The following is a 53,609-nucleotide window of genomic DNA, read 5'->3' on the forward strand; positions in this document are numbered from 1 at the left end:
CATCGGTTCGCTTCGATGACGCCTCGCTGACCAGCAAGGTGCTCGACTATGTCGGCAAGCAGCAGGGCATGTCGGCCAAGGACGTCGCCAACCAGGCCAAGGCGATCGTGCCGTTCGGCATGGCGCAACTCAACAATCCCGAACTGACGGCCGAGGTATCGGCCGCGGTCAACAAGTTCCTCGACGACCCCAAGAGCCTCGAAATCTCGGCCGAGCCGCCGTCGTCGGTGCCGTTCGCGCTGATCATGGCGGGCGCCATGTCCAACCCGCTCGACCTGCCCAAGACGCTCGGCGTCAAGGTCAAGGCGAACGAGAACTGATCGAATTAGCTGCCTTCTCCCCGTCACTATACGGGGAGAAGGTGCCGGCAGGCGGATGAGGGGCAGCGCCGACGCCTGCAAATATGAAATTCGATGCTGAACCGATTGCGTGTCAGAAGGCATCAGCAGCTATGATCGCCTTCTAATCGCCAGCTTCCGCGCTGCCCCTCATTGTCCTGCCGGACATTTCTCCCCGTATAGTGACGGGGAGAAAGGGCAGTTACGACGCTGCCGTCAGTCCTTCTTCGCCACCGCGACGCGCAGCGACAGTTCGCGCAGCTGCTGCGGGGTCGCTTCCGAGGGCGCATTCATCAACAGGTCGTAGGCCTGCTGGTTCATCGGGAACATTGTGACCTCGCGCAGGTTCTTGGCGCCGACCAGCAGCATGACGATGCGGTCGATGCCGGCCGCCATGCCGCCATGCGGCGGCGCGCCGTACTGGAAGGCGCGATAGAGGCCGCCAAAGCGCTCCTCGACCGTCGCGCGATCGAGCCCAACCATCTCGAAGGCCTTCACCATGGTTTCCGGCAAATGGTTGCGGATGCCGCCGGAAGCGATCTCGAAGCCGTTGCAGACCATGTCGTACTGGAACGCCTTGATGCCCAACGGCTCCTGACCGCTCAGAGCGTCGATGCCACCCTGCGGCATCGAGAACGGGTTGTGGGCGAAGTCGATCTTCATCTCGTCCTCGTTCCATTCGAAGAACGGGAAGTCGACGATCCAGCACAATTCGAAGCGGTCGCGGTCGACGAGGTTCAGCTCCTCGCCGGCGCGCGTGCGCGCGGCGCCCGCGAAGGCGACGAATTTCTTCGGGTCGCCGGCGACGAAGAAGGCGGCATCGCCATCGGCAAGGCCGAGCTGCTGGCGGATCGCCTCGGTGCGCTCCTCGCCAATGTTCTTGGCGATCGGGCCGGCGCCTTCGAGTTTTTCACCTTCCTTGCGCCAGAAGATATAGCCCAGCCCGGGCTGCCCCTCGCCTTGCGCCCAGGAATTCATGCGGTCGCAGAAGGCACGGCTGCCGCCGGTCTTGGCGGGAATCGCCCAGACCTCGGCCTTCGCGTCGTTGGCGAGGATGTTGGCGAACACCTTGAAACCGGAATCGCGGAAATGATCCGAGACCGCCTGCATCTCGATCGGGTTGCGCAAGTCCGGCTTGTCGGTGCCGTAGGTGCGCATCGCCTCGTCGAAGGGAATGCGGCGGAATTCCTGCGTTACCGGCTTGCCTGCGGCGAAAGTCTCGAAGACGCCGCGAAGCACCGGCTCCATGGTGGAGAGCACGTCATCCTGCTCGACGAAGCTCATCTCGAGGTCGAGCTGGTAGAATTCGCCGGGCAGACGGTCGGCGCGCGGATCCTCGTCGCGGAAGCAGGGCGCGATCTGGAAGTAGCGATCGAAGCCGGAGACCATGATCAGCTGCTTGTACTGCTGCGGCGCCTGCGGCAGGGCGTAGAAGGTGCCGGGGTGAATGCGCGACGGCACCAGGAAGTCGCGCGCGCCCTCGGGCGACGAGGCCGTCAGGATCGGCGTCGAGAACTCGGTGAAGCCTACCTCGCCCATGCGCCTGCGCATCTCGGCGATGATCCTGGTGCGCGCAACGATGTTCTTGTGCAGTGTTTCGCGGCGCAGATCGAGGAAGCGGTATTTCAGGCGGATGTCCTCCGGATAGTCCGGCTCGCCGAACACCGGCAGCGGCAGCTCCTTGGCCGCCGACAGCACCTCGATCTCGCGCGCGAACACCTCGATCTCACCGGTCGGCAGGTTGGGGTTCACCGTCTCCGGCAGGCGCGCCTTGACCTCGCCGTCGACACGGATCACCCATTCTCCACGCACGGTCTCGGCCACCTTGAAGGCCGGCGAATCCGGATCGGCGACGATCTGGGTCAGGCCGTAATGGTCGCGCATATCGATGAAGAGCAGCCCGCCATGGTCGCGCACGCGATGCACCCAGCCCGACAGGCGGACGGAATTGCCGACGTCGCTCTTTCTCAATTGGGCACAGGTATGGCTGCGGTAACGATGCATTGTCATTGGTGAAGTCCGGAATTGCGGGCGAAAAGCCCGGCTCGAAAATTGGCGCGAAAAGCGCATGAGAGGCCGGCTTTGTCAAGGCAAGCGGTCACACTCGGGCGCGGGCCTGAGATCAGGCAAAGTGGATTTCGGCACCCAGGCGTTCGAAATCGGCGAGGATGGCATAAGGCGCCGTCTTCTCCACCACCAGATGGCGGATCGCGTCGGATGCCGCTACACGATAAGGCGCCGCGGTGGCGAGCTTGTCGTTGGTGGCGGCGATGACGATGCCGGCGCTGTTCCTGGCCATGGCGCGTTTCACCTCGGCTTCGGCCGAATCGAAAGCCGTGACGCCGCGCGAGGCATCGAGGCCGCAGGAGCCTAGGAAGAACAGATCGGCGCCGAGTTGCGCCACGGCCGCAAGCGTATCGCCGCCGACGCAGGTGCCGAGGTCGCGGACATAGCGACCGCCGACCATGATCAGTTCGACCCGCGGAAGATCGGCAAGCGCCGATGCGACGCCGAGCGAATTGGTGGCCACGGTCAACTCGATGTCGCGCGGGATCGCTCTCGCGATCGCCTCGTTCGTCGTGCCGCCGTCGATGAACAGGGTCTGTCCCGATGCGAGCACGCCCACCGCGGCCTTCGCTAGGCGCAGCTTCTCCTCGACCGCGTGACCGCTGCGCTGGCTGATCGTTGCCGCGGCGAACGGCGCCAAGGCGACTGCGCCGCCATAGACTCGGCGCAACTGCCCTGTCTTGGCGAGTTCCCGCAAGTCACGGCGAACCGTATCCTCGGAAACCCCGAAGCGGCTGGCGAGCTCGCCGGCCAGCACCTTGCCTTCCGCCGCCAGTCGGTCGCGAATGAATTGGTGCCGTTCCTCGGTCAGCATGCACAATCCTATTTTATTGTGCACGTTCTTGCATGTTTTGCATGTTTGTGCAAGGAATAACGAATTGGATCGGCGATGCCATCCCACCTCCCCAACGGAAATGCTGCAAATGACCTTTGGCTTGAAACTCGCCCCTCAGCACCGCGTCTATGCCGGTTTCGCGATCTACTCCTTCGCCATGGGCAACATTTTCCCACGGCTGCCGGACATCAAGCGCGCCATGGACATCGAGGACGGCGCGCTGGGTCTCAGCCTGATCGGGACGCCGATCGGCACCTTGACCGCGCTGACGCTCGCCGCGCCGATCCTGGAGCGCGTCGGCTTTCGCCGCGCGCTGCTCTGGCTCGTTCCGCTTCTGGCGCTCGCCTATTCCATCGCGGTGCATGCACCGGGGCCGGTCGCGCTGTTCCTCATGCTGCTGCCGGTCGGGCTGATGATCGGCAGCGTCGAGATCATCCTCAATGTCGAGGCCGACAGGACCGAGTTCCTGCTCAAGCGACGCATCATGAACCGGGCACATTCGTTCTGGAGCGCTGGCTTCTTCGGCGCCGGGCTATTCGGCGGCGCGCTGGCGCATCTCGGCCTGTCGCCGCAACTCCATCTGGCGCTGGTGGTGCCGATGGTGGGAGTAGCGATGGCGCTGTTTCTCGGCGGCTACGAGCCGGCGCCCGCCCGCTTCGCCAGCACTGGCGACAAGGCGCCGGTGTTCGCGCGGCCGACGCTGCCGATCCTCGTTCTCGTCGCGGTGACGCTTTCGGCGATGCTCCTGGAAGGCGCCAGCATCGACTGGTCGGCGATCTACATGCGCACCGTGTTCGACTCAGGACCTTTCGTCGCCGGCTTCACGGTGGCGCTGTTCGCCTTCTCGCAGGCCACCACGCGCTTCTTCGCGGATTCCTTTGTCGACCGTCACTCGCCAAGCGGCGTGGCGCGCGTGCTGCTGGCCGCCATGGCGGCCGGCGTTCTTCTCGTCTTCTTCTCGCCGGCGCCGTTGGTGTCGATGCTGGGCTTTGCCCTGTTGGGTATCGGCAGCAGCGCCCTCTTCCCGCTGGCGATCTCCGCGGCCGCGCAACGGACGGATCGTCCGGCCGCGATCAACGTCGCGGCACTTTCGCAAATCTCCTTCATTGCCTTCCTGCTCGGCCCGCCGCTGCTCGGCTTCGTGTCGGACCATTGGGGTATCCGCTCCGCCTATGGAATCGGCATTCCCTTCATCGCGCTCAGCCTGCTGACCGCGGGCTCTCTCGGCCGAAGGCCGACCGCAGAGAGTATCAATGCGATTCCAGGCGAGGCGCCATCCACGATCGGGCAGGAGATGGAAATACGAGCCGGCAAAGCTTAGGGCCGCTACCCGATTGGCAGCCCATGTCCTTCGTCGGGTGCGAGAATGTGACCGTGTTCGTGTCGCATTTGCCCCTGGCATTGACGGGATCTATGGTCCAAGAAGGATCACAGACCCGTGATTGCCTCTCTTCGATGTCTTCCATCCGCCCGCTCATCCCGCTCCTCATCGCCGCAGGCATCCTGCTTGGCGGCAACGGGCTGCAGGGCACGCTGATCGCGTTGCGCGGCGCGCAGGAAGGTTTCTCCGCTTCCGATATCGGCCTCATGGGCACGTTCTATTTCGCCGGCTTCCTGCTCGGCTGCCTGGCAGTCACCCGTATCCTGAAGGCGGTCGGCCATGTCAGGGCCTTTGCCGCTCTCGCCGCAATCGCCTCGGTCGGCACGCTGCTTCTGGTGCTGGTCATCGACCCCGTCATGTGGTGCGCGGTGCGCTTTGCCGGCGGCTTCTGCTTCGCCGGGCTGTTCACCGTCATGGAAGCCTGGCTGAATTCCGGCGTCGGCAACAAGGACCGCGCCCGGGTGCTCGCCATATACCGCATGGTCGACATCGGCTCGGTGACCGGCGCCCAGTTCCTGATTCCGATCTTCGGCGCCGGCGGTTTCGCCATCTTCGCCGTCATGTCGATGATGATCACCTTTTCGCTGGTGCCGGTCTCGCTCGCAGACCGCTCGAACCCGGCGCCGCCGGAAGACGTCAAGCTCGACCTGCCGCGCGTCTGGCGGATCTCGCCGCTCGGCTCGATCGGCTGCATCGCCGTCGGCGTCACCAACAGCGCCTTTCGCACGCTGTCGCCGGTCTACGCCGAGGGGATCGGCATGTCGGTTGCCGATGTGGTGACGTTCGTCAGCGTCGGCATATTCGGAGGCGCCCTCATCCAATATCCGCTGGGCTATCTCTCCGATCGCCGGGACCGGCGCTCGGTGTTGCTGGCGACGACGTGCTGCGCCATGCTTGCCGCGCTGGCGCTGGCCTTCGTGGCGCGGGCCGACCCGTTCCTCAACTTCGTCATCGTCTTCATCTTCGGCAGCTTCGCCATGCCGCTTTATTCACTATCGGCCGCGCACGCCAACGACCGGGCCGATAAAGGGGAATTCGTGCTGATCAACGCGGCGCTGATGCTGTTCTATTCCTTCGGCGCCATTGGCGGTCCGTTCGCGGCATCGGCCGTGATGCAGTATTTCGGACCGAGCGCCCTGTTCGTGTTCAGCGCCGTTGTCTACGCCATTCTCATTGCCGTGATCCTCTACCGAATGCAGGTGCGATCGGGTGTGCCGGCAGGCAAACGCGGCCGCTTCACCGCACTTCTGCGCACCTCGACGCTGTTCGCGCGGCTCGCGCGACGGGGCGGCGATTCGGACGCGGCCAACGAATGATGACGTGGCGCCGGCTTGACGAAAGCGCACGCGGCTGAAATTGAAAGGGGCGTAAAAATGATGCCAAAAGCGATTTGATGCACGTCATCACCACCCAGAAAGAACTCGAGAGCGTCATCGCGGCGTTCGAAAAGTCGGAATTCGTCACCGTCGATACCGAATTCATCCGCGAAACGACCTTCTGGCCGATCCTCTGTCTGATCCAGATGGCGGCGCCCGGCGTGACGGCGCTGATCGATCCGCTGTCGCCGGACATCGACCTCAAACCCTTCTTCCGGCTGATGGCCAACGAAGCGGTGGTCAAGGTCTTCCACGCCGCCCGCCAGGACATCGAAATCATCGTCCATCTGGGCGACCTGGTGCCGCATCCGGTGTTCGACACGCAGGTGGCGGCCATGGTCTGCGGCTTCGGCGACAGCGTCTCCTACGATCAGCTGGTGCAGCGCATCACCGGCGCCCGGCTCGACAAATCCTCGCGCTTCACCGACTGGCGGCACCGGCCGCTCTCCGACAAGCAGCTCGAATATGCGCTTGCCGACGTCACCCATCTGATCAAGGTCTATCAGCACCTCGCCGCCGAGTTGAAGCGCGAGGACCGCGCCCATTGGCTGAACGAGGAGATGGACGTCCTCACCTCGCGCCAGACCTACGATCCGCATCCGGAGGACGCCTGGAAGCGGCTGAAGATGCGACTTCGCAAGCCGCAGGAGCTGGCGATCGTGCAAACGGTAGCCGCCTGGCGCGAGCGCGAGGCGCGCGAGCGTGACGTGCCGCGCGGCCGTGTGCTCAAGGATGATGCGATCTACGAGATCGCGCAACAGGCGCCGCGCGACGCCACGGCCCTCGGCCGGCTGCGCACGACGCCGAAGGGCTGGGAGCGTTCGGCGACAGCCACGGCGCTGCTCGGCGCGGTCAACACGGCGCTTGCCATGCCGAAGGAAGCGATGCCCAAACTGCCGAAGACGTTCCAGCCGCCCGAGGGCTCGAGCGCGGCAGCGGAACTGCTCAAGGTGCTGCTCCGGATCGTCGCCGAGAAGGAAGGCGTCGCCTCCAAGGTGCTCGCCTCCAGCGACGACATCGACCGCATCGCCGCCGAGGGCGACGATGCCGACGTGCCGGCGCTGCAAGGCTGGCGGCGGGCCGTGTTCGGCGAACAGGCGCTGAGGCTGGTGCGCGGCGAGATCGGCATCAAGTTCGACAAGCGCAGGATAGCGGTGTTCGATTTGTAGCGCCTTCCCTTCTCCCCTGGGAGAAGGAGAGAGACCGTTCAGCGCCGTTGTACTGCCAGCGCGAACACCGCGACGACCGCGACGGGAATGGCCAGAAGCGCGAACTTGGTCACGGTCAGCGATGAGGCGAAGGCCAGCGAATCGGGATTGGCCAACTGGAAATCCGACAGCAGCCGCGCGACCACCAAGTTCTGCGCGTAATCGGCGAGCGTGTAAGGCAGAACCAGCGCCAATGCCGACAGCGCCTGCAACTGGGCAGGCATGGCGCGGAAATTGCTCAGCCGCCGGCCGAAAGCCAGGATCAGACTGAGCAAGGTGAGCGACAGCAGCGCCGGGAACAGCAGGTCAAAAGTCAGATAATGCCAGACGATGATGATCTCGCCGCCGCGGCGGCCGAGCGCCGTCAGCCACGCCATGCCTTCATCAGGCGTGAAGCCGGTGATGCGCATGTCGAGCGACGGGAGCCCGCCGCTCAGGCGGCGGAAATAGAAGAACTCCAGCGCCGTCATGGCGATGAAGATCGCGGCGGACGCGATGGAGAGCGCCGCCGCGTGACGCGACAGGCGCAACACCGTCACGATCAGGTTGCGCCATAGTCCCAGGCGATCCGGCCGCTCGCCGGCCTGCTCAAAGTCCGCCCGGATAGTTCGGGCTTTCGCGGGTGATCGTGACGTCATGGGCGTGGCTTTCACGAAGTCCGGCGTTTGATATGCGCACAAAGGTGGCGCGTTCACGGAACTCGGCAAGATCGCGCCCACCGACATAACCCATAGCGGCTTTCAGGCCGCCTGCAAGCTGGTGCAGCACGCCAGCCACAGGTCCTTTGTAGGGAACCTGCCCTTCAATGCCCTCCGGAACCAGTTTCAGCGTGTCGCGCACCTCGGCCTGGAAGTAGCGGTCGGCCGAGCCGCGCGCCATTGCGCCGACCGAACCCATGCCGCGATAAGCCTTGAAGGAGCGGCCCTGGTGCAAATAGACCTCGCCCGGGCTCTCGTCAGTGCCGGCAAGCAGCGAGCCGATCATGGCGGCACTTGCGCCGGCGGCGAGCGCCTTGGCGAGATCGCCCGAATATTTGATGCCGCCGTCTGCGATCACCGTCACGCCCGCCTTGTCGGCCGTCTCCACCGCCGACATGATCGCCGAGAGCTGCGGCACGCCGACGCCGGCGACGATACGGGTGGTGCAAATGGAGCCCGGGCCGATACCGACCTTGACGGCGTCGGCGCCGGCGTCGATCAGCGCCCGCGTGCCTTCGGCGGTGGCGACGTTGCCGGCCAGGATGCGCACGGAGTTCGACAGCTTCTTTGCCCGCGTCACGGCATCCAGAACGCGTTGCGAGTGGCCGTGCGCGGTGTCGATGACCAGAAGGTCGACGCCGGCGTCGATCAGGCGTTCGGCGCGCTCGAAGCCGTCATCGCCGACGCTTGTGGCGGCGGCGGCGCGAAGCCGCCCCTGCGCGTCCTTGGTGGCGTGCGGGTTGAGCTGCGACTTCTCGATGTCCTTGACGGTGATCAGGCCGACGCAATTGCCCTTCCGATCCACCACCACCAGCTTCTCGATGCGGTGCTTGTGCAGCAGGCGCTTGGCCTCGTCCTGGTCGACATTCTCCTTGACCGTGATCAGGTTCTCACGGGTCATCAGCTCGTAGACCTTCTGCGACGGATCGGAAGCGAAGCGCACGTCGCGGTTGGTGAGGATGCCGACAAGGCGCCCCACCGTGTGACCGCCGGTACCGCCATTCTCGACCACCGGAATGCCGGAAATGCCATGGGCGCGCATCAGCGCCAGCGCGTCGGCGAGCGTGGCGTCGGGGCCGATAGTGACGGGATTCACCACCATGCCGGATTCGAACTTCTTCACCTGCCTGACCTGCTCGGCCTGCTCGGCCGGCGAGAAATTGCGGTGGATGACGCCGATGCCGCCGGCCTGCGCCATGGCGATCGCGAGCCTCGCTTCAGTGACCGTGTCCATGGCCGCCGAAAGGATCGGCACGTTGAGATCGATGTCGCCGGCGATGCGGGTGCGGATGTCGGTCTGGCCGGGCATGACCTCGGAATGGCCGGGCTGCAGCAGCACGTCGTCGAAGGTCAGCGCCAGCGCGCCGGTGGACGTCTCGATGATTTTTGCCATGGCCAGTCCTTTTGAATGCGGAAAAGGCGCTGGACCGCAATGGCCAGCGCCGACTCTCATCTTCCCTTTCAGGATTGGCGCTGGCTGGTAACACGTCCTGTCGGCGTTGAAAAGCCGATCGTTGCGGGACGCTTCAGGTTCTACGCCGCAGCGAGGAGAGCATCCAGCAGAGCGTGACGCGGCGATGCAAACGGATTGACGACGGTTACACCGCCCCAGGTGAAGCCGTCCTGCAGGTCTTCCGACAGAAGCAGCCGGCAACCCGTTTGCGAAGCAGCGGAAAGAATGACGGCATCCCAGATGCCGAAGCGATGGTCCGCCGCAAGATCGACAGCCATCGTCATCACCTCCGGCGTCGTTCCAGCAATCCGGTAGGCGTCACTCCAGCCAAGCAACGCATCTCGAGCTTCCCGAGGCGACCTTCCGGCCTTGCGGACAAGAACATTGAACAGTTCGCCCAGCACCTGGACCGGAATTATGGCAGCCTCTTGTGGAACGTTGTGTAACAGGTCGAGAACGACGCCGCGTTTCTCCACGTCGTTGACGCCCTCCGCATAGGCAAGGACGTTGGTGTCGATCGCGACCTTCACCGATCGTCCTCATAAAGCTCATCGCGGGTCCAGCGTCCGACATCGACGATCGGTTGCCGTTCGAGTCGCAACAACAATGCTGCGCGCGAGCGGGAGGCCACGCCACCCTCATGCTTCTCGACAGGCACGATCCGCGCTACCGGCCGCCCATGGCTGGTCACGACGTAGCTGTGGCCCTCTCGCACCTCACGCAAGATATGGGAGAATCTACGATTGGCATCGGCTGCCGAAACGGCTTCGTCCATGGCTGGCACCCGTCTGTAGTTATTTTCACTACAATAACAATGCAGTTCGAGTTTAGCAAGCCATGCCGGGTCGTGACGGCCACCAGCGGTTGCGGTCGCGCAAAAGTGACAGCATTTTAATGCGACATCCGGGCCTAGGCGTGTTAACCGCCCGGGCGTGCCGGCTCGCCCCCAGCCTGGCCTGGAAATCGCGAAGACAAATCAGGGCATTCCCTTGAACCGCATCATCCCGCTCATCCTGGCGGTCGCACTTTTCATGGAGAACATGGATTCGACCGTGATCGCGACCTCGCTGCCGGCGATCGCCATCGACATCCACACCAGCCCGATCGCGCTCAAGCTGGCGCTGACGGCCTATCTGGTGTCGCTGGCGATCTTCATTCCGATCAGCGGCTGGATGGCGGACCGGTTCGGCGCCAAGAGCGTGTTTCGCGCCGCGATCGCCGTCTTCATCGCCGGCTCGGTCGCCTGCGCCTTTGCCAACTCGCTGCCGGCCTTCGTGGTGTCGCGCTTCCTACAAGGCATGGGCGGCGCCATGATGACGCCGGTCGGGCGCCTGGTGCTGGTGCGAACCACGCCGAAGAACGAGCTCGTCGCGGCGATGTCATGGCTGACGGTGCCGGCGCTGGTCGGACCGCTGGTCGGACCGCCGATCGGCGGCTTCATCACCACCTATTTCACCTGGCACTGGATCTTCCTGATCAACGTGCCGATCGGGCTTCTGGGCATCTGGCTCGCCACCCGCTATTTGCCGGAGACCGCGCCCGCCGAGACGCCCCCGCTCGATTTTCCGGGCTTCGTGCTCAGCGGCCTCGCTGCGTCAGGCATCGTCTTCGGCCTCTCGGTGGTCAGCCTTCCCGCCTTGCCGCCGATCGCCGGCTTCATCACCGTTGCCGTCGGCCTGGTTTCGGGCGTGCTTTACCTCCTGCATGCCCGGCGCGCCAAGAATCCGCTGCTGGCGCTGGAGCTCTTCCGCAACCAGGTGTTCCGTTCTTCCGTGCTTGGCGGCTCGCTGTTCCGCATCGGCATCGGCGCGGTGCCTTTCCTGCTGCCTCTGATGTTCCAGATCGGCTTCGGGCTGACGCCGTTCCAGTCCGGCATGATCACCTTCGTCTCGGCGGTCGGCGCCATCGGCATGAAGTTCGTCACCGCGCTGCTTTTCCGGCTCGCCGGCTTCCGCCGGGTGCTGATCTGGGGTTCGCTGATCGCCGCCGGCTCGATCGCCATCTACGGCCTCTTCACGCCTGAGACGCCCTACGCGCTGATGCTCGCCATCCTTTTGGTCGGCGGCTTCATCCGCTCGATGTTCTTCACCGGCGTCAACGCGCTTTCCTATGCCGAGATCTCGGCTGCCGACACCAGCAAGGCGACGCCGATAACCGCCGTCTTCCAGCAGCTGTCGATCGCGCTTGGCGTGGCGCTGGCCGGCGGCATCCTCGAAGTATCGACCTCGATTCATGGCGGCCCGCTGACCTTAAGTGACTTCCACATCGCCTTCTTCATCGTCGCGGCGGTGTCGGCGATCGCCTCGCTCACCTTCATGCGGCTGGCGCCCGATGCCGGCAACGCGGTGTCGGGCCACGGCGGGCTGACGAAGCCGAAGACGCTGGAGACGGTGGGCACTGCAGGGAAGTAGTGGGGTCGGCGCGCCGCGTGACTTCGTCATCCTAGGGCGAAGCGGAGCGCAGACCCTAGGATCCATGCCGTGACATTTCAGCATTTCTACGGCGCAGAATCTGCGGTTTGAACGGCGGCAAAAGTCGGGCTTTTTCTGCGACGCAAGCGTTGGTCGGCAAAGGTAACGGCATGGATCCTAGGGTCTGCGCGCGTCGCTTCGCTCCTTGCTCCGCCCTAGGATGACGAAGTGCCAGAGCCCTTGAACTCCTTCGCCAGCAGATAAAGCTCCACCGATTCATCGCGCGAAGCCGGCGGCTTGACGTGGTGGACCGAGCGGAAATTCTGCTTCAGCCGCGACAAGAGCTCGTTCTCCGCACCGCCCTGAAAGGTCTTGGCGAGAAAGTGCCCGCCGGGCTTCAAAACCTGGAGCGCGAAATCGGCCGCCACTTCGCATAGGTGCATGGTGCGCAGATGGTCCGTGCGGCGGTGTCCGGTGGTGGGAGCCGCCATGTCGGACAGCACGACATCGGGCCGGCCGCCGAGCGCCTCGGACAGCTTTTGCGGCGCTTCCGGATCGAGGAAATCCATCTGCAGGATGACGGCGCCCGGCACCGCATCCATCTCGAGATAATCGATGCCGACGACATGCGGATTTTCCGCCGTCGACTTCGTCCGCGCCGCCGCCACCTGGCACCAGCCGCCGGGAGCGGCGCCCAGGTCGATCACCTTCATGCCAGGCTTCAGAAGATGATGCTTGTCGTCGATCTCGGTCAGCTTGTAGGCGGCGCGGGAGCGATAGCCGTCGGCCTTGGAGCGCTGCACATAGGGATCGTTCATGTGGCGCTCGAGCCAGCGGCGCGAGGACTCCTTCAGGCCGCTCTTCTTCTTGATCCTCGTCTTCAGCACGCGCATGCCGGCCGAGCCCGGCTTTTCAGGTTTCTTTGTCATTGCCTGATTTCTTGCCCGAGCATGATCTCATGCGAAAACCGATCGCCACTTTTCGCTGGCCCGGTCCTGAAATTCAGGGTCAGGATTTCCGGTCCGCTTTTTCTCGCGCGCTTCGTCGTGCCGATTTCGCGGCGGCTTCGCGTTTCACGGAGGGCTTGCCCCACTCCGTCGCCGCTTCGCGGCGCCACCTCTCGCCCCTCCGGAGGGAGAGGAAGGGTGCCAGGCGACACAAGCTCGCGCCTTTCCTTTCCCCCGTCGATCTGGGGAGAGGTGCCTAGCGAAGCTCGAGGGAGTGGGGGTCGACTGCTCATCAAAACAACGCAGCCACTTTTTGGGATCATGCGCGGCGCCCATCGTTGCGCCAGACGCCGTCATCGGCCATCAGCTCGCTCAATATGCCTTCGCGCAGGCCGCGATCGGCGACGCGCAGCCGCTCGGACGGCCAGACACCGCGGATCGCTTCCAGGATGGCGCAGCCGGCAAGCACGAGGTCGGCGCGATCGGCGCCGATGCAGGGATTGGCGACGCGCTGCTGGAAATCCCAGCCGATCAGCTTTTCCACCATGCGGTCGACGCTCTGGCGGTCCATCCACAGCCCGTCGACGCGGCGGCGGTCGTAGCGCTCGAGATCGAGATGGACGCCAGCCAACGTCGTCACCGTGCCAGAGGTGCCAAGCAGATGGAACTGGGGACTGGCCAGCACATGCGCCAGCCGGTCGCGCCCGTCGAAAGCCTTGAGCCGCACCGCGACGTCGTCGACCATCGCGGTGAAGGTCTCGCGCGTCACCGTGCGGCCACCGAAACGCTCGGCAAGCGAGACGACGCCCACGGGAAGCGACGTCCAGGAGACGATGTGGTTGGCGAGCCGCGGCGAGCGCTGGCCTCGGCTGAGGTCGATCAGGGCGATCTCGGACGAGCCGCCGCCGATATCGAACAGCACCACGCCGCGTGTGTCGCGCTCGACCAGCGAGCCGCAGCCGGAGACGGCCAGGCGGGCCTCGGTCTGGCGGTCGATGATCTCCAGCTTGAGCCCCGCCTCGCGTTCGACGCGGTCGAGGAACTCGACGCCGTTTGCGGCGGAGCGGCAGGCCTCGGTGGCGATCAGCCTCGCCTTCCTGATCCTGCGGTTGCGCAGCTTGTCGCCGCAGATCTTGAGCGCCTCGACGGCGCGGTCCATGGCGGCCTGGCCGAGCCGGCCGCTGGCGGAAAGCCCCTCGCCCAGCCTGACGATGCGCGAGAAGGCATCGATGACGCGGAACTGGCCATGGCGGCCGGGCACCGCCACCAGCAGCCTACAGTTGTTGGTGCCGAGATCGAGCGCGGCAAACACCGGCAGTTCCTGCAGCGGCGGGCGCGGCACATTCGAAACCGGCGGCCGCGGCTGTGACGTTGCCACAACGGGCTGAGGCGCATGGCTGGCGGGAGCGCCGGCAGCCGCCGATGGCGGTACGGCGCCGTTTTCGTCGCGCACGAAAACCTTACGGCCGCGCCTGCGCTTGCGGCGCTTGCGCGTCTTGCCCTTCTGGTTCTCGCCTTGATGGTCGGCATGTCGTTGGTCGGCATGTCTGGCATGCGCGCCCGCATGACGGCTGAACCGCGCCGCGGGCGGGCTCGCCTGCTCCACCGGCGACGCCCCAGACATGCCCACTTCCGACGCGCCGGCGCCGGTGTCGTGGTCTTCCACTTCCGTTCCTTCCGGCGCCGCGCGAACCGGAAAGGACGCAGCAGGCACCTCGATCTGTTTCAAGTTGACGCCAGACTAGCAGCGCGTTTGACAATCACCAAGAGCGCATGGTCCGATTTTTGCCGCCACCCGTCTCCCGCAAGGGGACGGTGCTTCGCAGTTGAATAGCCGGCTTCGATCGGGCATGTCTCAAAACGAGGGACAGAGGCCGGGCGACAAGCAATCCATGAGCTGCAACGAATGACGATCTCGCCATGAACTGGAGGCGTTATTTCTGGCCGGTCATCGGCATAGGAGCGGTCATCTTCTCGCTGCTCCTGCTCTGGCATGAGCTGCGCGGCATCTCGATCGACGACGTCTGGGACGGCATCGCCGCCATTCCGCCGCGCGGCTGGATATTGGCGGCGCTGAGCTCGATCGTCGCCTATGCCTCGCTCGCCGGCTACGACCACATCGCCCTGCTCCATATCGGCAAAAAGGTATCGTGGCTGTTCGTCACGCTTTGCTCCTTCACCACCTATGCGCTGTCGCACAACATCGGCGGCTCGGTGATCTCGGGCGCCGTGATCCGCTACCGCGCCTACGGCACCAGGGGCCTGACCGGCCAGGACGTCGGCGTGCTGGTGGCGATCTGCTGGATCACCTTCGTGCTCTCCAGCCTGCTCGTCGGGGGCCTCGTGCTGGTGCTGGAGCCACAGATCGTCGATCGCTTCTCCGGCGCGCCGCATCACGGACCGGCGATAGCCGCGGGCCTCGCCATGCTGATCCTGGTCGGCGCTTATGTCTTCGGCAGCTGGCTGCATCTGAGGCCGCTCAAGATCGGCGGCTTCCAGCTGCATTATCCGGCGCTGCCGATCGTGGCGCGGCAGTTGCTTGTCGGCCCGGTCGAGCTGCTGGCGGCCGCGGCGATCATCTACTTTGCCCTGCCGGCGGCCGGCAATCCCGGCTATTTCGTCGTGCTCGGCGTGTTCATGGTGTCCTTCTCGGTGGGGTTGCTGTCGCATGCGCCGGGCGCCCTCGGCGTGTTCGAGGTCGTCTTCCTCACCGGCTTTTCGGACATGGATCCGGTCGGCGTGCTGGCGGCACTCCTGGTGTTCCGCCTGTTCTACCTGATCGTCCCGCTGCTCATCGGGCTCGGCGTGGTGCTGTTCTTCGAGCATTCGCAATACAGCCGCGGCGACCGCTGAGCCTGCCCAAGCGTTCCGCGGCCGAAGGAGAAAAAGGCTGCGGTTGAACTGCGGCGCGGGGTTGACTATTTTCGGGCGGCGGCTACAAGGCAGCGCTCGCGGCGCTTGAGCCGCCCGCTTCGCGCGTTACCGATCGCGCCTGCTGGGGAATAGGTTAACGGTAGACCAGCGGACTCTGACTCCTCGGTTATCCTTTAGATTGCAATAGCTTAGCATCAGCTCCTCTGTCTAACAGTCAATCAGATATCAAGCAGTTAGGCCTGGAAGTGTCTAACTTTTGCGGCTATCTTTCGCTTGGTTGCGCCGTCTCAAGACCAGCCCTCAATAACAGCTCTGTTCAGGTAGCGGCCTGCCTAGATCTACCCAGCGGTCGAAGCTGATTGCCCTGCCCCGCTCGGCCGCGAAGGTGCCAACGATGGACTGCAGGTCCTCGTCGGGCCCGCCTACGCCGGTGGCGCGTAGCGCGGCCACGCCGGCTACAATCGAGACAGGACCGGAATTGGCGGCCAGCAGCTTATCCAAAGCTTCGTTAATGCGATTCATGCAGGATCATCCTTCCACACCGGCACGCGGTTGATCTTGATCCCCACAAGGCGACGGATGCGCAGGCCCACGGCTTCCCGGCCGGCGGGCGCGAACGCCTCGACGTCGAGCCGCCCATGGTCGCGGCCGTTCTCACATGTCATCCGATCCATGAGCGAGTCGACATCGACGTCACCGAAAATCTGGATCAGGTCGGCCGGGCGATAGCAGTGCTGGCGCTTGCAGTAGCGGCACCGGATGCGCACCAGGCGCATGGTGTCGTTGAGTGCGGACAGCGGGTAATCGCGTCGCTTCGGGTGATAGGTCTCCGGCATGAGAACGAAATGAGAACAAATTCCTTGCCCGTCAAGCCGGTTTGTGGAATCTTTTCCGAGCAGGAGGAGATGTCGCATGCCGCTGCGATATGCTGTCGAGACGTGCCCGAACAATCCAACGGTGCTGCATATGAAGCTCAACGAAGCTGCAGAGAACGGCGGCCGCGTCGTTAATGTCATCTGGCAGCCGGAGCACGATGTGATCATGCGTGACGCCACGTATGATCCGCGCATGCCGGTCGAAGCTGGTTATGTGATCATCCTCGAGTACTTCGAACAGGATCCGGCAAATGAGCGATGAACCCGGCCGTTTAGGCGAACAGCCGCCGAGCCGCGAACGAGGTCCGCTTGGGCATGTGTGCGAGCATGCCGGATGCGGCAAGGATGCCGGCTGGGGATTTGCCCGACCGAAACGGCCGCCGCATTGGTTTTGTTTCGAGCACCGCAGCGACGGCGAACGCTATCTCTAGGAATGCCTCGATCCCATATCTCAACGCCACTGACAGGAAGCTGAAATCCCGTTAGTATGCAATCGGGATTGGAGGCGGCGGTAGATGATGCGCGCCAAGCGCGGTTGGCGATGGGGAGCTGCTTGGGCAGTTTTTGGAGCCGCACTCGCAAGTGTCGCGAGTGTGGCTGGGAATTTGAAAAATATTTCAGAAATAGTCGAGAAATTTGATTTTTGGTCCCCAAGTAAACCGAGCAAAATTGAGCTGCGCGATTTTGAAATAACAGAATCAACATTCGATCTTTCGGCAAACAAGGACGATCACGCAACGAACGCGGGGACGGCAGTCAGCTTTACTATGCGAGCTGTTGTCACGAAAATTGGCTCGACTCCCGCTAGGAATTGCCGTGCCGAGTTCGGCGAACCTAACAGCTTCTCTCAATTGTCGGTTTCCTCAGCAGAGTTTTCTATTGATATGTCCGATGGTAGCGCAAAACTATTTTCTTTTGATTATAACGCCGTTCTTCCTGATGACTTCTACCACGTTTACCTGAGGATTGTTTGCGACGATCAGGTCACAGAATGGCAAGATACCAGAATGACCTTCAAAATTAAAGGTCACGCCGTTGGGATTGGCGTTACAAAGGACTAATCATCTCTATCTAGAAAATCCTGCAGCGACGCATGCCGCAGATCGTCTTCGCCGCGTAGATGCTTCACGCGACCGATCAAGCCCGGCTTCAACCATTGCGTCGCCGGCCGCTTCATGCCCCTCGGCGCCGGTCCGGCGTGCTCCTGGACACGCTGCCAAAGCCGCTCGCGCATTTCTCGGTTCAAGGTGATAAAGGCCGATCCAACATAGCGGCCGGTGCCTCGCTCGGCCATCAAGGCAAAAGCCGGCTTGCCAGCCTCGCGCTCGACGCCAAGCAGCTCGTACTCATCGATGACGTAGCACTTCGCCTTCAGCCAATTGGTCGACGGCCCGCTCCGATAGACGCTGTCCTTGCGTTTCGACACCACGCCCTCGAGGCCGGCCTGCTCGATAAGATGAAAGATCGACTTGGCGTCACCCGGCAGCTCCTGGCTGAATTGGATGCGCTTCCCGGCCGGGATCATCGCCTCCAGGATCTCGCGCCTGTCGATCAGCGGCATGTCGCGGAGGTCATGCCCATTCAGGTGCAGCAAATCGAAGGCGACGAAATAGAGGTCGTGCTGCCTGCGCGTGATTGCCCTGCGCAGCTCGCCGAAATCCGAAATGCCGGCGTCGTTCAAAACGATGATCTCGCCATCGATGATGGCCGTGTCCGCCTGTAACTCTCCGGCGGCCTTCGCGAGATCGCGATACTTGGTCGTCCAATCGAGGCCTCGCCGGGTGAAGATGCGCACGCCGTCATCGATGATGATTTGCGAGCGATAACCGTCGAACTTCACCTCGTGAATCCACCCGTCTCCCTCGGGAGGCTTCTCAACCAGCGTCGGCTCCAATGGCCGGATGAACTTCAAACGCTCTCTGGCGTTACGCATGCACATACCCCAACCGCGATTCAAGCCGCGCGAGGCCATACGGTTCCGGGCATTTTAGCAAAATTGTATGTAGGAGAGGTTATGACGAAGCTTTCGGACCTCGGCCCCCCGATTAAGGGCACACGTCATGGCGGAGAGCAGACAAATGAAGTCGAGCATTTCTACGTCTGCCGCACCTGTGGGCAGTCGGTCGACAGGCGCGATCTGCGCCAAGTCATCTGGCATGAGCGGCCCGATCACAAACCATTGGAGCAGGACAGCTGACGACAACGCCGAACCTGTCCCTTGAAAACGGGGTATACAACGCATACATAACCGACAAGCTAACGCAACAAGGCGCGGACAATGATCGGCAAATTCGAAGAGTTGGTTCTTCTGGCGCTCATCAGGGCGGGACCTGACGCTCACGCCGCGAAAGTATATCGCACCCTTGAGGACAGCCACCCTAAGCCTCCTGCTTTTGCAGCCCTTTACACTTCGCTTGATCGCATGGCCAGCAAGGGCCTGATCTCAGAGCGGGTGGATGAAAACGATCCGCGCAGCAAACGCCTCTTCACGATCACTGGCGAAGGCAGATTGGCCGTGATCGAATCCACTAAGGCCGCCGCTGATCTTGGAGGATACGACATTGCCCTCGCGTAAAAAATCAGGCGGCAGTTCGAATCAGCGTCCTCTAGGTTTCAAGGCCGAAACAGGACGCTTCGGCATCAAGCGGGTAGAAGCGCGCTTCCTCATACACAGCAACATGCGCGCGACGCTCACGCCCGATTGGAGCCGTATGGTCGATGTCGAGCACATTCGCCTCAAGGACGGGCTGCTCAGGGACGTTGAAAACCTTATCGTTGTGTCAGTCGATGAACATAAGCGGCTGGCAACGGTCGAAAGCGATGCGTCTCCTCCGGCGCCACCGTCGTCGTTCCTGCTGAGTTTGCTGTTGCCGGCAACCAAGTCGACATCAGACTTCATCACCAACATGGAGGAGACGTTTCAGCTCAGTTGGGTGCCTAAGTACGGACTGCGCCGGGCCAAGTTGGCCTGGTGGGTACAAAACGTTCGATATTTGGTCACACAGCTGGTGGTCCCCGTGGGCGGTCTGATTGTGGGAGCCATCAAGCTGTTGAGGCTGGGTTGAGCGGGTGCCCATTAACGACGAGGACGCTCGATCGGCACGTCTGGAATGAGGCTATCGCGATCCAGTCGAACTCGACGCCCAGAGTGACGGTCAGACTTGAAATGAAAGGCCCGCCGGCGGAAGCCAGCGGGCTTCCTTGTTACGATCCGGCGGATGATCGTCGCCGGATCATCTTGTCACCTTCGATGAAGCGGTCCATCCGCTCATGTAGGGTTGATACGCTGCCCTTAAGATCCCGGACGCCGGTCATAACCTCGTCGCGGAACTCCCTAAGTCCCGCCTTGGTGATGTAGGTCTCGGCCACGTGCAGTCGGTGAGCCGCCAACTGGTCGGTCAGGAGCGAGATCGAGGCCATGGCGGCATCAGCCCTGGCATGCGCGTCCCGCGCGTCCTTTCTGACCTCGTCTCGAGCCGCTTTGATCGCGGCCTCAATGCGCCACCACAGTCCGCCGACGGCACTAATGACAGCGATCAGGAACACGATGTTCGAATTGAAATCTGACATGCGGACTGCCCTTGTACACGGCTATTTCAGCTCGGCGCGGCGCGCGGCGCTCGCCTCGGTGTGGCGGTCGCATTCCGCCGGCGTGTAGAGGCCGATGGCGCAGCCCGCGGCAAGCGTCCTGTCGATCCTGTTCTGATCGGCGAGCGTCTTGCCCTGGGCTCCGGCGAGGCTGTTACCGAGGGCCGAGCGTAGGGCTGGCGCATCGCTGACGCCGGAAGTCGTACACGCCGCCAGCGTCGATGCAGTCGTCAAAAGACATGCGAGCATCAATGCCTTTCTGCACTGCATGCTGGTTCTCCTTTTCGATCTTGGCGCGCAGTTCGTCGGCGCCGCGGTGCTTGATGGACTCGTAGATGCCGAGCGCGGCGCCGGCCGCGACAAGAGCGATGACCGCCCAACCGATCGCGCCGGCCGCCAAACGCGAGACGCCAAGCCGCCCGACGATGAAAGTGATGAGCAAGCTCATAGCAGCCACCAGACGAGGAAGCCGGCGATGACCGCCAGGCTCGCCGCGCCGATGACGCGCAGGGCGCGATCGATGACCAGGGCGACGACGGATGCGAGGTTTTCCATCACACCGCTCCCAATGCTGCCGCGAAGCGCTTGGCCTTCAGCTTGGCGTACCAGCGCCAGCCGATGCCGCCGATCGCGAGCAGTGCGCTGACGATCGCCAGGATGACGACGACTTTGCCGATCCACTCGCTCGTGTAGGAGAAGGGCGAAAGCTGACTCTGGAGATCATACAGGTAGCCGGAGACCCCGAGCCCGCCAGCGCCCGCACCGGTTGCCGCGTCAGCCGGCGCGACGGCAGGCGCGGTCCTGGCGTCCTCGATAAAGGCCTTCGCCTGGCCGCCGTCGACGAAGCTCGCGGCCTGCGGCGTGGCACCGGTCGCCCAAGCCTGTCCTATCGAGCGGACCTCCGCGACTCTGGCGCCCCAGCCCTTGCCAAAGGTCGGCCAGGTCGTCAGGTGGCGAAGGAAGGCAAGCCGCAGGTCGCAGATCCGGTCGATCAGGGCATCATGGTCGTTGCAGGACTGCACGGCCGCGATCGTGCCCAGTCCCATGACACCGTCGACCCGCCCCTCGTAGAGGGACCCAAGCGCGCGCTGCAGCCAGATGATCGACTGCTTCGGGCCCGAGTTCACCGCGCCGTCGAAGACGACATAGTCGACGCCGGCGGGCAGCTGGTCGCCCTTCACGGCATCCCAATACTGGCGGTCGTAGATTTCGAAGAGTTCCTGGCTGGTGATGGCCTTCACCGACCGGGGCGCCAGTCCCTTGCTCCTGCGATAGGCGTCGTAGACCCGCTGGGTGACGCCCTTCATCGTTGCGCCGCCCGGATCGTCGGGGTGATTGCTGTAGCCGCCCTCGTGCGCGAGCACGTGGACGAGGGATTCCTGTTCGCGGGAGACGGCCATGGATATCCTTTCCGCCGGTTGAGGCAGGGCTTGCGTTGCTGTAGGCTTTGACGATGTTTGCCGATCCACCCGATGCCGAGGATCAGGCCGCGTCCAAGGCGGCCATCGAGCGCTGCTGCGGGAAGAGGTCGTGCCGACGCTCGAGAATGCGCGCGCCCATCCCGAGCGGCTTTTGACCGCCGACGAGCTGCGCAAGAACCTTTCCGATCACGTTCGCGCCGTCACGGCCACGCCGCGATCCGGGTGAGCCCTAGCGGCCGTCCGTCCCGGCCGAGCCTTGCGGGTTGCCAAGCGAGATCTGGGTGGTGTAGCCGCTGCCGCGGTCGAGCGTGTCGGCGATGGACGCGATGGTATAGCTGCCGTCGACGCCGGGCCGCAGCTCAATGATCGCCTTGCCTTCCGGCTCGGCGGTCGGCTCGCCTTCGATCGTCACCGAGCCGGAGCCCTTGCTGCGCGCGCCGTCGACACGGTCGGAATCGGCGCGGGTCTTGGCCGCCGTCTCGTCCGGCTCCATGAAGCGCAGCACGTCTTCCGGCCCGACATCGTCGCCGGTCTCGACCTCTTCGATGACCTGCTTCGCCCGCTTGATGTCGTACCAGCGGCCCTTCTTCTTCTTGAAGCGCGGCCGGTCGGTCACAGGCGTCAGGCCGCTCGCCGAAATCACCATGCCGCGGGTGATGACGATCGTCGGCAACGGTTGGCCGGTCGCCGATACGCCGGCGTTGCGCGGCACGAAGCCTGCCTGCGTACCCTTGATGGCGAAGGTGGCGCCATGCTCGCGCGCGAGCCGGTCGGCGAAGGCGAGGAAGCTCTCGTTGTCCTGCGCCTCATAGTCCAGTTGCCGGCTGGCCAGCGACGGATGCACCTTGATCGACAAGCCCGCGTCGGCCGCGGCATCCTCGAGGACCTGGCCGAGCGTCTTCTTTTCCCAGTGCCGGTCGACCGGTTGCTTGACCTTGCCCTTCAGGCTGGCCGAGCGGGCGGTGATGGAAAGGATGCTGCCGGATCCTCTGTCAGTCGACCAATCGCAGGTGTCGACCTCGCCCTCGAAGGTGCGCATCGCGCCGCCTTCCCAGCCGAGCTCGATCGACACGGGCGTGCCGGTCTTCGGAAACCGCACCGTGGCGTCCTTGTCATCGAGCGTGAAGGAGGCCGATTGCGTCGCCTCGGTGCTCGACTTGGTGATCGTCAGCGAGATCAGCAGCGGCAGGAAGCGGGAGGTGACGTCCTGCCCGCCAACAACGACTCGGAAATGGCCCTTCCTCATGAGAAGAGGTCAATTACGGGCTTTGCGGCCGCGCCTTCTGCCGCCATTTCGGCCAGCGTCATCACGGTGACGACGCGCCCCACGGGCAGATGCGGACCCGACCAGGCGAGGTCCTGGTTGAGCGCGAAGGTCTTCGCCACCATGCCGGAAAACACCTTGCGATAATGCCGCGCCAGCAGGGCGGACAGCGTCATGCCTTCCGACTTGACGGTGACAGTTTCAGTCATGATGGAAAAGTCCTGATGCTGATGTGCAGAAGGCCGCGCGAACTGCCGGATCAGGGTTCCGAGTCAATTCGCTGGCTGCCGTACGATAGACGTGTTTACTCTCTTGAATCGGGACTAATTCGGGACGAACTCGTGATTACGATATCGCTGCAATCAATTGGATTGGCCTGGCGCCGCTTCTGGTCGGCAAGACTCGTGAAGAGGTCCGACTTCAAAGGCCGGAACTTCACGATCACGTTCAAAGTGTATCTGTCCGACGATGGCAATCAGACATGCCGGATGAGCTTCCATACCGCCGGCGATGCCTATTTCTTTCCCATGCGGCCGGAAGACATAGACCATTTGATAGAGGTCGCTCAGGCGGCCAGGGGCCAACTAAACTCCCGAGAGCCGACCGCCCGCTCGGCTAGCTGATCATCGAGAACAGCGAGGCGAAGAAATCGGCCGGCGCCGGCGCCGCCGATTTCTGCATCTTGATGGTGATGTCGACAACCTGGCCGACGCCGTCGCGGTCGAGGAAAGTGTGCTCGTCGTTCACCGACTGGACGACATAGAAGCCGAAGACACTCCCGTCGCCGCGGGTGACAAGCTGCGGCGTGCCGGCGGATTGAGCGCCGCGCAGGATGTTGAGCGTGCCCAGCCCGCCGAGCTTGGTCGGGATCAGGCGGCCGGAGACGGTAAGGGTCTCCGATCCGATGCCGACATCCTCGAGCGGCGGCTGCGCGCCGACCACCGGCTTTTCGGCATAGTCGTGCGTGGTCTCGCGCGAATGCGTGTCGATGTTGAAAGAGAGGTCGCATTCGACCAGGCCGATCTTCATAAGCATTCTTTCTACCTCACGCCACGCACCGGCCGCTACGCGGCCTGCGGCTCCGGATGGGCGCGCCACGAGGCGCGACGGCCGGTCGGCCTTGCGGGCTTCGCCCGGTTCATCGCGGCCCTCCGAAGTCGATCGCCTGACCGCGCGTCTCGGACTGCACCTGCTGGCCTGTCGTCTTGCCGCCGAGCGAGCCGACAGGACGCATCAGATCGGCCTTAGCTGAAGAGAGGAAGCCGCTGACGCCGGCGATGAAGGCGGCGGCGGCGCTCCTGCCGAACGACGACCCGGCCCCGGCGACGCCGGACGTGAAGGTCTGCGCGGCGTTCTGGCCGGCCTGGGTGCCGCCTTCGGCGATCTTCGAACCGGCATCAGCCCCGCCCGACTGCAGACGGCGCTCGAATTCGTCGGCGTCGAAGCCGGCGACATTCGAGCCAATGCCAGGATTGCCGGGAGCCGGCGGTACGTAGGCCTGGCCGCCCCTGGCCGGCGCGTGCCCGCCTTGCGCGTAAACCTGAAACTGGCGCTCGGCAGGCGTCATCTCCGCCCAGCTCTTGGGGCGCGACGTCGGCACGGGCGTGGCCGCCGGCGGCATGCCGGCGTTGGGCTCGCGCGTCTGCCGATCCTCGAGGATCTTCGTCTGCAGCGCGTCGAAAACGCTCTTGATCTCGCCGCGCCCGAGCTGCGTCAGCGCGTCGCGAAAAGCCTTCTCGGCCGAGGCGCCGGTGAAGCGGTCGAACATGCCGAGTTCGGGATGCTGCTTGTTATAGCGCTGCTTGAATTCGGCGGCGAAGTCCAGCGGGTCGCGGCCGCTGGCGCGCAAGGCCTCGTAGCCCTTGTCGAGGGCCATCATGTCGGACAGCCGGCTGTTCACCTTCTCCAGCGCGGGATTGAGCGCCCTGCCGGACAGGTCGCCAAGCGCGGTGGCCGTCTTCTGGATGTTGTTGATCAACTGTTGCCAGTTGCCTTCGGAATCGCCGGTGATCTGGGCGAAGTCCTTGGCCACGGTGCCGGAGGCGGCGCCCAGCGCGTCGAGGTGCTTCTTCAGCTCCGGCATCTGCGTCAGCAGCGCGCGCATGCCTTGCTGCATCTGGATGTCGGTGAAGATCAGCGGCAGCTTCGACAGGTCGCCCTTGAGCGCCTTGTTGGTCTGCTCGACCAGCGTCTCGATGACGTCGCCGCCCTCCTTGCGCGTCCGGTCCAGCTCCTTGCGGATGTCGATATTGTACTTCTTGAAGTTCTTGGCGACCTCGTTGCCATAGGCCTTCTGCAGGATGTTGGAGAAGTTGGTCGCGGCCTCCGACGAGGATCCCGTCTGGTTGCGCACGATCTCCAGCATGGCCGCGAGCCGCTTCAGGCCTTCGGTGCCCTTGTAGCCGAGCGCGGCGAAGGCCGGCGCGATTGCCGGCAGCTCCGCCGCCATGTCCTTCAGTTCGAACTTGCCGGCCTTGCCCTCGAAGGCGAGGATGTCGAAGGCCTCCTGCATCTTGTCGGCGGTGATGCCGAGCGAGTTGGCGAGCGCGTCGGCGGTCAGCGCGATGTCGGACATCTCGGCGCCCGAGGCCTGCGCGGTGCGCGCGACCGACGGCAGGAAGGCAAGCCCCTCCTCCAGCGACCGGCCGGAGGCGATCAGCGTCTCGAGGCCCTGCACCACGTTGTCGAACGGCATCTTCGACTTGTCGGCAAGCTCCTGCAGCACCGCGATCGTCGGCCGGATCGCCGTCGCCGGCTTGTCGGCGTTGATGATGATGCGGCCGATGGTGCGCTCGAGCTGCGCGTAATCCCGCGCGGTGCGGACAGCGACATAGCCGGCGGCAGCCGTCGCGACGCCGGCCACCTTGCCGAAGGTCGCCCATTGCGCGAGCCGCCTCTGGCGCTCGGCATCCTGGGCGGCGAGCAGGCGCTCCTCGGCGACCTGCGTGCGCGTCAGCCGCGTGTTGTTGCGCGCCAGGTAGACGGCGCGCTCGGCCCGCTGCAGCGCGGTCAGGCTGGTGCGGGCCTTGGCCGCCGGACCCGACACGCGGTCGAGCAGCGAGACGACCAGTTCGGCGGACATGCGTGCCATCAGGCATCATCCTTCGGGGCGGCAAGCACGAACTCCGGCACCATCTGCTGAAACAGCGACATGACCGCTTCCGCGTCGTCCCAGCGCAATGCCTTCAAGGTCGCGGCCGAGACGCCGGCCATGCGGACAAGCAGGTCGCGATTGCTCAAAGTCCCCGCCGACCAGTCGTCGATGTCGCCGAGGCCGACAGGGCAGAGCCTGATGCGGTCGATGCGCTCGCCACTGCGCCGCAGCGGCGTGCGCAGCCGGTGGACGCGGCAGTCCGCTTCATCGATCTCGGCCTCGACGGTTTCGGCGTCGGTTGGAGATGCTGGCGGGACAGCGCCCCCCTCTGTCCTGCCGGACATCTCCCCCACAAGGGGGGAGATTGGCAGCTCCGGCGCTGGAGTCTCGTCAGCGCCGGTCATGAATTGCTCGATCGCGTTCTTGTCGACCATTTCACCATTCACCATTCACACTGACTACTCACTCGATCCCGAGCAGCACGCGGGCCTTGGCCAGCTCGTCGACGCCGAACTGGCGGCGGCGGATGGTGAAATAGTCCCAGTAGAACCATTCCTCGTTGCCGACCGAGAGCTCGTAGTGGGTGACCTCGCCGATCTGGTGGTCGTGGCCGAAGGCCGAGGCGCGGTCGAAGGCGTCGGGCGCGACACGGCTGACGATGCCGCGGATGACGGTCTTGGCCTGGAAGGCGTCGCCGGTCTGCTTGTTCTTCAAGACGCCGTAGCCGGTGAAGTTCAGCGGCTGGTTGGTGCCGACGCCCATGGCGCGATAGGTCGATTTGGCGAAGCCGGCGAGCTTGAAGGTCGGCTGCAGGGCCTTGATGGCGTTCATGCCGAACTCGACCTCGCCCGGCGCGCCGCCGCCGAGATGCGCGACGGTCACCTGCTCCAGCGTCGGCAGACCGAGCGACTGGAGCTTGATGTGGTTCGAATCTTCCGGGTCATGGTCGCCGACGAAGAGGTTGACCTGTTCGAGCAGCAGCAGTTTTTCGGCCATGGGAATGGTCCTTCTTTGAGGGCTTGTGGGAGAAGGTGAAGCGCGGTCACTTCCTCGCCCCTTGTGGGAGAGGATAGTTCGCCCCGCTGAGGCGAAGCCGAGGGTTGGGCGATCTTGGTGAGGGGTAGGCGACGCCGGCGAGGGTGCACCCCTCACCAAGCGCGGCCGACGGTTCGCCCTTTGGGCTCACCGGGCCTTGCTGTCCTCTCCCACAAGGGGAGAGGAAGAGGCGCGAAGCCGCCAGGTTTCGTCGCCCGCCTAGCTGATCAGGTTCTGGCGCGAGATCAGCTCGTCGATCGTCGCCTGCAGGGCGGGCGCGTAGGGGCGGCTGGTCATGGTCAGGCGGCGGAACACCGGCGCTTCCTCGAACTGCGCGTCGATGTAGATGTGGCCGGCGCGCAGGTCCTGGGCATTGTTCAATTCCGGATCGAACCGGCACTTGAAGCCGAGGATATCGCCGTTGGCCTCTGCCTTGGCGAGGATGTCGTGCACGGTGTTGACGACGGACTGGATGGTCTGCGTGGTCAGGTTGAACTTGCCGAGGTACTGCCGCAGCGTGCGCAGGCAGGTGAGCTCGATGAAGTCGCGGCCGCGCACCTTGTGATACTGCTGCCAGATCGTCTGGTCGGACAGATTGTCGGTGCCGATATAGACGAAGCCGCCCTCGGCGATGGCGAAGTCGTCGCCGCTGTCGCCGCGCACGATGATGCCGCCCTGGGCGGCCAGAATTTCCTGGCCCTCGGTCGAGCCGTCGGTGAGCGAGAAGCGGTAGTTCTGCTCCGGACCGACGATGCCGTAGAGCGCCTGGTTCGCCCAGGAGCGGAACGGCCGGCCGTCATTCTCGTAGTCGCGGCGCACGGCGACGCCGGCGATGCGCGGCGCTGCCGGCCTGGTGACCACGTCGCCGGAAGCGTCAAGGCGCTTGATGCCGGGGGTGACCGGGATCAGCCGGTCGGACGAGAGCGTCTCGCGCCACTGGGTGAAGGCGGCAAGCCCATTCGGCCCGTCGACGATCGCCACGGCGAGGATCTTGTTCAGAACCTCGGGAAGCGCCGCGCAGACGGCATTGGCGAGCTCCTCGACGGTGGCGGTCGCGGTCGGCAACACCTTGCCGGCGTCGGCGCCGCCGCCGGTGAAGGAGACGTTGAGCGGCGCGGACAGATAGGCGCCGGCCGTGTCGATCACCAGCGAAGCCACCTTCTGCGCGTCGGGACCGGTGCCCATAACGGCATGCGCCGTCGGCAGAACCTTGTTCGGATCGGCGCCGCCGCCGGTGAAGACGACGTCCGGCGCCGCGGTCATGTTGGTGCCTTGCGTGGTCAGCGCCAGCGCGGTCAGCGCGCCGAACTGCTGTGTCGTGTAGCCGGGCACCAGGATGAGGCGTGGATAGACGCCGAGATCGGCGCCGGCGTTGACGAAGGCGTGGATGCCGGTGCCGGCGACGGACGAGCCGACGATGTTGGCTATGGTGGCGGCGATATCGGCGCCTTCGGCGACGCGATTGACGACGAGCTGCGCGGCGACCTGGTAGGGGCCGAGCTGCGCGTTGATGCCCTCGACGGCGTCGATAAACAGCGAATCGGGATCGCAGAGCGCGAGCTTCGTCGCGTCGTTGGAATTGAGCCGCACCGCGACGCCGGCCGGGAACGCCGCGTCGAAGGCGGCTTGCGTCGCGGTTGCGGCCTTGGCGAATGGCATACAGATGCCGACGACGCTCATCAGCGCGTTCGACGGCACCGCCGATTCGTTGGCGTCACGGCGGATCGTGATCCCGAACACGGGGTCGGTCATGACAGTCTCTCCTGATGGTCAGCATTTTGAAGGTTGAAATCCAAGCGGCATTCGATAACAAAGGCCACTGGGACGGGGGTGGATTGACTATGGTGATACTTTCGGCAACGCTAATATTATTGCTGATCGCATCGGTGGCGTGGTTCTGGCATGTACGATTGCGCGAACGACCCGATGAACACTTCGCGAAGCGCCAGTCGGGATCTGTAATGACCCCGCAAGAGTTTGACGACGACTAGGCCGCGAAGGCGGCGTCGATCTGCTCTCTGGTCGTGATTGTGCCGGCCGCTATTGCTTCCGAGACCGCCTGCTCGATGGAAAAGCAAGCTTGCACATGTGCGCCGACAGCGTTGGCGACTGCGACCACGGTGTTGTGATCCATCTCGATCCAGCCCGAGGCGGCCTTGAACTTGATGGTCTCGTCGGGGTTTGCTTCCGAATAGCTGTAGGCGCCGGTGATCATCGCCTGGCTGTCCCGCGAGGTAGAGACCTGGACGCCGGCGATCGTGACACCTCCAGTCTCTTTCTCCCACCGCTTCTCAGCGGCATAGGCGGTGAGCTCGCTAAGGCTGGCGGCTCTGATGCTGATGACGCTCATTGTCCCTCCTGCACCGCCTGTTCGGCGAGCACGGCCTGCTCGGCAAACCAAGCCTCGGCCCCGACGCCATAGCCGTCCGGCGTGCTGAAATCCGCCGTCCAGAGGGTGCGCTGGCTGCGGTCTTCCGGGATATCCGCAGCGTCAACGAGGCGGAAAGGCACACCCGCCGGAACGTCCTTCCGAGCAATCTCTGCGAGCGGCTGGGGGGACATCGGGGTCCCATCTGCTTTATGGCAGACCAATACCGCGATGCCGCCCTCTGCCGTCGGGTAAATAATTCGCTGCATGGTCTAATCTCCGAAGATCGCTACATGACAGTAAGACGGGTCCACGACGGCGTTGGAAATTCGCGCCACAATGGAGACGGCGGCTGTGGTCGGCGGGGTGTCCAATCGCGTCACAACGCCGAACCCGCCCGACGTGTTGCCCGTTCCGGTAATCGACATCCCGGCTACCACAGCATAGTTGGCATTCGGCATCGCGGAGGCAAAGTTGACGGTGTAAGCGCCGGTTCCGTTGTCGGTGATAGATGAGACGTTGTGGCTGTCGCGAATAGCAATAGTTCCGGTGCCGTCGAAATTGACCCAAGCACGGGCGACCGCAAGCGAAGGCACGAGCAGCGCTGCCGCCTGCGTGGGCGTCATCGGGCGAAGGTAGTTGTCGGCGCCCGCGCCGATTGCGTGCTGGCCACAGAAATAGGCGAACGTCCCCTCCGTGCCCGTATATTCAGACCGGAAAAGGCGGGCGGTGATGTCGCCCGCCGTGTCACGCTGCGCGATGGCATTGGCTAGCGCCGCCATTGAGACGTTCGCAAGCAGGGCATAGCGGGCGTCAAGTTCGCCGCCGTTCTCATAGACCCGGAACCACGCACCAAACGTGCCGTTGACCCTATAGCGGCGGTAATGCTTGCTCTCGCTGGCGGTTGCCTGAGTGAAGCCGTACAAATCCTGCTGCAGCCACAGGCTCTCGATGTGCGTGATGGTCTGTCCGATATACCAATTGGCATCCGGTGCGTTGGCGGCGCCAGCCCCCATGTGCCAGCCGTTGGCCGTGGCCGCGTTCCAGTCAGCGATCGTCTCGCAAACAAGGCCGAGCCGCGCCGGCAGTCGTGCATCCGCAAGTGTGCCGGAGACGATATCGGCCGCCGCAATCGCCAACGCGCTTTTCAGCGACGCGGTCGAGATCGCGCCGACCAGGCCGGCTACCGAAGAGACGGCGTCGGTGTTGTCGATCTTGCTCCATTTGGTGCCGTCCGAGACAAGCCAATCGCCGACCTTCCAATCGGTGATGCCGCCGACGCTCGTCGCTCCCGCGACCGCCACAATGTAGTAGAAGCCCTTGTTGGCGGGCGCGGCCGCCGGGATCGTCGGGGTGTTGGTGTTGGCGTTCCAATCGGTCTGATAGGACATCGCGCCGAAGAGAGCCGACGGCAGTTGCGCGGCGGGAACCTTGCCGTCGGCGCCGAGCGCGGCATAGCCGTTGGCGTTGCCCCTCTCGCTGGCGTCCTGCTTGGCGTCGAGGGCGGCCTGCAGGCCAGTCGTGTCGGCGATGACATGGCTGTGGACCACGAGCGCGCGCTGCGCGATCGACACCAGCATTCCCGCGACATCAACGTCGATCGCGGAGAGGGCCGCGATGAGCCGCAGGACATCGTCGGCAAGGTCGTTGCTGCCGAATGGAAGCTGGTAGCCCCGGTTCGGCGTGCTGTTTTCAACGGTCATGCGATCCTTGACTGGAATCGTTCGGGTCTTCCCTTCTCCCCTTGTGGGAGAAGCTGGATCGGCGCGCAGCGCCGAGACGGATGAGGGAGTGCTCCAGCGGAGTGAGACGCCGGCGCTTCCTGGAGCACCCCTCACCAAGCGCGGCCAGCGGCGCGGCTTCGCCGTGCCGGGCCTTGCTATCCTCTCCCACAAGGGGCGAGGAAGAGGCGCGCTACGGCGTTGAAATCGCCCGGAAGTCGTAGGCCATCGGCCGCGCCGCCGGCGTGCCGGTCAGCGTGATCCTGATGCGTCCGACGGGGTTGGCATTGAAGCCGACGACGCTGTACTTGCGCTCGACCCAGCCGGCGTCCTGCAGCGGCGTCTGCGTCACCTGCGCCATCGCGGACCAGGCGTCGTTCGCGGCGTCGGCATGCAGCGCGATGGTCGCGCCGGTCGGGATCTTCGTCTTCAGGTAGGACAGGATGTCGACGCCGGTGCCCATGTCGAAGGCGCGGCTGACATAGGTGCCGGTCGTCTGCAGCTCGCCCTCGATCGCCAGGATCACCGGGAAGACGACCGGCGAGACCTTGGCGGAGCCTGACAGCACCGCGCGCACCTGGACGTTGCCGGTGTAGAAAGACTGCAGCTCCCACGCCTGGTCGGGGTTGAGCAGCGTGACCGAGCCGTCGTCGAGTTGGACCTCGAAATGCATCGCGGCCGCGGCGGTCGGCAGCTCGACCTCGGCGCGGATCAACAGGTCGCTCATGCTGGCGACGGCGAAGGTGCCGACATTCACCGTCTTCGTGGTCGGGGCGAACTTGGCCGCGACGAGCTGGAAGCAGATGTCCTCGTCCTGGTGCGCGGTCCAGGTGACGGCATTCGACGACGACAGCATGACGCCGACCGAATAGGGCTGCGCCGCGACGGGCTGCTGCAGCACGGCGTCGAAATCGCCGAGCTTGGCCGTCGAGATCGAATGGCTGCCGTCGTCAGTCTTGACGACGAAGGCGTATTCGACGCCGCCAGCCAGCCAGATCGGGTAAGGGAACCGAATCTCGGTCCACTGGCCGATCACCGCGTCGTGCATGTTGTAGAACGCCTGGGCGATGACGTTGACGGTCGGGATGCCGTTCGCGACCTCGACCAATTCGAGCACGATCGGGTTGGCCGGATCGCCGACCAGGCAGACCTTCAGGTTGACGCCGGCGATGTGGCGTCCTTCCGTCAGCGTGAAGGTCTGCGCCAGCGGGTCGCGGCCGGCGCCCTCGCCGCCATGACCGCCTGATATGCCGCCGGTCTCGCGCGGCGCCGTCACGGACGTCTGCTGCACCGTCGTGGTGACGACGCGGCGCAGCGTCTCGATGTCGATGGTGCCCTGCCCGACGAAGATGGCGGCCGCCTTCGAGCCGCCCTGCCCTTCCGCGACAAGCCCCTTGGAACCGGCCGGCACATTGGCCGGAATGGTGAAGCTGTTGACGATCTGGCCGGAGCCGTCGGCGGAGAGACCGCCGGGGTTGACGTCGATGCCGTCGAACTCGAGCTTGGTCAGGTTCTCGCCGGCGCCGAAGCCCTTGATCGTGAACTGCAGCGAGATCTGGCGGAGATAGGCCAGCGTCTCTTCCCGCGTCGAGCTCTCGATCGTCTCCTTCTGCGTCGTCGTGATCGTGGTCGTGGTGCGGCCGGTGGTCGACCTCGACGTGGTGATGACGACGGGCGAAGAGAGCGCCGCCGCGCTGTCGGACGCCCATTCGGTGGCGCTCTCGGTCCAGTAGTCGACCGGCGGGTTGATGGTCATCGACGCCGGCAGCGGCGTGAAGTTCATGTAGGGGTTGATCTTGGTGCAGCGCGTGGCCAAAGCCTGCTCGACCGCGACCTCTTCCGTCCAGTTGAGCAGCGTGACGCCGGCCAGGTTGATCGAATGGAAGGTCGGGTCGATGGCGAGCCGCAGCACGCCGCCGAAGACAGCAGCCGTCTGCGGCTCGCCCTCGTCGCGGTAGCGGTCGGAGGTGAAGGGGTCGACGAAGACACCGTTCTTCGAGATCGGCTCGCGGCTGTCGATGTCGCGCTGCAGCCGCTCCAGCGCGATCAGGTCCAGCGCGTCGACCAGGCTGTTATACATCCGGTCGATCTTCGCCATGGTGTATGCGCGCACGCCGATGTTGGTGACGTTCGGCGTGCCGGTCCAGATGTTCTCGACCAGCGCGAGCGGCAGCACGTCGGCGGGAACCGTCGGCGGCAGCGCGTTGGTGCGGCTGGAGACGCCCTTGAGATAGACCGAGTTGCCGTCGCTATCCATGCCGAGCACGTCGACGCGCGGCAGCTTGAAGTCGTAGTCGACCTGGATCTGGCCACCATTGACGCCGCCGGCGACCGCGATCGAGGTCGCGGTGATGTCGGTCGCCGCCACGATGCCGAGATAGCGGTATTTTACGGTGTAGCTCGACCCGGTCGCCGGCTCGGCGCCGCCGGCCGCCCAGGAGACGAGGTCGCCGGCCTTGGCATAGTCGGCCGGGGTCGCATAGGTCGTGGCGCCCTGCTTGATCTCAAGGATGGCGGTGACGCCGGTGTTGGCCAGCGCGTCCGAGCCGTTCGGCGTGCCGCCGCGAACGACGGTATCCGTGACCTCCTTCTCGACCAGCACTTCGCGGATGGTGGCGATCGGGCCGTGGTTGAGGGTCACGACCGTCGGGTTGGTGCCGAAGATGTGGACCTCGGTCGGGATGCGGAAGAGGTCGACGGTCTCAAGCTCGCGATGGCGGAGCGCCGCATAGCGGGTGCGCTTCTGGCCCTTGATGTTGGCGACGCCCTCGGCGATCGAAAACACCTGGTCTGTGCCGTCCTTGCCGAGAGCGGAGACCGCGCAGCCCGAGACGATGTAATTGCCGTTGGCGTCGAAGTCGTAGATGGCAAGCTGCGCGTTGACGCCGGTGAGGTTCGGCGGCGGCGTCTGGTCGATCGCGACGCCGTCCTTGAGCAGGTAGACCGAATAGAGGTCGCCGACGCCGCCGTCGCCGGAGAAGCCCCAGGCGAGCGCATAGATGACGCGAGCGGCGCCGGCCTCGCCTTCCGAAAGCGAGCCGGGCATGAGGCCGAGCAATGCCGGTTCGTCGAGCTCGGTCACATAGGTCTCGATGACGCGCACGCCGATATGCACCGCGCCGACCATGGGGACGGCGGCGAGCACAACCGCCGGCGCATCGAGAACGCGGCCATTCACATAGAGCCTGCCGGCGGTGAGCGTGACGGTTCCCGCCGTCGCGTCGATGATGATGTCGGCGCCCTCGACGCGGTCGCCGTCGCGGGCGACCAGGTTGCCGACCGAGCGGATCTTGCGCTGAAGAATCTGTTGCGCCTCGAACATCTCGGCCGCCTGGCCGATCTTGCCCTCGCGCGTCAGCACGCTATCCCAGAGCGGGAACGCGACCGAACGATCGTATGCGCCCGATAGCCCGGACTTATGCTCGTAAGCCATGTTGCCTCTGATTTCAGAAGAAGAGCGCGCAGGAGCGCGTCAGGCGATCTTCAGGAGAGCGCGGAAGCGCTCGCGTGACGGCTTGCCGAGAAGCGCCGGCGCGATTGCGAAACCGCCGACGATCCCGCCGCCGGCGACAGCCGCGCCCGGCAGCCACATGATGCCCGGCGGGTGCGCTCCTACGACGGCGCCGCCCAGGGTCACGCTCCAGGAATGGATGGTCTCGCCCTCGCCCTCGCCGAAATCCATCATGGCTTCGACGTAGATGTTGGCGCCCGGGACGTCGGCCGCGATCCAGCCCTGCCCCGCGGCCTGGTAGTAGCCACCGAAGAGGGCGCTGACCGGCCGGTAGACGCGCGCCTTGCGGAAGCCGATCGGCGAGCCGTCCTGCCGGTAGACGCCGATCCAGCAGGACTTCGCCAGCAGCGCGGTGGCGATGATCTGCGCCCGCGAGAGCGCGGCGTCCGACACCCACTTCAGCCCCGGCGTGTTCCAGGGGAACGGTCCCCAGGAAATGGAGCCGCCCTCGACCGGCTCGATCCAGGCGCCGAGCGCGGTCAGTTCCGCTTCCGTCAGATCATGCTGGCCGGCATCGAAGGTGCGGCCGAACGACCACTTCACGCCGCCGGCATGGAGAAAGACGCCGGAATTGTCGCCCCAGATGCCGTCGCCCCAGACCGAATAAGCCCAATCGTGCTCGCGCACGTCGTAGCCGTTCCAGGCGCGGTAGAATTCCGACCGGACAGGGTCCGACAGGCGCACGACGGCCTCGATCGTGGCGAGATCGTCTTCGTTGTCGCGGAAGCGGTCGAGCTCCAATTCGTAGAGGTGCCAGCGCGTGCGGCGCAGCGGCGCCTCGTAGAAGGTCGAGAACGCGTAGTGGACCCATGTCAGGCTTTCGGCGACGCCCTGCGGCGTGCCCTTCACCCGCTGCCAGCGCAGACCGTATTCGATGACCGAGGCGAGGTCGGGCAGGTATTGCGAGATGCCGCCGAGGCCATATTCGACGACGAGCCAGGGCAGGATCGAGGCCTGCACGGGTGCGAACTTGAAGCCGCGCAGCTCGTCGAAGCCGGGCTGCAACTCCGGCAGCCGGTCGAGCGATTCCGACAGCGCGCGCTCGAAGGGCGTCGCGTTCTGCGGCAAAAGGTTCTGCCGGTCGCTCACCGGTCGCGGCCCTTGTAGGTCAGCGTGACGGTGCCGATCTTGACCGCCGCGCCGTCATCGACCGCCACGTCGGCCACCGGCGACGAAAGCGACACCCGCTGCACGCCGGGTGCCTGCAGCTTGGCGATCAGCCAGGAGCGCGTCACGTTGAAGCCGAGCCCGCCTTCCTCGCTAAGCGCCTGGCGCAGCAACGTCTCCAGGCTGTCGAACACGGTGATCGGCGTCGTCGGCAGCAGCCAGACGTCGGCGACGACATTGACGGTCGCGCTCGTCGCCGACAGGACGGTGATGCGGTCGGAAATGACGCGCACGCTGTTCTTCTGCACCTCGTCGTTTACGGCCGCTAGAAGCGCCGCGTCGGGCTCGCCGAAATTGTCGGTCGCCAGAACCGCGATGCGGATGTCCGGCCCGGTACCGACGCGATAGGCGGCGACATCCTTGACGCGGACGCTCGCCCGGAACGCGGCGGTTCTGTACCAGTCCTCGGAGCCGGCCGTGGAGCGGCCGGAGATCGCGACCACGGTGCGGGCGCGCAGCCGCGCATCGGTCTCGCCCGCAAGGCGGATCACGTCATAGAAGGCGGCGAGATGGTCGAGATCGGCGCCGGCGGCGAAGGCCAGGAGGTTCGCCTTGACACCGTCATTGATGGCCGCCCGGTAGAGCACCTCGCGGAACGCGCCGACCTGAAGCTGGATGTTGCCCGGCTCGCCCTCGAGGTCGATGATGCCGGAGACATCCAGCCCGTAGCTTGTCGCCAGGTCGACGAAGACGGCCTTAATCGCTGCAAGCGCGGCGGCTTCCGACGTGACGGTGATCGCCTGCGGGTCCGGCAAGCCTTCGAGGGTCGACAGGTCGAGCATGGTTGTCCCTGTGTTCGGGCGAAGCCCGCAAGGCCGACCGGCCGTCGCGGCTCGTGCCGCGCCCGGCCGGAGCCGCAGGCGACGAAACCGTCGGTGCGCGGCGTGAGGCTAAGAAGACGTAACGATCAGTTGGCCGCCGGCCTGACCGAGGCGCAGCGAGACGGTGCCGGCAGGCGTGAAGTCGCCCAGATGGGCGCGAGGGCGATAGATGCCTTCGATCACCCAGTCGGACGCGCCGGTGCGGTCGAGCGTCAGCGGCGATATCCGGGTTGGCGCGAAGCGCGGCTCGAAGAGCAGGATCACGGCCGCGACCGACCACTGGAAGCGGATGACGGTCTGCACGTTTGCCAGTTCGCCGAGCAAGGCCGGCACCGGGCTGCCGACATATTCGCGCAGCACGCGCTCGAAATAGCGCGTCGTCAGCAGGATCTCGATCGCCTGGATGACGTTGTCCCAGCCGCTCTGGCGCAGGCCGGTGGCGCGGTCCATGCCGTATTGCGTCACCCTTCTTCGCCTTTCGGGCTACGGAGGGCAGGCCCCTCCTTTAACACTTCGCCGCAGGGGGTTTGTTCGCCTTAGCCTTGGGCGGTGGCGCGGCCGGCTCGACGACATGGCCGCGCAGGCGCTCGTAGGCGGCCTGCGATGGCGTCAAGTCGATCGACGTTCCCGCCGCGCCGAGATGCGGCGCGCGGTGCGTTACAATGAGCTGCATGAAAGGCCTCCTCGTGGTGAACGCCTAACGCTTGCTACCCGAAGCGTAGGGCAGATCAGGTTGGTTTCCCGCCCGACCGCTTTTCGGAGACAAGGTTAGTGAAGCGGCCATCAAAGTGGCCACTGAAGGTCCAAGGCAAGGTTTGCCCCGCTAACGTTTGGACGTTTAGCGGTCGACATCCGACTGCTTGAAAAGAAGAAAAAATCACATCTTGACCTGTGAAAATCGTGGGAAAGCAGTCGAGCCGCTATATTTGCCCTTGGATCAGCCGCACGATCATGACTTCGCGAATCAGAAGCCAGGATGCGACTTATGACGATAAGGCAGACGAGAATCCGTAATATCGAGTACCACCTCGCCAGCATTCCTGCTGGCGCCAACTTTCGGGTTGCTTGTGAACTTGCGGAGGGTGCTCACGCAAATATGGCAAGGGCAGGCTTCAGCGCCGATGCTCAAGACGGAGATACCATCTTACCTGCCATTCGGGGGCGCGTGTCGCGCTTCAACGCTGAGGGATCATGGGTCGTCCGTCGAGATCAGCCGAAGGAGGAACGGTACATCAGGACTGTTTCTTGGAAGTGGCGCGAGTACCGAGGTCGTGGCGACTATGAAGAGATGGAAGATTTTCGGGACATCTACAGGATGTGCTATCCGCGCGAGCCAGTCCCGGCGCCAGCGGTGGAGGTTACCCTCGTCACTGTGGAAGGACGGCGTTTCATCGTTTCGCCAGCCCTGACGAATGAAGCAGCCCGTCACGAGAGTGCTCGTCATACGATAAACCTCTTCCTGGAGCTTTTTGGCGAATGCGACTTGGTGACCGTCGGCCTTCAGGCGTTTGCGCCACCGGCGCGGCGGCGGGTAAATTGGGTGATCCTGCCTCCTGGTGAGCACCCATGGGACCGCGTGGGCGATCACATTCGGGAGATCGTCCGAGGTATGGCCGAGAGATCGAGCGCCGTGATCCTCGATCGGGCCACGACCATCAGCGGTTATGGTCCGGCGAGCGTCTATCAGGGTGTGGCGGGCTTTTCAGACTATCTTGCCTATGACTTCCCGGCGAGGGGCGTCGTCATTTTGGAAAGCATCCGCAGGGATAACGCCTTGTATGTCTTGGGAGAGAACTGGGTTGCGGCCTCGCAGCGGACGAAGGCTGAAATCATCAATCAGAACATCCACCAAGGCCGCATTGTCCACACTGAAGGCTGGAAAGAGCGCCTTGCTGAGGTTCTCGGGTAACGTCAATGGGCATCACACAAGATTTTCACCACTAATCGGCGGCAAAGACTTTTGAAGATCCCTCGACGATCGGCCAGAAGCCTGTCGAGGAACCCGACATGACGTGGACCTTGTCGCCGACGCGGGCGACCTTCTTGCCTTCGGCCGCGCCGAGGTCGACGCGCGGTGCCGACAGCTCGGCACGGTCGCCGCCGCCGTCGAAGAGCATCGCGGCGCCGCCGAACTTGGACAGGATTCTCGTGCCCGGGTCCGACGACGGCGCGGCGTTCTGGTCCGAATAGGTCATCGGCAGCGCGACGGCCTGGCGCATGTCGCCATGCGGGGCGACCAGCATCATCTGCTGGCCTTCCGTCGGCGGCCGCCAGGATTTCTCGTTGCCGGCGATCTCGCCCCATGGCCGCAGCGGCGACAGGAATTCGCGGCCGTTGGCGTCGGACAGCAGGAGCTGCAGCCGGTGGGCGTCGTGGTCGACCTTCTTGACCGTGCCGAAGCGCAGGTTGCCCGCCACCATGCGCTTGAGGGCGGCGATGTCGGCCTGCAGGCCGAGAATGACCTTCACAAGCTCGGCGTCGTGCATCAGGCGGACCCGCCGAGATCGGGATTGGGCAGGATGTCTTCCGTCAGCTCGGTCTGCGCATCGTTGATGACAGTTCCGACCTTCTCGAAGCCAACGACCTCGCCAGCGTCCGGCGGCGCGACGCCGAGCATGCCCGGCACCGCGGCCGTGGTCATAAGTGTCGACTGGACCTTCTGCCAGGTCATCAGGTCGGCGCCCGTGGCAAGCTCGGCGCGCATGATGGTGACGGCCGCTTGATAGTCGGGAACCGTCCCGAGCCTGGTCAGCGCCGCGTCGATGACGGGTGGCCGCGACGCGCCCGGTGCGGGATCGCAGACCGGCTCTATATCGATCTCGACCATGCGGATGGCGTGCTTGCGGCCGCCCTCCGGGTCGACGCCACGCGCGGCTTTCACGGGCCCGACCGTGGCGACCAGCGAGCGGAAACATTCGGCGAAGGCGTTGTTCGGATCGGACAACACGCGGCGCCATTGCCGGTCGAGCATGTCGAGCGAGAATTCCAGCCCTGCGTCCGTCGGCGCGATTTCGATCTGGGTGACCGTCTGGCCGTCCGTCGTCTGATAGGTGACGCTGCTGGCGACGATCAGGTCGAGCGCGAAGGTGATCGTGCCGGAGGTAACGAAGAAGCCCTCGTTCTGGCCGGCATGCTTGCTCTCGTCGATGCGCACCAGGATGACCGGCGCCTGCCGGTCGCTCATGATCGAAGACAGCGCCTCGATCGAGGAATCGGTGACGCCGTCCGCGGCGATGGTGTTGCCGCGCAGCGCCTGCACGGCGAGCATGCGCAGCATCGCGTTCACCAGGCTCATGCGGCCGCTTTCAGGTTCGACAGATAGAACACGATGACTTCCGGCAGGTCGTCGACCACGCGCTCGATCGCATAAATCGGCTCGGCCGGTCGCGTGGTGACCTCGCACTGGTCGCCCGCCTTGGGGAGCCATGCCATGTCTTCGCGTGGGATCGAGATCGTGCACAGCCGGCCCGCATAGCGGGTCGGAGCCATCCCGCGGTCGCGACCGCCGAGGAAGTCGAGGTCCGGATCGATGTCGAACCGGACCTTGAGGTCGACCATGACCGGCCGTGACGGATCGTCGGCAACCGACATCTCGCCCCGGACCTTGGGCCGAACCGTGATCAGGTCGCCAAGGCGGGAGCGCGTCTCATGGACAAGGCGCGAGCGGGCTGCACGAATGTCCATGAGAGATACCAGTCAGGCCGCTTCCAGCGCCTTCAGCTCGTCCTCGGCCGCGGCAAGGTCCGCCGCGAGCTTCGTCTTGGCCTCGAGGTCGGAGGCAGCATCAACCGCCTTCTTCAGGTCGTCGATGGTTGCCGCCAGTTCGGCGGCACGCGCGGCCTTGGCGGTATCCTGCCTGGCACCCTTGCCGCCCTGGTCCTTCGCCGACTTGGGAGCGGCCGGCTTTTCGGCCTTGTATGCAAATCGGTCGTCGATCAGATGCTGGCCGTAGCTCTCCGGAACCTCGACCGGCTCATGCGGGCCGACCTTCTTCTCTTTTCCGCCCGCGACCGCGGCGGGGATGATGCCGCCATTCCTGAAGGCGACCCAAATCGACTTGCTCATGATCGTTCTCCTGCTCCTGTCTGGGAAGCCCTCCCGAGAGGACTCGCCGGACGGGAGCCGGCGCCGATAAGGCGCCGGTTTCCGTTTCGGCCGGACCGGTCAGGTCAGCGTCAGCTTGCGCAGCACCTTCGGCTTAGTGCAGATATTGATAGGGTTCATCTGCACCTGGATGTCGCGGCCCTTGTTGAAGCGCTTGGGCTCCTGCTTCATGTAGAGGGGCAGGCCGATCGTGTTGACCGTCTCCTCATAGTCCGCCGGCGCGAAGCGGGTGATGAAGAGTTCGGGGACACCCTTCACGACCACACGGGCCTCGTTGGCCGCGATGTAAGGCGCGCCGAGATCGATCGTGGCTTTTGCGCCGGTCTTGTAGCGCTCCCAGGTCGCGCTGCCGAACTGGAAGACGTCGGGTACGTCCTGGCGGAGCACGGATGCTCCGGCGTTGTACAGGAACGTGTCGGTGACCGCCTTGTGGGTCCACAAGGCCTTGTGAAAATCGCGTCCGGTGAAGACATGGATGCCGCTATAGGGCTCGTCGAGATCGTCCTCGATCGAATAGATGACGTCCTGCCAGAGCAGCCCCACCTTAGTCGTTTCGACATCGAGTTCGAGCGAGACCGGCGCCGGCACGGCGATGCCGAAGCGATTGTAGAGATCGATAAGCGTCTTGCCGCTCTTCGAGGTGACGATGCCTTTCAGGGCGCCGACACGCAGATGCTCCAGCGTCATCGTCAGGTCCTGGGCATGACGGGCGCCCTTCCTCACGACGCGCCGCTCGATCGTCTCGAGCTGATCGGTCGTGCCGAACTGACGAACGTTCTGCACCTCGTCGGCCAGGACGGAATCGTCACGCTGGAAGTGGTCGATGTCGAACGGGACCAGCGAGCGGTCGTCGTCGCCGACGGTCTCGCCGGCGGCACCGCGCTTCGTCGGCTCGACCAGCGAGAGCTTGCCGTCGCGCTGCTCGATCGAAATGCGGGTCGTGGTGACGCCGTCTTCCTCGAAGATGCCGGACGCCGAGACCTGCCCCGGGCGATACGGCTCGTTGTTGATCGCCGCCGTGAGCGATTCGACGGTGAAGCCATCACCGTCCCAGATGTCTGCCATTTCTCCAGCCATTTAGGCCTCCTGAAGCATTTGCGGCCGGGCTTGCGGGCCTGGTGTTCGCAAGAATGCGGTTGCGTTGAAGCCGAGCGCGATGCTCAGCGAGCGATGATGTCGACGGCGACGAGCTGCGCGAGCTTCGCGGCCTTCTTGGTGTCGTCGTTGACGGATGCGTCGTAGATCAGCATCGACTTCTTCACGGCGGCGATCCGTTTGATGACGACGGCGTCGACATCGGCGCTGGTCGCGTCCACCTCGTAGGCGAGGATGGCCGAGGCCGTCTCCGCGCCTTCCTTGCCGACCACCTGGGCATTCGGCGACAGGATGTACTTCTTGGAAGCCGTGACCTGGCCGAGCACCGAGCCCGGTTCGAGCTTGCCGGCGCCGGAAAGAATCGTGACGACCTCGCGCGAGATTTCGCCGTTCCCTTCCTGCTCGGAAAGGACGAAGGCCAGATTGCGCGGGCCTATGGTCTTGATGTCCAGCATGGATCAGCCCTCCTGCTTGGCGCGCGACTTGTAGATCGCGTCCGGGTTGAGACTTGCGCGCTTGTCGCTCCGCTGCTCGGAGCGGCCCGGCTGGGCGAGTCCAGCCGCCGCCAGCCGGCGATCCTCGTAGGAGGCGGCGGCAGGCTTGGCGGGCTGGACATTCGCCGAGACGAAGGCGGCGACGTCCTCGCCCGACATGCCGGGCGACTTCTGCGCCAAGTCGAGCGCCGCCGTCATGCGGGCCGCGTCGCCCTTGACGCCCTCGGCCGAGAGCGCCGCGACCAGGCGGTCGTTGGCTGCCTTTGCGCCAGCGGCCTCGCCTTCGGCGCGACCCTCGGCGCGCGCGGCTTTCACCACCGCGTCGTGATCGGCCTTCGGAATGCCCGCATCATCTTCGGCTGCGGGCGCGCCGGTTTTCTCGCTCATGGAAGTTCTCCTTGTTTGCGAGGTGGAGCGCCCAGGGGCGCGGGTCAGGTCCGCGAGGACCGATTCGAATGAGCCGACACGGTCGGCGATGCCGGCATCCACGGCCGCCTGGCCGATGAAGGTGCGGGCTTCCGTTTTGCGGGCGGCATCGACGGTGAGCCGCTTGCCGCGCCCCTTGGCGACGGTGGCCAGGAAACTCTCGTAGAAGGCGTCGACCTCGGCCTGCAGATCCTCGCGCACCGCATCGGACAGCGGCTCGAAGGGATTGCCGTCGACCTTGTGGGCGCCGGCATGGATCAGCGTCGGCGTGACGCCTTCGCGATCCAACTGGCGGCTGAAATCGGCATGCAGCAGAACGACGCCGATCGAGCCGGAAATGCCGGTTTCCGTGGTGACGATCTCGGTGGCGCCCGAACCGATGGCATACATGGCCGAGGCCGCCATGCCGTTGACGACGGCGACCGTTTGCTTCCTCGCGGCGAGATCGCGGACAAGGGCGGCCGTTTCGAAGGCGCCCACGGCTTCGCCGCCGGGAGAGTGCAGATCAAGAATGACAGACTTGACTGCGGGATCGGCGGCCGCCGACTTGAGCTGAAAACCGATGCCCTCGTAGGAGGTCAGGCCGGAACTGGCGCCGACCCAAGCGCCGCGGTTCACCAGCGAGCCGGTGATGGTGATGATGCCTACGCCTTCCCGCGTCACCCGATAGGGAACCGCACGGCGCGCGCCGTTCTCGTCTTCGACGACGGATGAGCCTTCGAAGCGGGAGGCCTCGGGCGCGTTGACGCCGATCCTTCCGGCGAGAACCGAAAGAACCACCTCGGCCTTGTCGCGCGTGATCAGCAGCGGCCGGTTGAGCACCCGGTCGGCGATGTGGATCAGCGATGTCATGACAACCTCAGCAGGTGAAGCGGATGCGCTTCGCGTAGTGGGTGCGCTGGCCGTTTTTGGCCGAGCAGGCGGCAGCGAGGCGCATCAGCTCGGCATCGAGCGATTTCAGGTTCGCCGATGAAAACCGCATCAGTTCACGCGTAACCGGCGACTGGATTTGCAGTTCCTCGACATGCTCGCCGGCGAGGATGCGCAGCTTCACCGCATAGAGCGCCTGGTAGAGCGCGCACGGATCCTCCGCGTCGACGGCGACGCCGTTGATGCTGACGAGGGTCGGCATCAGGCGTCTTCCTTCTTCTTCGGCGCCTTTTCCGCGGGGATGACATCATCCTTCGGATCGCCGGCATTTCGGACGAAGGGCGACGGCATACCCGCGGCGAGATAGCGCTTGTGCCAGTAGAGCCGGCGCTCGAAGACTTCCTCCGCGTCGACCCCGATATCGGCGCATTCCATGTCCGGCGTCGAGGTGCCGTTGAGCAGCCGCTCGGTCGCGGCCTTGGCGCTCTTCTGGTCGTCGGCGGTGGCCTTGGCCGGCCCCTGCCAGTTGGCCCACAGCACCTTGTCGCGATTGGCCTTGAAGGCCTCATAGCCGCCCTTGAAGGGCAAGCGGCCGGTGCCGATCAGCTCGTCGACGAGATGCTCGTAGGGTAGTTGGCAGATCGGCGAGGCGATGCGCTCACGGCGGCGGGTGACCACCGGATAAAGCGATGCGCCCTCCATCCGGGTCGAGGAATAGGTCGCGCCCTCGTAATTCATGGTGTAGCTGGCGACGCTGATGCCGATGGCGCGCGCCATGCCGCGCTGCAGCTCGGTCGACACGGGCAGGAATTGCGGCCCGGGAATGCCGGTCGACATCAATTCCAGCTTCTCGCCGGGTGCCAGGTGCGACAGCTTCGGGTCGGTGCCGACCGAGATCTCGCTTTCCGCCGCCTTGTCCATGACGGCGAGGAAATAGTCGCGGAACTCGTCGCGAAGCGCCTTGCCGTCCTGGCTCTCGCCCAGCGCTTCCAACCCTTCGAAGGCCTCGGCCGACGGCCGCTCGCTGGTCAGCACCTGGGCAAAGACCGTCTGCAGGATGCCGGTCTGGATCGTCACGTCGACCAGGGTTTCCCATTGCAGATAGTCGCGGAACGCGGTCACCAGTCTCGAGATGCCGCGGACGTCGTTGCTGTCCATCGGATCAAAGACATGGGCGACCATCTGCCGGCCCTCGCCGTCATAGGCACGATGGTCACGCTTGACCTGAAGCCCTGTTTCCTTCTCGCGGAGCCGATACGCAACCGGGCGGCCGTTCGGGTCATGGAAGACGCCCTGATAGAGGCCCTCGATCTCGCTGGTGTCCTGCACAAGCGCGGTCGGCGTGGTCAGGCACATCTTGGTGCCGGACACGATGCCGTAGCGGCGGCGTTCGGCGACGGACATGTAGTCCATAAGCGCCAGGGCCTCGCCATAAACGACATCGTGGCGCAACGCGATGTCGACCTTTTGCGGCACGATGAACTTGCCCTTGAGGTCGCATTCGCGCGCGTTCCAAGCCCAGTGCTTCCACGCGGCCTTCAGGAGCTTGATGAACCCGTCCGTTTCCTGCTTGTCGTAGCCGAGAGCCACGAGGTCAGGCGCCGGGTTGAGAATCAGCTCGACCCCGACGGTGTCGGCGATGACCTGGTCGACAGCGCCGCGCAGCCGGCCGGAATTCTGGATGATGTCCATCGCAAGGCCGGCGGCGCGCCGCCAGGCGATGCGCACGTCGTCGCGATGATCGCGCAGCGCCGTGCCCCGCGTCGACAGGATCCTCGATCGGCTGTCGCGCAGATATCCGGCTTGCGGAGATGGGCGCGGAGCGGACGCGCCTCCCCTGCCGAATATCCTGTCCAGCAATTTCATCTGCGGTTTTTCCATTTCTGGCGGCGAGCTTGCGAGGCCTCGTCATTCGTCGTCTTGGCCGGCGCCGGCGCTGCGGGGCCAGCGAGGCGCAGGCCATTGAGCAGGTCGGGCTCGGATGCCGGCTGCAGACGCTGCCGCAACGCCGACCAGTCGTCGGCCCGTTTGGTGGACAGGCCGAGCATCTCGGCCATGGCCATCGCGTAGACATGGGCGTCGAGGCAGTGATTGTCCGGCCGCAGGCGCTTCCATTCCTCATGGAACTTGCCGCGCACGACCTCGGCGACGAACGCCTCGGCCGTGAGCTGGAGGAAATACTCCTTCGGCAGGAAATCGCCGAAATGCACATAGCCGGGCGGGTCTGCCGGTTCGCCGGAGCGCAGACCGAGCTTGTGCAGGTTGGCGAACAGCTCCGACTTCAAGCCCCAGGTGCCGACCGGCCACAGCATGGCGCTGCCGAAACGCTTGCGCTTGCCGCGCTTGGTGACCGACTTCTTCGCCGGCACGCTGATCGCCGGAACGCCGCGGCCGCCGACGCCCTTGACGGCATAGGCGTTGGCGCGGCGCCGGCACCATTCCAGCACCTGGTTGGTGCGGCCGCCGTCGCCGCCGTCCACCGCCAGCGCCTCGATCTTGCGCTGCCCGCCAAAGGCATCTTCGAGCGGCCTGGCGAAGAACTCGTCGAGCTTCGTCCAGGCGCCTTCGCCGGCGTTGTCCGTCGCTCCTTCGAAGAAGCGGACGCCCAGAACCCAGCTCTGCCGGTCCTCGCCGAAGGCGACGACGACGCCCCAGATGCCGTTGTGCTGGACGTCGGCGCCGGCGACGAGGATGAGGCCGTCCGCGGGGATCTTCATCTCCGCGAAGGGCTCGCGGCGCTCCATCAGCCGCTCGTATTCCGGCGCGTTGCCCTTCACCTTGGCGGGAAGGCCGTACACCAGGTTGAAGATGCCCTTTTCGCCGAGACCGCCGGGCTTGGCCTGGTTGAGCACGTCTTCCGCGATCGCCTCGTAGCTCATCATCAGCGAGATGAAGGCATCGACGTGGAAGCCGGGATGGCGGTCTGGGCCGGTCAGTGTCGCGACGTAGCGTCCGTTGCGGACGCCGACGACCCGCTCCGTCTCGCTGACGATATGTCCGCAATGCGGGCAGACGTAGAAGCTCTTGTGCGGGTGCTGCCGGTCGAGGTGGAAGCCCTCGTGCGACTGGACGAACTCGCCGCCGCATTCGACGCAGGCGATGTTCCAGAAGCGCTGGTCCGAGCGCTTGAAGGATCGGTCGAGGCGGCAGTGCCCCTGCGCGTCGCCGAGCTCGTCGCCGGTGTCGATCTCCGGCGTCGACAGCTCGAAGATCTTGTACGACTTCGTGCGCCGGAAGGCGGTGAAGCGGCCGAAGAACAGCGTTTCAGGATCGTCGCCGTTGACGTGGGTCTGCCACTTCGAGACCTCGTCCTTGACCCCGTAACGCGTCGTCTTGCCAGACAGGTCCGTCGCCACGTTGGCATTGGCCAGCATCAGCGATCCGCCGGCGAAACGCTTCTCGTAGATGGTGGAGCCAGCGCCGGACCGGCTCACCGAGGGGAAGATGACCTGCTTGCCGGTCTCCTTCTGCCAGGCCTCGATCAGCGGCTGCAGCTTCTGGCTATTCATGTCCTGCAGGAAATCGATCGACGGCAGGCCATAGATCGTGTTGTCCGGCGCTGTGTCGGCGATGTAGAGCGCCCAGGCCAGCGCCAGGATCGACACGCCGGTCTGCTGGGACTTGCGCACCGTGACCAGGTTGCAGGGATGCTCGATGCTGAGGCAGTCGGCGATCTCGCCAAGATATGGCGCGTCGTCGAGCGTCCAGAGCTCTCCCTTCTTCGGCCCGTCGACCAGGACGATGTTCTGCGGCAGCCACTCGCGAAACCGGGCCGGCGGGCGCGGCCTGATGGCATCCGCCAACGCCATACCGGCAAGGCGTAGCGCTCCGGGGTGGCCGGGGCCGACATGGATGCTCAAAGCTCTTCGTCCTCGAGCGCCTCGTCGTGCTCGGCCGCTGTCGCGACGATGCCTGCGAGGCGATCTGCGATCTCGGTGTTGAGGTCGAAAGCGATCTGTCGCAATAAGACGCGCAGCCCGTGAGAGCCCTCTCGCGAGACGGCGAGCGCCATATCGTCGGCCTTGTTCTGCAGCCGGGCGATGCTCGACTGGATCTCGCGACCGCAGACGGTCAAAGCCTCGCGCATGCGATCGGCGCGCACGAGCTGCCCGATATGCTCTTGGCGGCGCAGCTTCTCGCGCCCGACCTTCAGCCAGGCTTCCTGCCGAAGCGCTTCGTCGCGCGAGGTGCTGGAATTGGCGGGCGGAGTTGACGCCGCATCCTTGCGCGCCGCCGCTACCTTCTCGGAACTCGCGAACTCGCCGCGGTAGTGATCGTAGTGCGCCAGCGAGAAGCGCACGATCCGGTCGCGCGCGTCACGCTCGACGGGAAGGTCGTGCTCATCAACCAGTCGCCGCACCAGTTTGGTTACGGCCTGCTTCGTGACGCCGTCTCGCGCCGCGACGTCGGCCGGCGTCGCCATTACGGTTTCTTCGGGCGGCATTCTGACAACTTCCTTCAGGCCGCTGACAACCCTGACAACCCAACTTTTTCAACGGTGCGACTGGCGGAAATTCGGGGGCCGGTCTGCCCGTCTGCCTCGGGGTTGGCGTACGGTCCCTAATGGTTGAGGATTATGCTGGGCCGCTAGCCCGGTCAGTCGAAGAAGCCGGGGAGCATGAAGGTGATCTCATGCACGACCCTCGGCAGCAGCTCGCGGTTGGCGAACTCGGTGAATTCCTGGGCAGTGTCGCCCTTGACCATTTCGGCGGGGATGATCACGCCTGAATCGACGAACGAGACGAGCCTGCCCCACCTGGTCGATGACCGGTCAGGGGCGTAGACGTGACCGCCTAAGCCCATTGCTGTGACGCGGTTTGGAAACCGACCAGCCTTCGTGAAGTCGCCAGCTAATAGCCGGCGTGCCCCGAAGGGCGAGGCAGTCACCCCTGCCCGCGTCTCGCGCGGCTTGAAGTATTTGAGCGAGACGTCGCCGCCTTGCGTGCGCATGGCGTAGGCGAGCTTGCCGTAAGTGGGTCGCTCGACCTTGATGGCTCTGCGGATAGTCCGATAAGGCAGCCCGGTCTGCTTAGACAGCGTGCGCGTCAGCTTAGTGCGCAGCCTGTCGCCGACGTGGTTGACGGCGCGCCGCAGGATTTCGCTGCGTTGCAGCTCGCTCAGGCGGCCCAGCGCGTTATCCAGCCGCTTCAGCCCGGACAGGTCGGCCCACCTGATCGTCAGCAGGCCGTCCACGCTCGCGCTCCGAAATGAAAAGCCCCGGTCGCGAGGAGCGCCGGGGCCGAGTTCTTTTTTACCGTGTTCAGGCTAAGTCAAGTTTCTGCCGCGCGTCAACGGACAGAGCCAGTTTTTTTCACCTGGCCCGAGCCGGCCCCCTCGGCGAGCCATACCCCGGGCCTGTCCTCATCCAGCCAGGGCGTCATCGAGCGATCGGAAAACACCAGCCGATGCGCGGTCAGCTGCGGGGCAAGCTCGCTTTCCAATTGGCGCAGCGCCGCGACCCAGATCTGGTAGTCGAGCCTGCCCATAATGTCGCCGCCCGGGTCGGTGGAGAACTCGTACTTCCGATAGGCGCCGCTGACCGGCCGCTTGGCGCGTTCGTCATAGCCGTGCACCTCCACGTCGAAGGTCTGGCCGTTCTCGTCCGTCACCCGCTTCATGACGAACCATGCCGGCCGCCCGGCACGTTCAGCCAATCGGATCTTCGACGGCTCTGCCGTCCAGTCCGGTTCGCGCCCGAGGATCGCTGTGCCGACGACCAGCGAGACAATTCCGTCGCCGCGCTGCTCGCGCGACCGTCTGCCATAGCGGTCGACTGCCCTCGCCACATGGAGTTCGGCCAGCCCATGCGTATTCGGCCAATCGGCCAAAGCGTTCCACCCGGCCGGGATCACGACGTCGCACCCGGCCAACGCTGCCACTTCGCGGCCAACAGTCACCGCATCCTCATGCGGCTCGCCCTGCTCGAGCCAAAAGTTATCGTAGTCCTTGCGGCCGCCGTCGATCAGCGCGCCAAGCTCGCCAAAGCCGGTGATCTTGCCCCAGGAAGAGGCCTGCAAGGACCGCCAGGCCGAGTGCGGATTATCCAGCCCTTCCACACCGCCGCCTTTCGGCAATTCATGCACGAAGGCCCAGGTCAGCAGCTCATCAATCGTTACCGGCTTCATTTCTTATTCCTGCAGCAGTTCGCGATGGTTTTGAGAGAGTCAGGCGGTAGTCCAAGCAAGGCTCGAGGCGAGCGATACCAGAGGGTTGGGCGAAGACGCGACACCAGCGACAGTTTTTTGGAGGCTTTGCATATGGCTCCGTTCCCCCTCGTCCCGCTCTTCGCCCATTACGTGCGCAGAAACTGGTGCAAACTCCCGCAATGTATTGTTTTTGTTTGCCTTCCCGCCGCTAATCAGGGTGTCGCCCCGGTATCGCAAACTCCCGCAACTGTCGTCAGCGCGCAGGCTCTCTGTCGTCTCGGGGGTACGGGGCTCATCTGCCCTCCTGATCGGGCATGCGCGAGGCTGGCACGTCGACCAAGCGTACACCGCGGTAGATGACGATGCGCCCATCCACCCGCTCGTATTTCTTCTTCATGATTAGACCGAACGCCGTAAGCGAGATCGGCTTGCCGCCCTCGTCGACGGTGAAATCGACATAGGCCTGATAGAACTGCTTGGCTGTGAGCTCGGCCGCCGGATCGGGCACCACGCAACGGGCGCAGAAGGCGGACGTGCGATCCATCTCGTCGCGATACTCCTGCGTCTTCAGCCGCACCGCATCGGGGATGATAAGCCCCTCGCGTAGGAAGATCAGCACGCCTTCGATCAGCCAGTTCAGGATGCCCGGATATTCAGGAACGAATTCCGAAACCACCTCCTCGAATTCGCGCTGGTCGGCCTCGGCGATGATCTTCGACCAGTGGATGACGGCCATGCGCCGCCAGATACCGTTGTCCGTGCCCGATATGCGCGGATAGCCGTTGCCCGACATATGGCCGGTGAAGACCGGCCGGAAATCGAAGTATCCCTCGAACAGGTCGCGCACGGTGAAATGCTCGCCGCCGGTCAGATCCTTGACCAGGTTCTCGCGCAGATCCTCGCCCTCGGGCAGCTCTTTCACGCGCAGGAAACGGCGGCCGTAAAGCCGCGCCATGTCGGGATTGGCGGCACCGCCGGCCTTGCCTTCGCCGATGAAGGATTCCGAGGGCAGCGTGACCGCGACCTCGCCCAGCAACCGGCATAGCGTTTCCATGTAGACGGATTTGCCGTTGGCGCCCTTGCCGTAGTGGAAGAACAGCTTTTGCACCGTCAGCCCGACGAGTCCTAGGCCGGAGGCTACCTGGACCATGCGGCGAACGGCGTCGATTGGCAGCTTGTCGCGCACGAACTCATCCCATTTCGGGCATGTCGCTTCCTGGTCGTATTCCACAGGCACGCGCTGCGTGATCATGTCCTGGCGGCGATGCCCTTCCAGCACTTTCAGCTCGGCATCGGGGACGTCGATGAATTCGGGCACGTCCTCGCGATTGTCGTCGGGGTCGTCATAGGCGGGATTGCGGACACGCCTGCGGGTGCGGCGGAAGCAGAGCGTGTGGCTTGCGAGCGCCACCTTGAGCGGGTCGGCGTTGAACTCGTCGGGGCCGCGCTGGATATGCGGCGCCGCGCAGGCAAGCATGGCCTCGAGCTTGGCCTTGTTCTTAGATGACACGGCATGGGTCATGCGGCGGCTGACCCGCCGGGCAACATTCGCCTGCGCGGCTTCCGCAAGCTTCGCCAGACGCTTTTGCGCGGGCGTGCGCTCTTCCTCGGCGATCCTGCAGGCTTTCAGCCCGCTCTCGATCGCATGCTGTTCCGCTTCGGTCGGCTCGATAAAATCGACCTCGAGCGCGATGCGGCCGCCGACATTCTGGGCGATGGCCAAAGCGCGCGGCTCGCCGGTCTCGATATCCCAATGCGTGCCCGTCCAGACGGCAAAGGCCGCCCGCCGCGCCTTGGATTGCGCGCGCACCAGAAGGTCCTCGCCGAAATGGGCCAGCAACCTTTCGGCGTTGTCAGTGTCGGAATGGTCGAGCGCGGCGCAGGCCTTGACGACCTCCAGGTCCACCTTGCTGCCCTTGCGCGGCGCCGTGCCCGGCTCGCCGTCATCGGTATCAAGCCCAGCGGCACGGGCTTGCCGCGTCGCTTCGGCTAGTACGGCGGCGACCTCTTCGGGCATTGCGGATTTCTTTCGGCTCACGCGACCCTCGCTGCCTGCGCCGCCATCGAGGCGAAATCGCAGCCGGGGCGCGGCCAGACGATCGGGATCGCCCTGCCCTGCCGGGCATGCCTGGCGCGGGCTCGGGCCATGGCGGCCGCCGTCATCACGCGCTCGGAATCGGCATCGGCGAGCAGCACCAGTTCCTCGACATGATCGCCGACCCACATGGCGTCTTCCGCATCAGGATCGGGTCGAGGTACAGGCCCAGCCACCATCACCGGCCGCAGCACGCCTTTGCCGTCGGGCTTCTTCAGCGTCGGATGCGCGAAGCGCGAGGCCGCGTCAGCCGGCCCGGCCAGATTGCCGAGGTCGCCGGCGGCAAAATAGAACGTGTCCGGTCGCCAGTTTTCCCAGCAGGCAAAGGCGGCGCTATTCTCGATCCCTTCCCCGCCGACCCATCTGCGCGCCGATGGGTCGCCGAACAGGGGGATCAATCCGCCCTTTTTCGAGCCACGCATCTTCTTGGACGGCAGCAGCTCGCCGCTGGCAGGATCGAAAAGCTGCGGCCGAAATTTTGGCGCGCAGGCCAGATCGAGCCAAGTGATGTGGCAGCCGATTGCGTTAAGCGATCGATCGATCAAAGGCGCGATCATCGCGGGCCCGGCATGCAGGGCGACCGGCCGCCCTCGCGCGTCCTGTCCGTGCCAGTAAACAAGGTCGGACGCATAGCGAAGCCACCGCGACGAGCGGATTTCCCCGCATCCGCGCGCGGCAAGATAGTCGGACACCGGCTGCCCGTATCTACCGACAGGGGCGGCAGCGTCGTAGATCGCGCGAGCCTTTTGCCGCTCCCGTTCGCGGAACTGAAACTGAGTTCCTGATTTGCCAGCGGACTGCGTTTCGTTCTCCCGCCGGCGCTGCTCGATACGCTCCAGCCTTCGGCTACGTTCTTCCGCACCCTCCTGCTTAGCCTCGTCGGGTACCGACCGGCCAAGAACGATTGAGCAGGCTTCGAGAAAATGCGCGCGGCGGTGCAGGTCGAGGCCCTCGCAATGCGCCACCATGCCGATGCCGTCATTGCCGCCAGCGCCGCCGGCGCGGCAATTCCATTTGTTCTTGGCGGTGTTGAACGCGAAGGTGTCGGTGCCGCCGCAATGCGGACACGGTTGGGGATGCTCGTGTCGGCACCCGTTGAACCTCAAACCGAGCCTCTTGGCTGCACCCCCGATCGGCACAGCCCGCGCATCATCGACAAAGAGAGCCAGGGCGTCTTCCATCAAGTCTGCTCCCGTTCGGACAACGTCTTGACGCTATCGGCTGCCGTTCCAATATCTTCACCACAGCGCCACAGGCGCCCTTCGACAATTGGTGGATTTTTGCTTTCTGGCCGCGGCGAAGCGGCCGGGCGGAGGAGGCTATGGCTGACCGTTTTAACCCACCGCTCCTGGTGGCCGACGAATCTGGCTTGCGGACAATCTGCTGCGCGATGGACGCGATCGAATTTCTTGAGGAGTGGCCGCTGCAATGGCGTTGCAAGTTGCACCGTAGCGCCAGCGAGGCTTGCTGCGCAGCTTATGATGGACGCATGCCTGTTCGAGATGCCAGAGCTGCCTTTGAAAGCTGGGCGAAGATGGCGCATATCGCGGTAGCGCGACAACTCGAGGCCGTGCGGAAAGGCGGGATTTTCGAAATCTGCTGAGCGGGTCAAAACAGCGTCTCCTGCCGGGGCACGGGAGGACGGCCGACGAACATGTCGGGCTGCGCGTAGGTTTTTCGGATACGATCGCAGGCAAGTTGGAAGTAGCCTGCATCGATGTCGATACCGATAAAAGGTCTCCCCTGCTTTACGCAGGCTACGCCTGTGGTTCCGGACCCCATAAAAGGATCAAGCACAGTTCCAGCGGGCAGGAACTTCAAGCACCAGACCATTAGCTCTACCAGCTTCTGCGTCGGGTGAACCTTGCCATCCTGCAAAGCCTTTGCTCTTGGGTAGGTGAAAATCCGAGCGGCCCTGTTCTCATT

General features: G+C 64.6%; 60 protein-coding genes (2 of these 60 only partly in view). 15 read left to right on the forward strand and 45 right to left on the reverse strand.

The window, feature by feature from the left end; genetic code table 11:
• Positions 1 to 320: the end of a hypothetical protein gene (locus QAZ22_RS22300; RefSeq protein ID WP_278202849.1), read on the forward strand. The gene continues 871 nt to the left of window position 1, outside the view; 320 of the gene's 1,191 nt are visible here — the last part of the coding sequence; its start codon lies off the left edge, out of view; its stop codon occupies positions 318 to 320.
• A 234-nt stretch (positions 321 to 554) separates the two neighbouring features.
• On the opposite strand, the gene aspS is transcribed toward QAZ22_RS22300, so the two are convergent.
• A complete protein-coding gene (aspS, locus tag QAZ22_RS22305; RefSeq protein ID WP_278207907.1) occupies positions 555 to 2,342 on the reverse strand; it encodes an aspartate--tRNA ligase in 1,788 nt (595 codons plus the stop codon).
• 118 nt (positions 2,343 to 2,460) lie between these two features.
• A complete protein-coding gene (locus QAZ22_RS22310) occupies positions 2,461 to 3,219 on the reverse strand; it encodes a DeoR/GlpR family DNA-binding transcription regulator (protein ID WP_278202850.1) in 759 nt (252 codons plus the stop codon).
• A 109-nt stretch (positions 3,220 to 3,328) separates the two neighbouring features.
• Between QAZ22_RS22310 and QAZ22_RS22315 the strand changes: the two genes are divergently transcribed.
• The 3 genes from QAZ22_RS22315 to rnd all read left to right on the forward strand — a co-directional run bounded on the left by QAZ22_RS22315 (position 3,329) and on the right by rnd (position 7,166).
• Positions 3,329 to 4,561 carry an MFS transporter gene (locus QAZ22_RS22315; protein ID WP_278202852.1) on the forward strand — a complete coding sequence of 411 codons (1,233 nt, stop codon included), beginning with the start codon at positions 3,329 to 3,331 and terminating at the stop codon, positions 4,559 to 4,561.
• A gap of 134 nt (positions 4,562 to 4,695) precedes the next feature.
• Positions 4,696 to 5,937, forward strand: a complete 1,242-nt coding sequence (locus QAZ22_RS22320) for an MFS transporter (protein ID WP_278202853.1) — start codon at positions 4,696 to 4,698, stop codon at positions 5,935 to 5,937.
• Between the two features lie 77 nt (positions 5,938 to 6,014).
• Entirely contained in the window at positions 6,015 to 7,166 is a 1,152-nt protein-coding gene (rnd, locus tag QAZ22_RS22325) for a ribonuclease D (protein WP_278202854.1), read from the forward strand.
• Between the two features lie 38 nt (positions 7,167 to 7,204).
• Here rnd and QAZ22_RS22330 read toward each other — a convergent pair whose 3' ends face one another.
• The 4 genes from QAZ22_RS22330 to QAZ22_RS22345 form a co-directional block, all read right to left on the reverse strand.
• Entirely contained in the window at positions 7,205 to 7,858 is a 654-nt protein-coding gene (locus tag QAZ22_RS22330; RefSeq protein ID WP_278202856.1) for a hypothetical protein, read from the reverse strand.
• Entirely contained in the window at positions 7,794 to 9,296 is a 1,503-nt protein-coding gene (gene guaB / locus QAZ22_RS22335) for an IMP dehydrogenase (RefSeq protein WP_278202857.1), read from the reverse strand. Before guaB ends, QAZ22_RS22330 begins: the two co-directional genes overlap by 65 nt.
• Positions 9,297 to 9,436: 140 nt before the next feature.
• On the reverse strand, positions 9,437 to 9,886 hold the full coding sequence (locus tag QAZ22_RS22340; protein WP_278202859.1) for a PIN domain-containing protein: 450 nt from the start codon (positions 9,884 to 9,886) through the stop codon (positions 9,437 to 9,439).
• Positions 9,883 to 10,131, reverse strand: a complete 249-nt coding sequence (locus QAZ22_RS22345; RefSeq protein ID WP_278202860.1) for a type II toxin-antitoxin system prevent-host-death family antitoxin — start codon at positions 10,129 to 10,131, stop codon at positions 9,883 to 9,885. The genes QAZ22_RS22340 and QAZ22_RS22345 overlap by 4 nt, the downstream gene beginning before the upstream one ends.
• Before the next feature lie 214 nt (positions 10,132 to 10,345).
• Here QAZ22_RS22345 and QAZ22_RS22350 point away from each other — a divergent pair, with 214 nt between their 5' ends.
• Positions 10,346 to 11,767, forward strand: a complete 1,422-nt coding sequence (locus QAZ22_RS22350) for an MFS transporter (protein ID WP_278202861.1) — start codon at positions 10,346 to 10,348, stop codon at positions 11,765 to 11,767.
• 215 nt (positions 11,768 to 11,982) lie between these two features.
• Here QAZ22_RS22350 and QAZ22_RS22355 read toward each other — a convergent pair whose 3' ends face one another.
• Together QAZ22_RS22355 and QAZ22_RS22360 are read right to left on the reverse strand one after the other, a co-directional pair.
• Positions 11,983 to 12,696: an RlmE family RNA methyltransferase gene (locus QAZ22_RS22355; RefSeq protein ID WP_278202862.1), complete on the reverse strand. Its 714-nt coding sequence runs from the start codon at positions 12,694 to 12,696 to the stop codon at positions 11,983 to 11,985.
• Positions 12,697 to 13,033: 337 nt separating this feature from the next.
• A complete protein-coding gene (locus tag QAZ22_RS22360) occupies positions 13,034 to 14,380 on the reverse strand; it encodes a Ppx/GppA phosphatase family protein (RefSeq protein ID WP_278207908.1) in 1,347 nt (448 codons plus the stop codon).
• 254 nt (positions 14,381 to 14,634) lie between these two features.
• Here QAZ22_RS22360 and QAZ22_RS22365 point away from each other — a divergent pair, with 254 nt between their 5' ends.
• Positions 14,635 to 15,567 (forward strand): YbhN family protein, encoded by a 933-nt coding sequence (locus QAZ22_RS22365; RefSeq protein ID WP_278202863.1) that lies wholly within the window; start codon positions 14,635 to 14,637, stop codon positions 15,565 to 15,567.
• Between the two features lie 321 nt (positions 15,568 to 15,888).
• Here the strand turns inward: QAZ22_RS22365 and QAZ22_RS22370 are convergent, their stop codons facing one another.
• The gene (locus QAZ22_RS22370; RefSeq protein ID WP_278202864.1) at positions 15,889 to 16,110 is read right to left on the reverse strand and encodes a hypothetical protein; all 222 of its coding nucleotides are present in this window, start codon (positions 16,108 to 16,110) and stop codon (positions 15,889 to 15,891) included.
• A complete protein-coding gene (locus tag QAZ22_RS22375; RefSeq protein WP_278202866.1) occupies positions 16,107 to 16,424 on the reverse strand; it encodes a hypothetical protein in 318 nt (105 codons plus the stop codon). The genes QAZ22_RS22370 and QAZ22_RS22375 overlap by 4 nt, the downstream gene beginning before the upstream one ends.
• 76 nt (positions 16,425 to 16,500) lie before the next feature.
• Between QAZ22_RS22375 and QAZ22_RS22380 the strand changes: the two genes are divergently transcribed.
• The 3 genes from QAZ22_RS22380 (at position 16,501) to QAZ22_RS22390 (ending at position 17,524) form a co-directional block, all read left to right on the forward strand.
• Positions 16,501 to 16,725 (forward strand): hypothetical protein, encoded by a 225-nt coding sequence (locus QAZ22_RS22380; protein WP_278202867.1) that lies wholly within the window; start codon positions 16,501 to 16,503, stop codon positions 16,723 to 16,725.
• Positions 16,715 to 16,894, forward strand: coding sequence for a hypothetical protein (locus QAZ22_RS22385; RefSeq protein ID WP_278202868.1), 180 nt, complete (start codon positions 16,715 to 16,717; stop codon positions 16,892 to 16,894). Before QAZ22_RS22380 ends, QAZ22_RS22385 begins: the two co-directional genes overlap by 11 nt.
• A gap of 84 nt (positions 16,895 to 16,978) precedes the next feature.
• A complete protein-coding gene (locus tag QAZ22_RS22390; RefSeq protein WP_278202869.1) occupies positions 16,979 to 17,524 on the forward strand; it encodes a hypothetical protein in 546 nt (181 codons plus the stop codon).
• On the opposite strand, the gene QAZ22_RS22395 is transcribed toward QAZ22_RS22390, so the two are convergent.
• The gene (locus tag QAZ22_RS22395; protein ID WP_278202870.1) at positions 17,521 to 18,396 is read right to left on the reverse strand and encodes an ATP-dependent DNA ligase; all 876 of its coding nucleotides are present in this window, start codon (positions 18,394 to 18,396) and stop codon (positions 17,521 to 17,523) included. The genes QAZ22_RS22390 and QAZ22_RS22395 overlap by 4 nt on opposite strands.
• Positions 18,397 to 18,477: 81 nt before the next feature.
• Here QAZ22_RS22395 and QAZ22_RS22400 point away from each other — a divergent pair, with 81 nt between their 5' ends.
• From QAZ22_RS22400 to QAZ22_RS22410, 3 genes are all read left to right on the forward strand, one after another.
• The gene (locus tag QAZ22_RS22400) at positions 18,478 to 18,660 is read left to right on the forward strand and encodes a hypothetical protein (RefSeq protein WP_278202871.1); all 183 of its coding nucleotides are present in this window, start codon (positions 18,478 to 18,480) and stop codon (positions 18,658 to 18,660) included.
• A gap of 81 nt (positions 18,661 to 18,741) precedes the next feature.
• On the forward strand, positions 18,742 to 19,038 hold the full coding sequence (locus QAZ22_RS22405; RefSeq protein ID WP_278202872.1) for a helix-turn-helix transcriptional regulator: 297 nt from the start codon (positions 18,742 to 18,744) through the stop codon (positions 19,036 to 19,038).
• On the forward strand, positions 19,025 to 19,528 hold the full coding sequence (locus QAZ22_RS22410; RefSeq protein WP_278202873.1) for a hypothetical protein: 504 nt from the start codon (positions 19,025 to 19,027) through the stop codon (positions 19,526 to 19,528). The genes QAZ22_RS22405 and QAZ22_RS22410 overlap by 14 nt, the downstream gene beginning before the upstream one ends.
• A 139-nt stretch (positions 19,529 to 19,667) precedes the next feature.
• Here QAZ22_RS22410 and QAZ22_RS22415 read toward each other — a convergent pair whose 3' ends face one another.
• The 5 genes from QAZ22_RS22415 to QAZ22_RS22435 form a co-directional block, all read right to left on the reverse strand.
• A complete protein-coding gene (locus QAZ22_RS22415) occupies positions 19,668 to 20,033 on the reverse strand; it encodes a hypothetical protein (RefSeq protein ID WP_278202874.1) in 366 nt (121 codons plus the stop codon).
• A gap of 172 nt (positions 20,034 to 20,205) precedes the next feature.
• On the reverse strand, positions 20,206 to 20,499 hold the full coding sequence (locus tag QAZ22_RS22420) for a hypothetical protein (RefSeq protein ID WP_278202875.1): 294 nt from the start codon (positions 20,497 to 20,499) through the stop codon (positions 20,206 to 20,208).
• Positions 20,500 to 20,605: 106 nt separating this feature from the next.
• Complete coding sequence (locus QAZ22_RS22425; protein WP_278202877.1) at positions 20,606 to 21,451, reverse strand: glycoside hydrolase family 108 protein; 846 nt, start codon at positions 21,449 to 21,451, stop codon at positions 20,606 to 20,608.
• Between the two features lie 250 nt (positions 21,452 to 21,701).
• On the reverse strand, positions 21,702 to 22,718 hold the full coding sequence (locus tag QAZ22_RS22430; RefSeq protein WP_278202878.1) for a contractile injection system protein, VgrG/Pvc8 family: 1,017 nt from the start codon (positions 22,716 to 22,718) through the stop codon (positions 21,702 to 21,704).
• On the reverse strand, positions 22,715 to 22,945 hold the full coding sequence (locus tag QAZ22_RS22435; protein ID WP_278202879.1) for a tail protein X: 231 nt from the start codon (positions 22,943 to 22,945) through the stop codon (positions 22,715 to 22,717). Before QAZ22_RS22435 ends, QAZ22_RS22430 begins: the two co-directional genes overlap by 4 nt.
• A 15-nt stretch (positions 22,946 to 22,960) precedes the next feature.
• Here QAZ22_RS22435 and QAZ22_RS22440 point away from each other — a divergent pair, with 15 nt between their 5' ends.
• Positions 22,961 to 23,359 carry a hypothetical protein gene (locus tag QAZ22_RS22440; protein WP_278202880.1) on the forward strand — a complete coding sequence of 133 codons (399 nt, stop codon included), beginning with the start codon at positions 22,961 to 22,963 and terminating at the stop codon, positions 23,357 to 23,359.
• On the opposite strand, the gene QAZ22_RS22445 is transcribed toward QAZ22_RS22440, so the two are convergent.
• The 13 genes from QAZ22_RS22445 to QAZ22_RS22505 all read right to left on the reverse strand — a co-directional run bounded on the left by QAZ22_RS22445 (position 23,352) and on the right by QAZ22_RS22505 (position 37,126).
• Positions 23,352 to 23,771: a phage tail protein gene (locus tag QAZ22_RS22445; protein WP_278202881.1), complete on the reverse strand. Its 420-nt coding sequence runs from the start codon at positions 23,769 to 23,771 to the stop codon at positions 23,352 to 23,354. The two genes, QAZ22_RS22440 and QAZ22_RS22445, sit on opposite strands and share 8 nt — an antisense overlap.
• Before the next feature lie 103 nt (positions 23,772 to 23,874).
• Positions 23,875 to 25,827, reverse strand: coding sequence for a phage tail tape measure protein (locus tag QAZ22_RS22450; protein WP_278202882.1), 1,953 nt, complete (start codon positions 25,825 to 25,827; stop codon positions 23,875 to 23,877).
• Complete coding sequence (locus tag QAZ22_RS22455) at positions 25,827 to 26,264, reverse strand: hypothetical protein (RefSeq protein ID WP_278202883.1); 438 nt, start codon at positions 26,262 to 26,264, stop codon at positions 25,827 to 25,829. The genes QAZ22_RS22450 and QAZ22_RS22455 overlap by 1 nt, the downstream gene beginning before the upstream one ends.
• 28 nt (positions 26,265 to 26,292) lie before the next feature.
• Positions 26,293 to 26,826 carry a phage major tail tube protein gene (locus QAZ22_RS22460; protein ID WP_278202884.1) on the reverse strand — a complete coding sequence of 178 codons (534 nt, stop codon included), beginning with the start codon at positions 26,824 to 26,826 and terminating at the stop codon, positions 26,293 to 26,295.
• Between the two features lie 258 nt (positions 26,827 to 27,084).
• On the reverse strand, positions 27,085 to 28,617 hold the full coding sequence (locus QAZ22_RS22465) for a phage tail protein (RefSeq protein ID WP_278202885.1): 1,533 nt from the start codon (positions 28,615 to 28,617) through the stop codon (positions 27,085 to 27,087).
• A gap of 235 nt (positions 28,618 to 28,852) precedes the next feature.
• Positions 28,853 to 29,215 carry a DUF4376 domain-containing protein gene (locus tag QAZ22_RS22470; protein ID WP_278202886.1) on the reverse strand — a complete coding sequence of 121 codons (363 nt, stop codon included), beginning with the start codon at positions 29,213 to 29,215 and terminating at the stop codon, positions 28,853 to 28,855.
• Entirely contained in the window at positions 29,212 to 29,502 is a 291-nt protein-coding gene (locus QAZ22_RS22475; RefSeq protein ID WP_278202887.1) for a hypothetical protein, read from the reverse strand. The genes QAZ22_RS22470 and QAZ22_RS22475 overlap by 4 nt, the downstream gene beginning before the upstream one ends.
• A gap of 3 nt (positions 29,503 to 29,505) precedes the next feature.
• The gene (locus QAZ22_RS22480; RefSeq protein ID WP_278202888.1) at positions 29,506 to 30,936 is read right to left on the reverse strand and encodes a hypothetical protein; all 1,431 of its coding nucleotides are present in this window, start codon (positions 30,934 to 30,936) and stop codon (positions 29,506 to 29,508) included.
• Positions 30,937 to 31,147: 211 nt separating this feature from the next.
• A complete protein-coding gene (locus tag QAZ22_RS22485; protein WP_278202889.1) occupies positions 31,148 to 34,387 on the reverse strand; it encodes a DUF4815 domain-containing protein in 3,240 nt (1,079 codons plus the stop codon).
• 39 nt (positions 34,388 to 34,426) lie between these two features.
• Positions 34,427 to 35,554, reverse strand: a complete 1,128-nt coding sequence (locus QAZ22_RS22490) for a phage tail protein (RefSeq protein ID WP_278202890.1) — start codon at positions 35,552 to 35,554, stop codon at positions 34,427 to 34,429.
• Positions 35,551 to 36,414: a baseplate J/gp47 family protein gene (locus QAZ22_RS22495; protein WP_278202891.1), complete on the reverse strand. Its 864-nt coding sequence runs from the start codon at positions 36,412 to 36,414 to the stop codon at positions 35,551 to 35,553. Before QAZ22_RS22495 ends, QAZ22_RS22490 begins: the two co-directional genes overlap by 4 nt.
• A 108-nt stretch (positions 36,415 to 36,522) precedes the next feature.
• The gene (locus tag QAZ22_RS22500; protein WP_278202892.1) at positions 36,523 to 36,918 is read right to left on the reverse strand and encodes a GPW/gp25 family protein; all 396 of its coding nucleotides are present in this window, start codon (positions 36,916 to 36,918) and stop codon (positions 36,523 to 36,525) included.
• A gap of 40 nt (positions 36,919 to 36,958) precedes the next feature.
• Positions 36,959 to 37,126, reverse strand: a complete 168-nt coding sequence (locus QAZ22_RS22505) for a hypothetical protein (protein WP_278202893.1) — start codon at positions 37,124 to 37,126, stop codon at positions 36,959 to 36,961.
• Positions 37,127 to 37,438: 312 nt separating this feature from the next.
• On the opposite strand from QAZ22_RS22505, the gene QAZ22_RS22510 reads away from it, so the two are divergent.
• Positions 37,439 to 38,362: a hypothetical protein gene (locus tag QAZ22_RS22510; RefSeq protein WP_278202894.1), complete on the forward strand. Its 924-nt coding sequence runs from the start codon at positions 37,439 to 37,441 to the stop codon at positions 38,360 to 38,362.
• A 31-nt stretch (positions 38,363 to 38,393) separates the two neighbouring features.
• On the opposite strand, the gene QAZ22_RS22515 is transcribed toward QAZ22_RS22510, so the two are convergent.
• The 15 genes from QAZ22_RS22515 to QAZ22_RS22585 form a co-directional block, all read right to left on the reverse strand.
• Positions 38,394 to 38,939: a phage baseplate assembly protein V gene (locus QAZ22_RS22515; RefSeq protein WP_278202895.1), complete on the reverse strand. Its 546-nt coding sequence runs from the start codon at positions 38,937 to 38,939 to the stop codon at positions 38,394 to 38,396.
• Complete coding sequence (locus QAZ22_RS22520; protein WP_278202896.1) at positions 38,939 to 39,748, reverse strand: hypothetical protein; 810 nt, start codon at positions 39,746 to 39,748, stop codon at positions 38,939 to 38,941. The genes QAZ22_RS22515 and QAZ22_RS22520 overlap by 1 nt, the downstream gene beginning before the upstream one ends.
• A complete protein-coding gene (locus QAZ22_RS22525; protein ID WP_278202897.1) occupies positions 39,745 to 40,137 on the reverse strand; it encodes a hypothetical protein in 393 nt (130 codons plus the stop codon). The genes QAZ22_RS22520 and QAZ22_RS22525 overlap by 4 nt, the downstream gene beginning before the upstream one ends.
• 12 nt (positions 40,138 to 40,149) lie before the next feature.
• Positions 40,150 to 40,518: a hypothetical protein gene (locus QAZ22_RS22530; RefSeq protein ID WP_278202898.1), complete on the reverse strand. Its 369-nt coding sequence runs from the start codon at positions 40,516 to 40,518 to the stop codon at positions 40,150 to 40,152.
• A gap of 99 nt (positions 40,519 to 40,617) precedes the next feature.
• Entirely contained in the window at positions 40,618 to 41,634 is a 1,017-nt protein-coding gene (locus QAZ22_RS22535) for a major capsid protein (protein WP_278202899.1), read from the reverse strand.
• A gap of 83 nt (positions 41,635 to 41,717) precedes the next feature.
• Entirely contained in the window at positions 41,718 to 42,107 is a 390-nt protein-coding gene (locus QAZ22_RS22540) for a head decoration protein (RefSeq protein ID WP_278202900.1), read from the reverse strand.
• Positions 42,108 to 42,110: 3 nt separating this feature from the next.
• Positions 42,111 to 43,424 carry a S49 family peptidase gene (locus QAZ22_RS22545; protein WP_278202901.1) on the reverse strand — a complete coding sequence of 438 codons (1,314 nt, stop codon included), beginning with the start codon at positions 43,422 to 43,424 and terminating at the stop codon, positions 42,111 to 42,113.
• Positions 43,425 to 43,431: 7 nt separating this feature from the next.
• The gene (locus QAZ22_RS22550; protein ID WP_278202902.1) at positions 43,432 to 43,704 is read right to left on the reverse strand and encodes a hypothetical protein; all 273 of its coding nucleotides are present in this window, start codon (positions 43,702 to 43,704) and stop codon (positions 43,432 to 43,434) included.
• On the reverse strand, positions 43,704 to 45,308 hold the full coding sequence (locus tag QAZ22_RS22555; protein ID WP_278202903.1) for a phage portal protein: 1,605 nt from the start codon (positions 45,306 to 45,308) through the stop codon (positions 43,704 to 43,706). The genes QAZ22_RS22550 and QAZ22_RS22555 overlap by 1 nt, the downstream gene beginning before the upstream one ends.
• The gene (locus QAZ22_RS22560; protein ID WP_278202904.1) at positions 45,305 to 47,302 is read right to left on the reverse strand and encodes a terminase gpA endonuclease subunit; all 1,998 of its coding nucleotides are present in this window, start codon (positions 47,300 to 47,302) and stop codon (positions 45,305 to 45,307) included. Before QAZ22_RS22560 ends, QAZ22_RS22555 begins: the two co-directional genes overlap by 4 nt.
• Positions 47,299 to 47,886, reverse strand: coding sequence for a hypothetical protein (locus QAZ22_RS22565; protein WP_278202905.1), 588 nt, complete (start codon positions 47,884 to 47,886; stop codon positions 47,299 to 47,301). Before QAZ22_RS22565 ends, QAZ22_RS22560 begins: the two co-directional genes overlap by 4 nt.
• A gap of 152 nt (positions 47,887 to 48,038) precedes the next feature.
• Complete coding sequence (locus tag QAZ22_RS22570) at positions 48,039 to 48,635, reverse strand: phage tail protein (protein WP_278202906.1); 597 nt, start codon at positions 48,633 to 48,635, stop codon at positions 48,039 to 48,041.
• A 95-nt stretch (positions 48,636 to 48,730) separates the two neighbouring features.
• Complete coding sequence (locus QAZ22_RS22575) at positions 48,731 to 49,567, reverse strand: hypothetical protein (protein ID WP_278202907.1); 837 nt, start codon at positions 49,565 to 49,567, stop codon at positions 48,731 to 48,733.
• A gap of 313 nt (positions 49,568 to 49,880) precedes the next feature.
• Entirely contained in the window at positions 49,881 to 51,605 is a 1,725-nt protein-coding gene (locus QAZ22_RS22580) for a phage/plasmid primase, P4 family (RefSeq protein ID WP_278202908.1), read from the reverse strand.
• A 17-nt stretch (positions 51,606 to 51,622) separates the two neighbouring features.
• Positions 51,623 to 52,864 (reverse strand): P4 alpha zinc-binding domain-containing protein, encoded by a 1,242-nt coding sequence (locus QAZ22_RS22585; protein WP_278202909.1) that lies wholly within the window; start codon positions 52,862 to 52,864, stop codon positions 51,623 to 51,625.
• 140 nt (positions 52,865 to 53,004) lie between these two features.
• On the opposite strand from QAZ22_RS22585, the gene QAZ22_RS22590 reads away from it, so the two are divergent.
• Complete coding sequence (locus QAZ22_RS22590) at positions 53,005 to 53,286, forward strand: DUF982 domain-containing protein (RefSeq protein ID WP_278202910.1); 282 nt, start codon at positions 53,005 to 53,007, stop codon at positions 53,284 to 53,286.
• A 5-nt stretch (positions 53,287 to 53,291) separates the two neighbouring features.
• Here QAZ22_RS22590 and QAZ22_RS22595 read toward each other — a convergent pair whose 3' ends face one another.
• Positions 53,292 to 53,609, reverse strand: partial view of a DNA methyltransferase gene (locus QAZ22_RS22595; protein WP_278202911.1) — the final stretch only. 378 nt of this gene lie beyond the right edge of the window; only the last 318 of its 696 coding nucleotides appear in the window; its start codon lies off the right edge, out of view; its stop codon occupies positions 53,292 to 53,294.

It is taken from the genome of Mesorhizobium sp. WSM4906 (assembly GCF_029674625.1).
In the GTDB taxonomy this organism is placed as follows: Bacteria; Pseudomonadota; Alphaproteobacteria; order Rhizobiales; family Rhizobiaceae; genus Mesorhizobium.

Bases quoted from the DNA above. Each gene is read 5' to 3' on its own strand.
- QAZ22_RS22430 (WP_278202878.1), bottom strand. From the start codon at position 22,718: ATGAGGAAGGGCCATTTCCGAGTCGTTGTTGGCGGGCAGGACGTCACC.
- QAZ22_RS22525 (WP_278202897.1), bottom strand. From the start codon at position 40,137: ATGGACATTCGTGCAGCCCGCTCGCGCCTTGTCCATGAGACGCGCTCC.
- QAZ22_RS22480 (WP_278202888.1), bottom strand. From the start codon at position 30,936: ATGACCGTTGAAAACAGCACGCCGAACCGGGGCTACCAGCTTCCATTC.
- QAZ22_RS22515 (WP_278202895.1), bottom strand. From the start codon at position 38,939: ATGCACGACGCCGAGCTTGTGAAGGTCATTCTCGGCCTGCAGGCCGAC.
- QAZ22_RS22495 (WP_278202891.1), bottom strand. From the start codon at position 36,414: ATGCTCGACCTGTCGACCCTCGAAGGCTTGCCGGACCCGCAGGCGATC.
- QAZ22_RS22320 (WP_278202853.1), top strand. From the start codon at position 4,696: ATGTCTTCCATCCGCCCGCTCATCCCGCTCCTCATCGCCGCAGGCATC.
- QAZ22_RS22565 (WP_278202905.1), bottom strand. From the start codon at position 47,886: ATGCCGCCCGAAGAAACCGTAATGGCGACGCCGGCCGACGTCGCGGCG.
- QAZ22_RS22545 (WP_278202901.1), bottom strand. From the start codon at position 43,424: ATGACATCGCTGATCCACATCGCCGACCGGGTGCTCAACCGGCCGCTG.
- QAZ22_RS22390 (WP_278202869.1), top strand. From the start codon at position 16,979: ATGATGCGCGCCAAGCGCGGTTGGCGATGGGGAGCTGCTTGGGCAGTT.
- QAZ22_RS22370 (WP_278202864.1), bottom strand. From the start codon at position 16,110: ATGAATCGCATTAACGAAGCTTTGGATAAGCTGCTGGCCGCCAATTCC.
- QAZ22_RS22455 (WP_278202883.1), bottom strand. From the start codon at position 26,264: ATGGTCGACAAGAACGCGATCGAGCAATTCATGACCGGCGCTGACGAG.
- aspS (WP_278207907.1), bottom strand. From the start codon at position 2,342: ATGCATCGTTACCGCAGCCATACCTGTGCCCAATTGAGAAAGAGCGAC.
- QAZ22_RS22460 (WP_278202884.1), bottom strand. From the start codon at position 26,826: ATGGCCGAAAAACTGCTGCTGCTCGAACAGGTCAACCTCTTCGTCGGC.
- QAZ22_RS22380 (WP_278202867.1), top strand. From the start codon at position 16,501: ATGCCGCTGCGATATGCTGTCGAGACGTGCCCGAACAATCCAACGGTG.
- QAZ22_RS22355 (WP_278202862.1), bottom strand. From the start codon at position 12,696: ATGACAAAGAAACCTGAAAAGCCGGGCTCGGCCGGCATGCGCGTGCTG.
- QAZ22_RS22465 (WP_278202885.1), bottom strand. From the start codon at position 28,617: ATGACCGACCCCGTGTTCGGGATCACGATCCGCCGTGACGCCAACGAA.
- QAZ22_RS22585 (WP_278202909.1), bottom strand. From the start codon at position 52,864: ATGGAAGACGCCCTGGCTCTCTTTGTCGATGATGCGCGGGCTGTGCCG.
- QAZ22_RS22520 (WP_278202896.1), bottom strand. From the start codon at position 39,748: ATGAGCCTGGTGAACGCGATGCTGCGCATGCTCGCCGTGCAGGCGCTG.
- QAZ22_RS22485 (WP_278202889.1), bottom strand. From the start codon at position 34,387: ATGGCTTACGAGCATAAGTCCGGGCTATCGGGCGCATACGATCGTTCG.
- QAZ22_RS22405 (WP_278202872.1), top strand. From the start codon at position 18,742: ATGATCGGCAAATTCGAAGAGTTGGTTCTTCTGGCGCTCATCAGGGCG.
- guaB (WP_278202857.1), bottom strand. From the start codon at position 9,296: ATGGCAAAAATCATCGAGACGTCCACCGGCGCGCTGGCGCTGACCTTC.
- QAZ22_RS22590 (WP_278202910.1), top strand. From the start codon at position 53,005: ATGGCTGACCGTTTTAACCCACCGCTCCTGGTGGCCGACGAATCTGGC.
- QAZ22_RS22540 (WP_278202900.1), bottom strand. From the start codon at position 42,107: ATGCTGGACATCAAGACCATAGGCCCGCGCAATCTGGCCTTCGTCCTT.
- QAZ22_RS22375 (WP_278202866.1), bottom strand. From the start codon at position 16,424: ATGCCGGAGACCTATCACCCGAAGCGACGCGATTACCCGCTGTCCGCA.
- QAZ22_RS22440 (WP_278202880.1), top strand. From the start codon at position 22,961: ATGCTGATGTGCAGAAGGCCGCGCGAACTGCCGGATCAGGGTTCCGAG.
- QAZ22_RS22470 (WP_278202886.1), bottom strand. From the start codon at position 29,215: ATGAGCGTCATCAGCATCAGAGCCGCCAGCCTTAGCGAGCTCACCGCC.
- rnd (WP_278202854.1), top strand. From the start codon at position 6,015: ATGCACGTCATCACCACCCAGAAAGAACTCGAGAGCGTCATCGCGGCG.
- QAZ22_RS22505 (WP_278202893.1), bottom strand. From the start codon at position 37,126: ATGCAGCTCATTGTAACGCACCGCGCGCCGCATCTCGGCGCGGCGGGA.
- QAZ22_RS22535 (WP_278202899.1), bottom strand. From the start codon at position 41,634: ATGGCTGGAGAAATGGCAGACATCTGGGACGGTGATGGCTTCACCGTC.
- QAZ22_RS22435 (WP_278202879.1), bottom strand. From the start codon at position 22,945: ATGACTGAAACTGTCACCGTCAAGTCGGAAGGCATGACGCTGTCCGCC.
- QAZ22_RS22475 (WP_278202887.1), bottom strand. From the start codon at position 29,502: ATGCAGCGAATTATTTACCCGACGGCAGAGGGCGGCATCGCGGTATTG.
- QAZ22_RS22385 (WP_278202868.1), top strand. From the start codon at position 16,715: ATGAGCGATGAACCCGGCCGTTTAGGCGAACAGCCGCCGAGCCGCGAA.
- QAZ22_RS22365 (WP_278202863.1), top strand. From the start codon at position 14,635: ATGAACTGGAGGCGTTATTTCTGGCCGGTCATCGGCATAGGAGCGGTC.
- QAZ22_RS22425 (WP_278202877.1), bottom strand. From the start codon at position 21,451: ATGGCCGTCTCCCGCGAACAGGAATCCCTCGTCCACGTGCTCGCGCAC.
- QAZ22_RS22450 (WP_278202882.1), bottom strand. From the start codon at position 25,827: ATGGCACGCATGTCCGCCGAACTGGTCGTCTCGCTGCTCGACCGCGTG.
- QAZ22_RS22550 (WP_278202902.1), bottom strand. From the start codon at position 43,704: ATGCCGACCCTCGTCAGCATCAACGGCGTCGCCGTCGACGCGGAGGAT.
- QAZ22_RS22420 (WP_278202875.1), bottom strand. From the start codon at position 20,499: ATGAGCTTGCTCATCACTTTCATCGTCGGGCGGCTTGGCGTCTCGCGT.
- QAZ22_RS22415 (WP_278202874.1), bottom strand. From the start codon at position 20,033: ATGTCAGATTTCAATTCGAACATCGTGTTCCTGATCGCTGTCATTAGT.
- QAZ22_RS22530 (WP_278202898.1), bottom strand. From the start codon at position 40,518: ATGAGCAAGTCGATTTGGGTCGCCTTCAGGAATGGCGGCATCATCCCC.
- QAZ22_RS22310 (WP_278202850.1), bottom strand. From the start codon at position 3,219: ATGCTGACCGAGGAACGGCACCAATTCATTCGCGACCGACTGGCGGCG.
- QAZ22_RS22345 (WP_278202860.1), bottom strand. From the start codon at position 10,131: ATGGACGAAGCCGTTTCGGCAGCCGATGCCAATCGTAGATTCTCCCAT.
- QAZ22_RS22395 (WP_278202870.1), bottom strand. From the start codon at position 18,396: ATGCGTAACGCCAGAGAGCGTTTGAAGTTCATCCGGCCATTGGAGCCG.
- QAZ22_RS22445 (WP_278202881.1), bottom strand. From the start codon at position 23,771: ATGCTTATGAAGATCGGCCTGGTCGAATGCGACCTCTCTTTCAACATC.
- QAZ22_RS22315 (WP_278202852.1), top strand. From the start codon at position 3,329: ATGACCTTTGGCTTGAAACTCGCCCCTCAGCACCGCGTCTATGCCGGT.
- QAZ22_RS22555 (WP_278202903.1), bottom strand. From the start codon at position 45,308: ATGAAATTGCTGGACAGGATATTCGGCAGGGGAGGCGCGTCCGCTCCG.
- QAZ22_RS22580 (WP_278202908.1), bottom strand. From the start codon at position 51,605: ATGCCCGAAGAGGTCGCCGCCGTACTAGCCGAAGCGACGCGGCAAGCC.
- QAZ22_RS22575 (WP_278202907.1), bottom strand. From the start codon at position 49,567: ATGAAGCCGGTAACGATTGATGAGCTGCTGACCTGGGCCTTCGTGCAT.
- QAZ22_RS22510 (WP_278202894.1), top strand. From the start codon at position 37,439: ATGACGATAAGGCAGACGAGAATCCGTAATATCGAGTACCACCTCGCC.
- QAZ22_RS22400 (WP_278202871.1), top strand. From the start codon at position 18,478: ATGACGAAGCTTTCGGACCTCGGCCCCCCGATTAAGGGCACACGTCAT.